This is a genomic window from Mycobacterium sp., assembly GCF_019247635.1.
Lineage (GTDB): Bacteria > Actinomycetota > Actinomycetes > Mycobacteriales > Mycobacteriaceae > Mycobacterium.
In genome coordinates this window covers 57,672-115,342 of record NZ_JAFBAR010000004.1, presented here as the reverse complement: position 1 = coordinate 115,342, position 57,671 = coordinate 57,672, and the positions used below count along the sequence as shown (strand labels likewise).

The window sequence follows — 57,671 nt, the reverse complement described above, 5'->3', positions numbered from 1 at the left end:
CACCGCCGACACAGCGAACGGTTTCGACTACCGCTCGATGGCCGAGGAATTGGTCGCGGCTCGCCCCGGACTCCGTCACGTCGTCGTCGACGGCGACCCCGGCCCCTTCCTCGCGTGGTCAGAGCTGCCCACCGGGGCCCCGCCCGGCGTCACGCCCGACACCGGGGCACCGGCGCTGCTCCTGGTGTCCGGCGGGACCACCGGCACTCCCAAGCTGATTCCCCGCACCCACGACGACTACGTCTACAACGCCTCCGCCAGCGCGCAGTTGTGCGGGCTGACCGCTGGCGATGTGTATCTCGCGGTGTTGCCCGCGGCGCACAACTTCCCGTTGGCCTGTCCGGGCCTGCTGGGCGCCATGACAGTCGGCGCCAGCACGGTGTTCGGCGCCGATCCCAGCCCGGAAGCCGCCTTCGCGGCGATCGATCGGCACCGCGTCACCGTCACCGCCCTGGTTCCGGCGTTGGCCAAACTCTGGGCGCGGGCGTGCGACTGGGAACCGGTGAAACCAACGTCGTTGCGGCTCTTACAGGTTGGCGGGTCCAAACTGGAGCCCGAGGATGCCCGCAGGGTGCGCAACACGCTCACTCCCGGCTTACAGCAGGTGTTCGGGATGGCGGAGGGATTACTGAACTTCACCCGTCTCGACGACCCACCCGAAGTCGTCGAACACACCCAGGGCAGGCCGCTCTGCCAGGCCGACGAACTGCGCATCGTCGACGCCGCGGGCAGGTCGGTGGCGGCCGGCGAGGAAGGCGAGCTCCTGGTGCGCGGGCCCTACACCTGCAACGGCTACTTTCGCGCCGAGCGTGACAACGAACGCTGCTTCGATCCCGACGGCTTCTACCGCAGCGGTGACCTGGTCCGCTTGCGCGCCGACGGATATCTCGTGGTGACCGGGCGGGTCAAGGATGTCATCTGCCGTTGCGGTGAGACGATCTCAGCCCAGGACCTCGAAGAGCAGCTATTGAGCCATCCGGCGATCTGGTCGGCCGCGGCCGTGCCGGTGCCCGATCCTGACCTGGGTGAAAAGATCTGCGCGGCAGTGGTTTTCGCCGGCCCCCCGGTGACCCTTGCCCGGCTGAACGCCTACCTCGACGAGCGGGGTGTGGCCACGCACGCCCGGCCAGACATGCTCGTGGAAATGGCCTCGCTGCCCACCACGCCGGTCGGCAAGATCGATAAAAGGGCGATCGTGCGCCAGGTCGGCGCGAACCCTTGAGCGTGAGACCGGGACGGTTGGCGGGATTGACGTATGACGAGCTAGCGTCGCGTGGTATGGGAGCGATATTTGATGTCGACAACTTGCACGCCATCGCCAAGAGCGCTGTCGGGCTGGATACCAAAGAGGCGGCTTTTGCCCAGATCCTTGCTGAGCTCAAAGGCGAGTATCGAGGGCACATCCGTGACGACGTCCCGTGGGTGTTCAACAACGCGGGCGGCGCCATGGGGCAAATGAAACTTCTGCACGCGTCGCTGTCGGAGTACCTCATCTTCTTTGGCACCCCGATCGGCACGGAAGGCCACTCCGGCCGCTACGCCAGCGCGGTGTGGGACTTCATCATCGACGGCGAGGTGTGGTGCTACGAAGAGGGCCAATTCGAGCGAAGCGTGTACCAGCCTGGTGACGTGGCGTATCTGGCCGGAGGCCGAGCCAAGGGCTACGCCATCCCCAACGCGGCGTTCATGCTGGAGTACGCGCGCGGGCCGATTCCCGCCATGCTGCCCTTCGGTATCGGCGACGCTATCTTCAGCACGCTCGACGCGAGGACGATCGGCAAGACCGCTTTGTACTACACCCGCCTGGTTGTCGGCGAGCTTCTCAAAGGCAAGGTGTAAGCCAGCGAAACACGGGAGATAACCTACTGCTCAGCGGTGGCGGCGGCGGTGGTGCGTTGCTGGGCCAATATCGCGCTGCCCAACCATCGTGTAATGAAGCGCCGCAGGTCTTCTCGGCTCCGCCTGTGGTCGTTGGGCGCGACGAAGAACGACAGCATGGTGCGCAGGCTGAATTCCACGAGTTCGCGCAGGGCCGCCTGATCGTAGCCGTATTTCTGCCAATCGACATCGAAGCGGGTGATCATCCGCATCCCGAATGCCTGGGCTTCATCGGAGGCCAGACTCGGGGTGTGGGCGTGGTGATAGGGCTCGGACAGCAGGAGTCCCAAATGCGGTGTGCGCGCGACCTCTTCGAGGGTATACAGCACGCCTTCGGTCATCGCATCGGCAGGATCGCTGATGCCGCGCACGGCCTCGGTAAGCCGGTCGAGGAAGCTGTCGACGGAAGCGATGGCGGCGGCGTGCATCAGTGATTCAGCGCTGGGAAAGTAGCGATATACCGTCTGTCGGATCACTCCCAAAGATTCAGCGACCTCCGCGAGGCTGACATCGGAACCGCTGTCGGCAATCATCTTGACCGCGGTGGCCACGATGCGCTGTGAGGCCTCCTCATCGCTGGCTGGCGGACGGCCGTCCCAGCCGCGCCTACGTGCCACGATCGTGTACCTCGCCCACCGTCATTACCGCAGGATATCGACTTCGCGCGGGCGCCTGCCCCCAAAGCGGTACGCGCTGCACCGTTGACGAAGGGTGCCCACTGGGGTAACCATACATATACGAGCGTCCGCGTATGGTGACGTCCTGTCCCCCGCGGAGGGCAGGACGCCAGCCAGAAGTCGCTAGAACTGGAGAGCCTTCCGATGACGGATCTGATTGTGCGCAAGATGCGGTTCGCGTTCGCCGACCGCGAAGTTCCGTTCCTTTGGAACGAGCAGAACCCCACGTTTTCCAGCATGGCCAACGCGGTCTCGTTCCTGGCGGTCGCCTTCGAAAAAATGATCGGGCAGATGATTCCCGAGGCGATGCCGCTGATCAGCGACCCGAAGATCGCCGAGGAAGCACAGGCGTTTGTGCGGCAGGAGGGTCAGCATTCGATGGCTCACCGCCAACACGTGAAAGGGTTGATCAAAAGCTATCCGGGGCTCAAAGAGACCCTCGATGACGTGATTGCGGTGTTTGACGACCTGACCACGAACACGCCGTTGCGTTACCGGTTGGCTTACACCGCCGATTTGGAGGCGACATTCACCCCCGCGTTCAAGCTGATGCTCGACCACGACAACACGCTGTTCGCTGCCGGCGATGACCGGGTGGCGTCGTTGTTCTTGTGGCACTTCGTCGAGGAAGTCGAGCATCGCAGCTCGGCGTTGATGATCTACGACGCGGTCGTCGACGACCCGTGGTATCGGATGCGGGTGGCGCCGTCGATCTTCAAACACGTCTGGTCCGTGCTGCGGATCGCTTGCGAAGGGTTCAACAAGCACATCCCGATCGCCGAACGCAAGGTCGACGCCCTGTCGATGTTTGGCATGCAGCGCCGCAAAAAAGCGCTCCTGCAACGACTCCCGTTCGTCGATGTCCCCGACGACGGCCCGTTCGGCAATGCGTTCAAGCATCTGCCACTGCGCGAGCAACTCGTTGCCCTGTCGGGCATCGTGCGCAGCCAGATCCCCGGACATGATCCCGCCCGCGAGAAACTGCCTGCCCTGGCCGAAAAATGGTTCCAGCGTTATGACGCCGGGTATGACGTCACCCGGTGGTACAGCGCGACCGTCGCACAGGGCGCGTGAGGACCGCCATGACCGATCTGTGCACCCCGACGTTTGCCGACCTTGCTGCACGGCTGGGCTTTTCGTGTCAAACCGCGGGCGGGCTGGTCGAGATGCGCAACCCCTTTTCGCTGCAAAACTGGACACTGCCGGTGCTGGAAATCACCGTGATTGCTGGGGCGGTGCTAACGCTGGTCTACGCAATCGTGCGACTGCGCCGACACAGGGACCCGACCAACCTCGTGCTGTGGTTCGGTGCTATCGCCTACCTTTTCATCATCGAGCCGCCGCTATATTTTCCCGCGGCGTTCGGGATCAGCGGCCATGTCGACACCATGTTTGCCCACAACGTGTTCACCGTGGACTTCTTGTGGGGTCGCCTGCCGCTCTACATCATCGCCATCTACCCCATGATGGCCACCGTGGCCTACGAAATCGTGCGCATGCTCGGGGTTTTCCGCCGTTACGGAGTGCTGATCGGGGCGGCCAGCGTTGGGTTCGCACACCACGTGTTCTACGAGATCTTCGACCAACTCGGCCCCCAGCTGCGGTGGTGGGAATGGACCCTGCACCATCCGATGAACCAACCGTTCTTTGACTCCGTACCTTTGCCTAGCGTCGTCGTGTTCGCCACACTGTGGCCGATGTCGCTGGCGTTTTTCGTCCAGCTCTTCGTCGGCCGCCACATCGAGAACGGCAGAACCTTTTCCGGGTTGCAGCTGCTGTGGCGCACGGTAGTCGTCGGTGTCCTGGCCTCGATCGGCACTGCGGTGCTTCCGCTGCCCGCCACGATCGGCGGCGCACTGTGGCACAGCACCACCGTCGCGGGCGTCATCTACATCGCCGAACTGAGCGCGATCAGCGCTGTCGCCGTGTGGGTCCTGGTCAACCAGTGGCGACGGTTGCGCCATGACGACCCGCATGGTGTGCGCTACTACAACGGCGCCATCCTGGGCTACGCCTCTGCCTACCTCGCAGTCATGACCGTCCTCTGGATGACATCACTACCGGGCTACCTGCACGCGGTTCACGGGGTGACACCCAGCGGCGATCCCACCGGCAGCCTCTGGTACGCCATCGGCTGTGCCGCCATCGCCGGGTTATGCATCGCCGCCGCTAAAACCTCCCGCGCACGCCAACCACAGCAGCCCGACCCGCTCGCCTCTGCGCACGCCTCAACCGCAACGACCTGAAGCCCGAGACAATTTCGGGATAGGCCGTTGGTTGGTGGGGTCACCTGTAGCCCTCATGGGATGTCATGCGGTTGAGCACTGATCCATTAGCGCCGCCGGGTGTCCTTCATGGGTTCGTCAAGTCATCTGGCCCTTGTGTCGCCACCACTTTTGGCTCCGGCATCAGTTCAGAACCGACGGCGACCGGTGTGCTGTGGCGGGCGGCGTTACGGTTGGTGAGTGCGTCACGCGATCTACGTGCCGTTGTTCGGTGCGTTGTCTGATCCATATGCGATCGCGGACATTGCTGTGGCGGCTGAGCACTCCGGGTGGGACGGGCTGTTTGTCTGGGACCATGTTCTGAGTCCCGTTGAAGGTCGTTGGGAGATCGCTGATCCGTGGGTGGTTCTCGCCGCAGTGGCGGTGGTGACGGACCGTATCCGGTTGGGCCCCATGGTGACTCCGCTACCGCGCCGGCGCGTGCTTAAGCTAGCTCGAGAGAGCGTGACCTTGGATCGGCTGAGCGAGGGGCGACTGATCGTGGGCTTGGGTGCCGGCGGCGATGCCGCGCGGGAGTACTCGGCTTTCGGTGAAGACGCCGACGCACACCGGCTGAGCAGAGTTTTAGATGAGGGCACTGTCGTGCTGACGTCGTTATGGTCGGGTGAACCGGTCAACCACCGTGGGTCCGTGGTAGCCGAGGGCGTGGAGGCGATTCCCGGCCCTGTCCAGCAGCCCCGGATTCCTCTGTGGTTTGGCACCGCATGTACGACGGGCGGACCGATCCAGCGGGCCGCCCGTTATGACGGCATCTTCCCACTCGGAGCCGATGCCGCGGCCGTTGCGCGAATCGCGGCAGCCGTTGCGCGGTTGCGGGGCGGACGTGAGGGTTTCGACATCGCCGTGGCAGTTCGACCAGGCGACGATCTCCAGGGATTGGCAGCTGCTGGCGCCACCTGGGCGATGCATGCCTTTTGGCCCGGTCATCGGCCGGATCAGGTGTTGCGGGCCATTAATCGAGGCATACCTGGCTGATCCACGCCGGGTTGCGGACGTGTCTGTGACGTTCTGGTTGAAGCGAGAGCGCCACATGAAAAGCCGTGGGGTTTCCCGCCCACCAGCCCGGGCAGAGGGTTATGGGTGTGTCAACGGCTACTTTTTCATGGCCACGGACAACCTCTACTCACATCCGCAACACTGGCCTGCGTCGGAGGTAAACAGGGACATTCGCCGTGCCCGCCGCGCGACAACATTCATTCGCGGCACGGCGCCACCAAACTGTCGCGCAGAGTCGGGCACATCGGCTATGTCGACCGTGCAGAGGCACATGTGACAGTTGTGACCACGCAACGCCCGTGGATCAATCTGTTGAGGTTAGGTTAGGCGACGACGGCTTTGGTTTGGGCCTATCGCGGCGCGCGACTCGCCATAGGCTCGCGGGCAGCAAGATTATGACGGCGGCGGGTAGGACCGACCAGGTCGGCGCGGTGGTGTTGCGCAAGCCGTAGGTGATCCCAAGTGCGATCACGACGCCCGCGGCAACGGTCCAGTCATCGCCGATGACGAAGTCGTAGCAAAATCGAGTGAACGCCGCGATGCGCCACCTCACGACGGTGCCGCCTGCGGGACGGTAACGGGTGTTCTGGTCTTCGCGTTGATCCGCCCCAGCAGGCCAGCGAGTATCAAAGCGTACAGCCCGACGACGGGCACGATTGCCAGCAGAGCAATTTCCGCCCCCGGCCACTTCGCGCCGGCGCCTTCGACAGCCCACAACATGCCGAACGAGGTCAACATGACCCCAACGATGAACTTCATCGCATTTTCGGGAATCCGTGCCAACGGAGCGCGCACCACAATCCCGGCGGCGGAGACGACCAACACCGCGGCAAGTGCAGCCGTCACCGCTAGCGGTATGTTGCGTTGATTCGTCCCGACGGTGAGCGCGATGAACGCGACCTCTAGCCCTTCAAGCACGACGCCCTTGAACGACAGGGTGAAGGCGTACCCGTCGCCGACCACACCAGCCCGGCGATGCGGCGCCGACGGGCTAGCCGCGAGTTCTGCGGCAAAGATTGCATTTTCGTCATGCATCGCTTTGAGGCCAGCATTGCGCAGGATGGCCTTACGTAGCCACTGCAGTCCGAAAATCAGCAACAATCCGCCTACGGTCAGACGCAGCGCGCCCATCGGTATCACCGTTAAAGCCGGCCCCAACACTGCGATGACCAGCGCTAAGACGGCGACGCCGGACGCAGCGCCGTTGATCGCCCCACGCCAGCCACGGCTGATACCCGCGGCCAACACGATGGTCCAGGCCTCAACCGCTTCTACGAAGCAAGCCAAAAACACAGCCGCAAATACGGCCGCGCCAGTCATTGACATTCTTGCCTGCCCGAAGTCTGCCTCGTTAGTCCGTCAGTGAATGCTACTGGCCGTCGATATGCCCGTCTCGCCATGCGCAAGCGGACGATCGACGTTCGGTGGTCGTCGGCTCAGCAAGCTGACGCCGTTACTCACATTTCCTCTGGGATTGCGTGGCATGCTCGGGACGGCGACCAGTTGCGGAGTGATAAACCTGATGTAACAGCCACTCTCGACTCGACGCCGTGCATCATCCCGCATCTGGCTCTGAGCCGCTCCCGGAATCACCGTCGCGCGGGGCCTTCGTCTGTCCTGTCGAAGCGTTCTCGTCGGCGAGGTCATGAGCGATCTGTGAATCGTCGATGCCGCCTGGTTGCGCTCCGAATTCCGATGGCATTTCCTCCTGGCCGGGATGCCGTCCGGCGCGCTGGGGCAGAACGATCAGTAGCACGACAATTAGAGCCGCGATCACCGCCGAAGCCCACGGGCGGCTCAGATTCATGCCGCCATTGTCGACAGGCTTATCAAGGAAATCGCCCACGGTTGCGCCGAGCGGTCGGGTCAGAATGAAGGCCGCCCAGAAAAGCACCACACTCGACACGCGCGTCCAGTAATAGAGGCTAATAACCGCGGCCAACCCCGCCACGAAGACCAGCGCACCGCCTTCGTAACCAAGCCCTCCCGTATCGGCGAGCCAATCCCCCAAGGCTGTACCTAGGGTCTGCGAGAAGGTAATCGTGGCCCAATAGAATGCCTCGACTTTGGATGTCGCGACGGTATTTACCGACACGGTTCCCTGCGACCAGTACCACAGCCCCATCGTGGCCCCGAGACAACACAGCAACAGAAGTGATCCACCTGTGTAGCCGATACCGAGCGATCGGTCGGCGAAGTCGGCCAACGTCGTGCCGAACGTGGTGGAAGCGACGATCGTCAACCAATAAAGGATCGAGTGGAAACGTTTTGCGAAAATCTGCGCGGCGACAAGCGCCACAAGCGTGCCACCGAACAGCGCCGCACCAGCCAGATAGCCCCACTTCAACGTCATTGTGACGGTATCGCCGCCGGTCTCGCCGAGCGTCGTCGCCAGAACTTTGATCACCCAGAAACCGAGGGTGACCGCCGGCACTTTGCTCAACGTTTGTTTTGTGTTGTCGTTCATCGTCGAATGGCCTGTCGATCGGCGTGAATCCGGCGGGTGTGGTAATCCTTCGTCCGCGGCGAGTCGAGTTCCAGGAGGTTGAGCGCCGCGGACACCGAGCTTGTCGAATCTTGACCCCGACCTTAGTCGCCTCGGTTTGCTCGCCACCGACGCCCTCGTGTGGGGTGGCCCGCCGAGGCCAAACAGAGACAGGCAAGGCATGGCCACCAGCTAACTGGCAGCACGCTCGGCTAGCGGGGCCCGGACACGCTGCTGTTCATGGCCCGTGGCGCCCATACCGATCGGCACCAACGGCAGCGCCGCCAGGGGAAACAATCCGCACAATATCCAAGCAGCCGGATATTCGGCGGCACTGATCAGCGCGCCGAATAGCGGGGGCCCCGCAGCCGCCATGATCCGCTGGCTGGTGTTCTGTATGCCCAGGGCGCGCCCACTCCAGAACGGTCCGGCGATTTCTGTGATCGCGGTTGCCTCTAATCCGTTGTCGAGCATCGCGATCACCGAAATCGTGACCATGAGCAAAGCGTCAAATCGCGAATTCACACCATCGCTTAGAGCTAACACGACAAAGCCTACGGCGGCTGCAGCGGCGATGACGCGGACCGGTTGCATTCGCGAGCCGACACGATCCGACCAGCGGCCAACCGCGATGCGACCCAACGCCCCGAGCACCTGCGAGAGGGTCACCAGGGCGCCGGCTGCCGCGACAGACCAGTGGTGGTGATGGACTAGCCAGATCAGCATGAAGGTGACGGTGACGGTCTGCGGCATCATCAGCAGGCTCGCGACACCGTGGATCCGCCACAGCAGCCACGAACCGCGGTACGGGCTAGCCAGTTCTCCGTCAGTGGCCGATGCCCGGGTTTTCCGTGGCGGATCGAGGACGCCAATGAAACTAACCACCGCAGCCGAGGCGCACATCACGGCTGCGAACATCACGCCCGCACGAAATCCGTGCTCAGTCAACTCAGGAATCACTAACGCGGCCAATGTGATTCCCACTGGCTGTGCGGTCTGACGGACACCCATGGCAAGTCCCCGCTGGTGGGGTGGGAACCAGGCGGACACCAACCGGCCTCCCGCGGCATTACAGCTAGCGGCCGCCATGCCACCAAGAAACAAGTAAATGCCTAGCCATTGCATCGAATGAACCGACGTGGCGGCAAAGGCCGCGGCCGCAGTGAGTGCCGAACCGAGGGTCAACACAATCCGCTCGCCGACACGGTCCAGCACACAACCCCAGATGACCAGGGTGACGACCATGCCCCAGCTCGGCATCGACGACAGCAGACTGGCCTCCGCCAATGACACCCCGGGCTGGGCTTCTAGCGCGGGAATCAGGAACGCGGCGCCGCTAATAAAGAGAAACGAACTTGCTGTCACAAATAGCGAGATCGCTAAGATTAACCAACGTGCGCCGATGCTTAGTTGATCCGTCGTGCTTGGTTCGGCGGGCGCCTGCCCGCGGGCATATTGACCGCCAATGAGAATGGTGCTTACCGTCACAGAGTGGTCGAGAGACAGTGCTTGTCGGCTCGCGTCAGCTCGAACCGGGTTCAGCATCGCTGCGTCTCCTCACAGCGGGCAAGTAGGGCGGATGGTCGTTTCAATGTCCACCCCTCTCTCGCGTCGGATTGGCTGAGCGACCACCCACCGTTGCATTGCTAAGCTCAGCGTTCCGGCGAACCCTAAGAAGCGGCTGTATTTAACCTATGAAGCACATTTAGCTCGCAGCGTTACCCGCCCCGATGCAACCAGCTCGACCAGGAAGTACGGCATCGCCGACTTGTGTCATCGCCAATGCGGTGTTGTGCCGCGCGTGGCTCGGCGAATCAGGGGGATTTCCGCCATAGTTCGACCGCTCGTTACGCTACTGGCGCGCAACCAGATACGGCGCGAGCGTGGACAGCTTCTCGCAGGTCTCCTCGAATTCGCGCTCGGGCCTTGATGCTTCGATGATGCCGGCACCGGCCCGCAGCCAGACCCTCCCGTCGCATTCGTAGGCCGACCGCAGCGTCAGCGCGGCATCCATGCCGCCGTCCGCTGAAAACATCACCACCGCACCTGAATACAGTCCGCGCGGACTCTCGTCGAGGCGCAGGATGGCGTCGACACCGGCGGCTTTCGGGATGCCCGACGCGGTGACTGCCGGGAACAGCGCCTCCAGCGCGTCCATCCGGTCACTCGACGGATCCAGCCGCGCACTGATCGTCGAGCCGAGGTGCTGCACACTCCCACGCTCGCGCACCGTCATGAAGTCGGTGATCGCCGCGCTGCCCGGTTCGGCGACCTCAGAGATCTCCTGCAGCGAGCTCCGTACCGAAATCGCATGCTCGGCAATCTCTTTGGAATTCGATTCGAGATCATCGCGGGCCTGTTGATCGCGCGCCGGACCTCGACCCAGTGCACGGGTTCCGGCCAGCGGCTCGGTGATTACCCCGCCATCGCCGTGCACGGCCGCCACCAGCTCCGGGCTGTAGCCCACTGCGCGAATACCTCCCAGCCGCAACAAGAACGACCTGACGGGGGTATTGTGCCGGCGGCCCAGCCGATAGGTGGACGGAAAGTCCAGCGCGAAAGGCACTTCGACGCAACGGGACAGGATCACCTTGTTGTAGCGGCCGTTGGCGATCTCGCGAACAGCCTCTGCCACCCGGGCGCGATAACCGGACGGGTCGGCCATCACGTCGATCCCCGAGGCGCGCGGTGGTTCGCGTAGACCGTCGCGCAGCAGGCGCTCCACCGCCTGGAGATGGCCGGCGTCGGCGCCGCTGACACGGACGGCGCCGCGCGTCACCACGATGCGGGTGCGTGGCCAAAACACCCGAGCCAATGGAGTGCGCGGCGCCAGGCGGCCTTGCAGCCCGTAGCGGTATACGCCGAATTCGAAGGCTATCCAGCCGAAGGCCTGGTCGGTTTCCAGCAGCAGCCGGTCGATGGCTTCACCCAGAACCGGTCCGGGCCGCCCCGACCACTGCTCTCGCCGAGTCACGCCGTCGCGGGTTACCCGCAATTCGTCGCTGTCCAGCTCCACCATGGCCAGCACGCCGGTGGCGAGTACCCATTGGTCGTCGCGCTCGTAGAGCAGATATTCCTCGCCGACACGCTCGGGCAGCACGGCGACCAGCTCGGCCGCAAGATCAGCCGGATTGATGTCTGCGGAACACGGAATGCACTGTGACGGGATGCCTGCGGGGCTGGTTTCGACGCTGACCTCAGTCACGGTTAGTAAATGTAGCCTAACCTATGAAACCGCGCACCGGGCCGCCCCAAGAACCAGCGCCCAACCGGCCAACGGGCATCGCGCGCGCAACCTTAACAAAACTTTAACGACGGCCGTTTTTGCTCGTCGCAGCTAACAGCGTTGGCCGCCGACCATCGTCGACCGGGAGGTTCCTCGATGCGTTCGCAACCCCGTTCCTGAGCGGATGAGAAGTCCACCAGCTTGGGTGGTGAGGTCTCGATTAACCCCTAGCCGGGGCGTGCATGCGATATTCCGGCCGGCCGACTTCGGGGGAAAATGCCAGGTACTGCCCGCCTTCGGCGCAACTCGCGGTTGACACGTCGGCGCCGCGGCGTCGGCCCGCGTCTGCCGCGGCTTCTTCGAGACGTGCTGCCGCGCCGTTCCACACAACGAATCCACAACATAGTCACAGCGGGCTCACGTGGGCCACGGGTTACCTCGCCCGACCAGCGCCACTCTGACCACGGGCTTTAGCAATACCGGCCATTCCGGCACGCGTAGGTCAAATCTGGGCTTTTCTCGCCGTGTCCGAGTGGCGGACCGTCAGCGTGGGGGCTAAATTTTTGCACGGTCTCGGGAGTTCGCGGTTGCCCAGTTGCGGACGGTGCTTCCCCTGATCCCCGCATCAATAAGAGAGGCACCAATGCTGCACGAGTTTTGGCAGAATTTCACTCACAATCTCTTCAAGCCCCTGCTGCTCTTCTTCTACTTCGGGTTCCTGATTCCAATCCTCAAGGTGCGGTTCGAATTCCCCTATGTGATCTATCAGGGCCTCACCATGTATCTGCTGCTGGCCATCGGCTGGCATGGGGGCGAGGAACTCGCGAAGGTCAAGCCCGACGAGATCGGCACCATCGCCGGTTTCGTGATGGTGGGCTTCTTGTTGAACTTCGTGATCGGATATTTGGCCTACGTGATGCTGGGCCGCATGAGTTCGATGCGAAGGGTCGACAAGGCGACGGTCGCCGGCTATTACGGATCGGACTCTGCGGGAACGTTCGCCACCTGCGTAGCCGTGCTGACCGCAGTGGGCATGGCGTTCAACGCCTACATGCCGGTCATGCTGGCCGTCATGGAGGTTCCGGGCTGTCTGGTGGCCCTGTACCTGGTGGCACGACTGCGGCACCGAGGTCTCAACGAATCGGGATACATGCCCGACGAGCCGGGCTACACCCCACCGGTCAGGCTCGGGGTCGGCCCCGGCACCGCCGCGCGGCCCCCGCACGGCCAGAGCCTGGAGGCGGAGGGCGAACGCGGTATCGAGCAAGAGCTCGAATTCTCCATGGAAAAGCTGGAGCATCCGAACTGGGAGCCAGACCGCAGCCCAGCGATCGGCAAGGCTAAAAGGATGCCCATGTTCTCCCGTGAGCTCCTGCAGGAAGTGTTCCTGAACCCCGGGTTAGTCCTGCTCTTCGGCGGCATCATGATCGGCCTCATAAGCGGGCTCCAGGGACAGAAGGTCGTTGCAGACGACGACAAATTCTTCGTGTTGGCTTTCCAGGGCGTGCTGTGTCTGTTCCTGCTGGAGATGGGCATGACGGCCTCCCGCAAGCTAAAAGACCTGCGATCGGCAGGCACCGGCTTTATTTTCTTCGGTTTGTTGGCGCCGAATGTCTTTGCGCCGCTGGGGATCTTGGTCGCCCACAGCTACGCCTACCTCACCCACACCGAGTTCAAGCCTGGAACCTATGTGTTGTTCGCGGTGCTGTGCGGCGCGGCGTCCTACATCGCCGTCCCGGCGGTTCAGCGGCTGGCCATCCCCGAGGCCAGCCCGACCCTGCCGCTGGCCGCATCGCTGGGTTTGACGTTTTCCTACAACGTCACCATCGGAATCCCGCTCTACATCGAGCTCAATCGCATCGTCGGACACTGGTTCACCTAGCAATCGGGCCGTCACGATCCGCCAAGGGTCCCGTCCCAGAGCAGAGCGACGCCAACGGTCGTCGTTAATTGTTCGTAAAGACGGCATCACGCGGTTGACTCTGGTGACGTGAGTCTTCAAGGTTCTAATGGTGTTTGTGGACACCGCACGTCGGTTGCTGCTTCCCGCGCCGCCGGACTAAGTCAACGGGAGGCACGAAATGCTTTATGAGTTCTGGCAGAACTTCACCCACAATCTCTTCAAGCCGCTGTTGTTGTTCTTCTATTTCGGTTTCCTGATTCCGATCCTCAAGGTGCGGTTCGAATTCCCCTATGTGATTTATCAGGGCCTCACCATGTACCTGCTGGTGGCCATCGGCTGGCAGGGGGGCGAAGAACTCGCCAAAATCGAACCGGCCGACATCGACAACCTGGCCGGATTTATCGTGCTGGGCTTCGCCTTGAACTTCGCAATCGGATGTTTGGCCTACCTGCTGCTGAAGTACATGACCGTCCTGCGGCGAGTCGACCGGGCGACGGTCGCCGGTTATTTTGGGTCGGACTCGGCGGGAACCTACGCCACCTGCGTAGCCGTCCTGGCCGGCGTGGGCATTGCCTTCAACGCCTACATGCCGGTCTTGCTGGCCGTCATGGAGATTCCGGGCTGCCTGGTGGCGCTGTACCTGGTGGCGCGACTGCGAGACCGAGGTCTCAACGAATCGGGATACATGCCCGATGAGCCCGGGTACACCCCACCCGTCAGGGTCGGGGTCGGCCCCGGCACCGCCGCACAGCCCCAGCACGGCCAGAGCCTCAAGACCGAGGACGAACGCGGTATCGAGCAAGAGCTGGAATTCTCGATGGAAAAGCTAGAGCATCCGAACTGGGAGCCGGATCAAAGCCCACCGCGCGGGAAGGCCAAGCGGATGCCCATGTTCTCCCGCGCGCTCCTGCAGGAAGTGTTCCTCAATCCCGGACTCATTCTCCTCATCGGCGGCATAATCATCGGCTTCGTCAGTGCGCTGCAGGGACAGAAGGTCGTTCACGACCAGAACGAGTTCTTCGTTGCGGCGTTCCAGGGCGTGCTGTGCCTGTTCCTGCTCGAGATGGGCATGACGGCCTCCCGCAAGCTACGAGACCTGCGATCGGCGGGCACCGGTTTCATTTTCTTCGGTCTGATGGCACCCAACGTGTTTGCGACGCTGGGGATCTTGGCCGCCTACACCTACGCCTACCTCACCGACACCCACTTCCAGCCCGGCACCTATGTGCTGTTCGCGGTGTTATGCGGCGCGGCGTCCTACATCACGGTCCCGGCGGTCCAGCGGCTGGCCATCCCGGAGGCCAGCCCGACGCTGCCGTTAGCCGCATCACTGGGCTTGACGTTTTCCTATAACGTCACCATCGGAATCCCGCTCTACATCGAGATCAATCGCATCGTCGGACACTGGTTCACCTGAGTACTACCCCAGCAGCGTGCGCACCACCGCGTCCGCGAGCAGCCGCCCGCGCGGCGTGAGGACCAAGCAGTCGCCGTCGGATAGCAGAAGGCCGTCAGCCACCACTGTCTGAGCCCGCTCGCGTTCGTCGGTGCTCAGTCGGTCAAGCGGAAGCCCTTGGCGCAGACGGATTTTCAATAGCACGTCTTCGGTATGCCGCGCCTCGCTGTCTAGCTGCTCGAATCCCGCCACCGGCAGTTCGCCATCGGACAGCATTTCGGCATAAGCGTTGGGGTGCTTGGTATTCCACCATCGCGTCGCACCGACGTAGCCGTGCGCGCCGGGCCCGGCACCCCACCACTGGCCGCCGTCCCAGTAGCCGAGGTTGTGCCGGCACTGCCCGCCCGGGCGCGACCAGTTGGACACCTCGTACCAGGTCAAGCCCGCCGCGGACAGTCGAGCGTCAACCAACTCGTAGCGGTGGGCCAGCACGTCGTCGTCGGGTGCGGCCAACTCACCGCGCCGGACCCGGCGCCCCAACGCGGTGCCCTCCTCGACAACCAGGGCGTACGCGGACACATGATCGACTCCCGTCTGCACGGCCGTGTCGACGGAGCGCAGCAGTTCGTCGTCGGACTCGCCCGGCGTCCCGTAGATGAGGTCGAGGCTGACATGCTCGAAGCCCGCGTCCAACGCCTCGCGGGCCGCGGCCGCCGACCGGTTTGGCGTGTGCACCCGGTCCAGGATTCCCAGCACGCGCGGCGACACCGATTGCATGCCGAGCGACACCCGCGTGTAGCCAGCCTCGCGGATGGCGCCGAAGAAGTCCGGCCAGGCCGACTCGGGGTTGGCCTCGGTGGTGATCTCGGCGTCCGGGGCCAGTTCGAAGTTCTGGCGGACCATGTCGAGCAGGGTGGCCATGCGAGCGCCGCCCAGTAAAGACGGCGTGCCGCCACCGACGAACACCGTATTCACCGGCGGTGCAGCTAGGCGCGCGGCCGCCAGCTCGAGTTCGACCCCCAGCGACTGCAGCCAGGCGTCCGGGTTGACGCCGCCCAACTCGGCCGGGGTATAGGTGTTGAAATCGCAGTAGCCACAACGAGTTATGCAGAAGGGGACGTGCAGATAAACCCCGAACGGCTGTCCTGGAGTGGGCCGCAGGTGGGGCAACTCGACCGGTGCTTGGGGCATGCCAAATCATCCCATGCCCCGCCGCAGTGGCTCTGGGCTTTGTTTGCCTGACCATCCGGAATTACCGACAGTTTTAATCACCGTGAGAGGAAATTTGACCTGGTCGCGTGGCTGCACGATATCCATGGCAGAATGGCCCGCATGACCGCCGCTCATCCCAGGCCACGTATTGCCCTGGTGGCACGGCGGCATATCGACCTCAAGCGTATTTGCAGCTCTTGCTGTCTGACTTGATGTCGTAGACCCAGCCCGCCTGCACCTCCCCCTGGCCGCCGGATCTGCGCCGCCGGAAGAGAACCGGTGTCTTGCGCGTTCCTAGGTCGGACATGCCCGCGAAGGAGAATCCGCCGAATGACCACAGCCCGACCCGCGAAGACCCGAAATGAGGGCCAGTGGGCACTGGGAGACCGCGAGCCGCTGAACCCCAATGAGGAGATGAAGCAGGCCGGCGCCCCACTCGACGTGCGGGAACGGATCGAAAACACCTATGCCAAGAACGGGTTCGACAGCATCGACAAGTCCGATCTGCGGGGCCGCTTCCGCTGGTGGGGCCTCTATACCCAACGCGAGCAGGGCTACGACGGCTCCTGGACCGGCGACGAGAACATCGAGATGCTCGAAGCCAGGTACTTCATGCTGCGGGTGCGCTGCGACGGCGGGGCGATTTCGGCGGCAGCGCTGCGCACACTGGGCCAGATTTCGACCGAATTCGCCCGTGACACCGCCGACATCTCCGACCGCGAGAACCTGCAGTACCACTGGATCGAGGTGGAGAACGTCCCCGAGATCTGGCGGCGACTGGATGCCGTCGGACTGCAGACCGCCGAGGCGTGCGGCGACTGCCCGCGCGTGATTATGGGCTCGCCGCTCGCCGGTGAGTCACTCGACGAGGTGCTCGACCCGACCTGGGCGATCGAGGAGATCGTCCGCCGCTACATCGGCAAGCCGGACTTCGCTGACTTGCCCCGCAAGTACAAGACCGCAATCTCGGGCCTGCAGGACGTCGTGCACGAGGTCAACGACATCGCGTTCATCGGAGTCAACCATCCCGAGCACGGCCCGGGCCTGGACCTGTGGGTCGGCGGCGGGTTGTCCACCAACCCGATGCTGGGCCAGCGCGTGGGGGCCTGGGTTCCGCTGGAAGAGGTGCCCGAGGTGTGGGCGGCGGTCACGTCGGTGTTCCGTGACTACGGGTACCGCCGGTTGCGGGCCAAGGCTCGGCTGAAGTTCCTGATCAAGGACTGGGGTGTCGAGAAGTTTCGCGAAGTTCTCGAAACCGAGTACCTGAAGCGCCCGCTGATCGACGGGCCAGCCCCCGAGCCGGTCAAGCATCCGATCGACCACGTCGGCGTGCAGCGGCTGAAGAACGGCCTGAACGCCGTCGGCGTTGCGCCGATCGCCGGTCGCGTATCCGGCACCATCCTTTCCGGGGTGGCCGACCTGGCCGAGCGCGCGGGATCGGACCGGATCCGGTTCACCCCGTACCAGAAGCTGGTCATTCTCGACGTCCCCGACGACAAGCTCGACGGTTTGGTCACCGGCCTGGAAGCGCTGGGCTTGCAGTCTCGGCCGTCACATTGGCGCCGAAACCTGATGGCATGCAGCGGGATTGAGTTCTGCAAGTTGTCGTTCGCCGAAACCCGGGTGCGGGCACAGTCTTTGGTGCCCGAGCTGGAGCGCCGTCTCGACGACATCAACTCCGAGCTCGACGTGCCGATCACCGTCAACATCAACGGCTGCCCGAACTCCTGCGCACGCATCCAAGTCGCCGACATCGGGTTCAAGGGCCAGATGATCGACGACGGTCACGGCGCCCCGGTGGAGGGCTTCCAGGTGCATCTGGGTGGCAGCCTCGGCGTCGACAGCGGTTTCGGCCGGAAATTGCGCCAGCACAAGGTCACCAGCGACGAGCTGGGCGACTACATCGAGCGCGTCGCGCGCAACTTCCTCAAACACCGCAGCGACGGAGAACGCTTTGCGCAGTGGGTCGTTCGGGCGGAAGAGGATGATTTGCGATGAGCGCGGAGACCAGGCCGACCGAGACCGAGCTGCGGGAACTGGCGGCGCGCGGCGCCGCGGAGCTCGAGGGCGCCAGCGCCACCGAACTGCTGCAGTGGACTGAGAACAACTTTGGTGGGATCAACGGGCCGCGCGGTTGGGCAACGTGCAACTACGTGGTGGCTTCCAACATGCAGGACGCCGTGCTGGTGGATCTGGCCGCCAGGGTGCGGCCGGGTGTCCCGGTGATCTTCCTGGACACCGGCTATCACTTCGTGGAAACCATCGGCACGCGGGACGCGATCGAGTCCGTTTATGACGTGCGGGTTCTCAATCTCACACCGGAGCACACGGTTTCCGAGCAGGACGAGCTGCGGGGCAAGGATCTGTTCGCGCGCGACCCCGGCGAGTGCTGTCGGCTACGCAAGGTCGTGCCCCTGGGCAAGACGCTGGGCGGCTACTCCGCGTGGGTGACCGGGCTGCGCCGAGTCGAGGCACCAACCCGTGCCAACGCCGCGCTGATCAGCTTCGACGAGGCGTTCAAGCTGGTGAAGATCAACCCGCTAGCGGCATGGTCCGACGAGGACATGCAGAACTACATCGCCGAACATGACGTACTGGTCAATCCCCTTGTCTACGAAGGGTATCCGTCGATCGGCTGCGCTCCGTGCACGGCAAAGCCCGTCGACGGCGCCGACCCGCGCAGCGGACGCTGGCAAGGGCGTGCCAAAACCGAATGCGGGTTGCACGCGTCGTGACCACCCTCGTGCTGGCTGCGCACGGGAGTGCCGATCCACGCTCGGCGGCCAACGCGCGTGCCGTCGCGACCCAGGTGACGCGGATGCGGCCGGGCCTCGAGGTTCGGCCGGCGTTCTTGGACCATAATTCTCCGAGCCTGACCGATGTGCTCAGCCGGCTTGACGGCCCTGCGGTGGTCACCCCCTTGCTGCTTGCCGACGCGTACCACGCGCGTGTCGACGTCCCTGAACAGATCGCGGGCGTTGGCGCCGGCGACGCCGCTGGCCCCCTAGTGCGGCAGCGCATCCGGCAAGCCCGAGTACTCGGCGAGGACGATCGACTGGTGTCGGTGTTGCGGCATCGTGTTGCGGAGCTCGGGGTATCGCGGCTCGATGAGGAACTCGGCGTGCTCGTTGTGGCGATCGGCTCCTCGAGCCCGGCGGCCAACGCGCGCACCGCCCGGGTGGCGCCCAAACTGGCCTCCGGCACCTGCTGGGCGGGGGTGGCAACCGCGTTCGCCACCCGGCCCGAGCGGTCGCTGGCCGAGGGCGTCGGCCGGTTGCGTCGCCAAGGTGCGCGACGGATGGTCATCGCGCCTTGGTTCCTGGCACCGGGGCGGCTGCCGGATCGGGTGGAGCGGTTCGCGCGGCATATCGGCATTCAGATGGCAGCGCCCCTGGGCGCGCATCAGCTGGTGGCCGAGACGGTGTTGGATCGCTTCGATCAGGCCTTGCGGGGCGGAGTCGAGCGCGGCGCGGCCTGACGGCGGGATTGTCCACAGCTGGGCGTTGGTCCACAGGCGTGGGTTTTTTCGCGGTTTCCTTCGTGGCAACGCGTCGGTGGCCGCAATATCATTCGAACATGCTTGCGATCACGGCTCCGGAGCGGGTAGCGGCCGCCTTCGACGCGTTGGATACCGCCGTGGCAGCGCTCGGTGAACTCGGCCTCGACAAGCTCTCCCCCGTCGTGCGGCTACGCGCGCTGGAACGGCTGGAAACCGCGCAGCGACGCCAGACGGTGATGTGCCACGACGTGATCGCCGGCCTGGCCAAAGAAGACCCCGCCGACATGGGCGGCCCGGTGCACCGAGCGGTCGCCGACTGGCTGCGCATCAGCTACGCCGAAGCCCGCCGTCGGCTGCGCAACGCCGAACAACTCTCCGCGCGCCTCACCCCGACCGGCCAGCAGCTGCCACCGAAGCTTCCCGCCACCGCCCAGGTCTGGCGCCAAGGGCTGCTCGACGCCCAACACCTGCGGGTGATTCAAACCTTCTGCCGCGATCTGCCGCACCACATCCCCGCCGTGGCAGTCGAGCACGCCGAACGATTTTTGGCTCACCAAGCCACGCAGTTGCGTCCCGACCAACTGGACAAGGTCGCCAACCGCTGCGCGCTCTACCTCAACCCGGATGGCAAATTCGACGACGCGGACCGCGCCCGTCAACGCGGCTTCACCTGGTGCGCCCAGCGCGCCGACGGCATGAGCGTGGGAAAGCTCGTCGCCTCCCCGGAGCTGCGCGCCAACCTCGATGCGTGGCTGGCCAAGTTCGCGGCCCCCGGGATGGGCAACCCCGACGATGAAACACCCTGTGTCGCAGGCGAACCGACCGACGAAGCCGCCAGCACCGACCGGCGCACACCCGCGCAACGCCAACACGACGCGATCAACGCCCTGGTCCGCGGCCAGCTGGGTGATCCCAAGTTCGGCCTGCACAACGGACTACCCGTGACCGTCATCGTGTCGACCACGCTGCAGGAACTCACCGCCGCCGCCGGCTATGCGGTCACCGCCAGCGGAACACGGGTTCCCATGCGGGATCTGATCCGCATGGGCCGGCACGCCTTTCATTACCTGGCCGTCTTCGACGAGCACACCACCCGCCCGCTCTATCTGGGCCGCACCCGCCGCATCGCCTCACCGGATCAGCGGCTGGTCCTCTACGCCAAAGACCGCGGCTGCACGCACCCCGGCTGCGACGTCCCCGCCGACAGATGCGAAGTCCACCACACCGACGACTGGGCCGCCGGCGGTCGCACCGACGTCGACAAACTCACCCTCGCCTGCGCACCCAACCACAAGCTAGTCGGAAAAGGCTGGAAGACAACCAAACTCCCCAACGGCCGAACCGCCTGGATTCCCCCACCTCATCTCGTCCGTGGCCGTTCACGAAGACAGCCACGAACCAACACCTACCACCACCCCGAACGCCTATTTGGTGGCGATGAGGATGATCATCCGTAGGCTAGACAGCTAGCTCGATGTCAGCGAGCTCACCACGATGTTCTCGGCGACCGGCGGCACGCGGGTGGCGCGCACGTAAACGGTGTCACCCTCTTTCAAGGCCAGCGCCTCGGCGTCGCCGCGGGTGATCTGGGCGGTGAAGGGGGATTCGTTAGCCGCACTGGTCAATTCCACGCGCACTTCAAAACCCAGCAGCACCACCCGGTCGACGGTGGCGCGCACCACCCCGATGGAATCGGCGCTGCCGTCGCCGCCGGCGATGGCCATTTCCGGATTGCGGCCCACCCGGATGTCGTGCGGACGCACCAAGGCGCCGTTCAACGTGGAGACCGCGCCCAGGAAGGACATGACGAACGGGTTGGTTGGGGCGTCGTACACCTGGGACGGAGACCCGACCTGCTCGATGCGCCCCTTGTTGAGCACGGCGATGCGGTCGGCGACATCGAGCGCCTCGGCCTGGTCGTGGGTGACCAGCACCGTGGTGACGTGCACCTCGTCGTGCAGCCGGCGCAACCACGCCCGCAGATCCTCACGCACCTTGGCGTCCAGGGCCCCGAACGGCTCGTCGAGCAGCAGCACCTGCGGGTCGATCGCCAACGCCCGAGCTAGCGCCATGCGCTGGCGCTGGCCGCCGGAGAGCTGATTGGGGTAGCGGCCCTGAAACCCGCTGAGCCCCACCACCTCCAGCAGGTTGTCGACCTTGCTCTTGATCTCCGCCTTGGGCCGCTTGCGGATCTTCAGCCCGTACGCCACGTTGTCCCGCACCGTCAGGTGCTTGAACGCGGCGTAGTGCTGGAAGACGAATCCGATCCCCCGCCGCTGCGGTGGCACCCGGGTCACCTCGCGGCCGTTGATCGTGACGGTGCCGCTGTCGGGTTGGTCGAGGCCGGCGATGGTGCGCAACAGGGTCGATTTACCCGACCCGCTGGGCCCCAGCAGCGCCGTCAGCGAACCGGTGGGCACCACAAAGTCCACATGGTCCAAGGCGACGAAATCGCCATAGCTCTTGTAGGCGTCGCGCACGACTATTGCGTGTTCGACCTTGTCGCCACTCATCTCCGAATCTCCTTGTCAGGCCTAATTAGTCGCGCGTGCTCGGCGGGCATCCAGAACCACTTGGACGATCAGGACCGCCACCGCGACGGCCATCAGCAGCGTTGACAGCGCATAGGCGCCATACTCAGCCCCGCGGTTGTAGCGGTCCGATACCAGCAGTGTCAGCGTTTGCGACTTCCCCGGCAAATTGGACGACACCATGATGACCGCGCCGTATTCACCGAGAGTACGTGCGACCGTCAGGACAATGCCGTAGGTCAAGCCCCACCGGATGGACGGCAGTGTGATTCGCCAAAACGTCTGCCACCAATCGGAACCCAGCGTCGCGGCCGCCTCTTCTTGGTCGGTCCCCAGCTCGTGCAGCACCGGTTCTACTTCGCGTACCACGAACGGCAGCGTGACGAAAATGCTGGCGAGCACGATGCCAGGCAGTCCGAAGATGATCTTGAACCCGAGGTCCCTCTCGACGAAGCCCAGCGCACCGGCCGATCCCCACAGCACGATCAGCGCCACGCCCACCACAACGGGCGAGACCGCGAAAGGCAGGTCAATGACGGCCTGCAGCGCGCCCTTTCCACGAAATCGATTGCGCGCCAGCACTAATGCCGTCGGGATGCCGAAGAGCACGTTCAGCGGCACGACGATGCCCACCACGAGCAGCGACAGGTCCAGCGCCGATTGGGCGGCGGGCGTGCTGACCCAGTCGAAGAACTGGCCGAATCCGGGTTGGAACGTCCGCCACAGGATCAGTGCCACCGGGACGATCAGCAGCACAAAGATGTAGCCCAAAGCGACGTATCGCGTGAGGTAGCGAACCCATCGTGATGGGGTCACGGCGAACTCTCCTCGCGTCGGGCCGCCCCCGCGCCGACGATGCGCAAGATCAACAACACCACGAACGAAATCGCTAACAACACAATGGATATCGCGGCGGCACCGGTCCGGTCGTCGTTCTCGATCAGTGTCCGGATCCACTGCGAAGAGACTTCGGTCTTGCCCGGCACCGCGCCACCGATCAGCACCACGGAACCGAACTCCCCGATGGCGCGCGAAAACGCCAGGCCCGCACCCGATAACAACGACGGCAGCAGCGACGGCAGTACGACGGAGGTAAAGATTTTCAGACCACCGGCGCCCAGCGACGCCGCCGCTTCTTCGGTCTCCCGATCGATTTCCAACAACACGGGTTGCACCGAGCGCACCACGAACGGCAGCGTGACGAAGGCCAGCGCCACCCCCACGCCCCAGCCCGTGTGCTGCAGATGAAGACCGACCGGACTCTTGTTGCCATACAGGGCAAGCATCACCAAGCTGGCGACGATGGTCGGCAGGGCGAACGGCAGATCGATGATCGCATCGACGAGTCGCTTACCAAAGAAGTTGTCGCGCACCAGAACCCAGGCGATCAACAGGCCGAACACCAGGTTGAGCGCGGTGACGCCGGCCGAAATGGTCAGCGTGACCCGCAGCGACTCCACCGCCGCGTGCGACGTGACCGTCAACCAGAAGCTATCCCAGCCGCCACCGATCGCCTGCCACGCGATTGCCGCCAGCGGCAGCAGCACGATCACCGACAGCCACAGCGTGGCCACACCCACGCGAAGTGACGTCGTCGAGCGCAGCCGCCTGGGTTGACGCGCGTTCGCGGGCGCATCGCCCGGATCTTCGCCGAGATCCACCAGCTCGGGCCGGACGGCCTCGGGATTCACGGCGGTCATCCCGTGGCCTGCGTGTAGATCTTGGTGATGCTGCCACTGTTCTTGTCGAACAGCTGCGGATCCACCGCGGCCCATCCGCCCAGGTCGGCAATCGTCCACAGTTTCAGCGGCACTGGAAACTGATCACGAAATTCGGCCGCGATAGCAGGATCGACCGCCCGGAAACCAGCCTGTGCCCACACCCTCTGCGCAACGGCGGTGTACAGGAAATTCTTGAATGCGGTTGCGGCATCGAGATGCGGGCTGGTTGTCACCACCGCGACCGGATTTTCGATCTTGAACGTCTGCGGGGGGGTGACATGCTCGACCGGCTTGCCTGCGCGCTCAGTGGCGATGGCCTCGTTCTCGTAGCTGATCAACACGTCGCCGCTGCCTTGCACGAAAACGTCGGTAGCCTCGCGCCCCGATCCGGGGCGCAACTTGACGTGTTCGCGTACCAGTTTGTTGACGAAGTCGACGCCGGCCTGGCTGTTGTTGCCGCCCTGGCTCTTGACGGCGTAAGGGGCCAGCAGGTTCCACTTGGCCGAACCCGAGCTGAGCGGGCTGGGCGTGATGACCTCAATTCCCGGCCGCAGCAGGTCATCCCAATCCCTGATGTTCTTCGGGTTACCCGTGCGCACAACCAGTGTCACCACCGATCCGAAGGGGATGCCTCTGGTGGCGTCGGTGTTCCACTCCTTGGAAACCTTGCCGGCCTTGACCAATCGGGTGATGTCCGGTTCAACGGAGAAGTTCACGACATCAGCCGGCTTACCGTCGACAACACCGCGTGACTGGTCACCGGAGGCCCCGTAGGAGGTAATCACCTGTATGCCCTTGCCCTCGTCGGACGCGTTGAACGCGGGAATCACCTTGCTCCACCCAGGTTCTGGGACCGAATAGGCGACCAGGGTGATGCTGCTGCGCGCGTTGCCCAGCCCACCGCCGCCCACTACGTCGCTGGGACCGCCGTGACAAGCCGCCACGACGGCGGCGATCAGGACGATCGCGGTCAGGACTGTCGAGCGGCGCAGGGGCAATGCGCTCCCGATGTCCTTGATCATGGGGGCCTTTCCGGTGCGGGACTTACGGATTTCGGTCCCGTGCGGAAGGGCGACTGGAACTCGGCGGGAATTCACGAACTCCTACACCAGACCGCGCACGGGTTTGGGAGTCAGCGACAACAGCGCGCGTAGGCACAACACTCGAGGCACTCGAGGCACTCGAGGGTTGCCGATGCTGCGTGCATGGCGCAGAGCCTAACAGAACAACGGATTCGGCTCAGCGCGTCAGCAACCACGTGACGATCACCAAAACGACGAGCGTCACGAGTACCAGCGTGACGTGCGACCTAGGCATTTAGCGCCATCTGCACGGCATCTCGCCGGCCTAGCCCGGCGTCCCATCGGTCTGCCGAGCCCGCCGCATCAGCTTGACCCCCCTGCCGAGCAAGCCGTCCAGCACCACGGCGGTGACATACGCGAGCAGCAACACGACCGGCATCACCAGCAAAGCTTGGAGCACGAAAGCGAGGCCCGATAACCACAGCTCGATGCCGTCCCACCAGTTCAGGAACCTGCCCACCGGGCCCACCCTATCGGTATCGGGTCGCAGGTGGATCCGAAGCGAATGTGCCAAGATCGGCGAATGCCCCCATCTGCCGAATCCGAAGCCACGACCTGCTTGATCGCCGGCGGCGGACCGGCCGGAATGATGCTAGGCCTGCTGTTGGCCCGCGCCGGCGTAAAAGTCACCGTGATGGAAAAGCACGCCGATTTTCTGCGGGACTTTCGCGGGGACACCGTGCACGCCAGCACCCTGCGCCTGCTCGACGAACTCGGTTTGGCGCAGCGGTTTGGCCAAATGCCGCATCGGCTGATCGACACCATGCGGATGCAATTGCAGGGACAACCCATCGATGTCGATCTGAGCCACCTGCCCGGGGCACACCAGCACATCGCCTTGGTGCCGCAGTGGGATTTGCTGGAACTGTTGGCCAGCGCCGCCGAGGCCGAACCCACGTTCCGGTTGTTGCGCAGCACCGAGGTGACCGGAGTGGTGCGTGCGGGCGACCGCGTCGTCGGCGTCACCTACCGCGACCCGAGCGGCGAAGCCCGACAAATACGCGCCGAACTGACCGTCGCGTGCGACGGACGTACCTCGCGGGTGCGCTCGGCCGTCGGCCTGGTAGCGCGAAGCTTCGGCGCGCCGATGGACGTGTGGTGGTTCCGGCTCCCGCGCCGGCCCGACGATCCGCCCGGTCTTGCCGGCACGTTCCAGGCCGGGCACGGCGTGATCCTGATCGACCGCGGCGACTACTACCAGATCGCTTACGTCATCCCCAAGGGATCCGACGCACAGGTTCGGGCGGAAGGCATCGAGGCGCTGCACCGCGTGTTGGTGAGCATGGTGCCCTGGCTAGCCGACCGCGTCGAGGCCCTGTCGTCGTTCGACGACGTGAAACTGCTTGACGTGCAGCTTAATCGGCTCCGCCGCTGGTACTCCAACGGAGTGCTGTGCATCGGCGACGCGGCACACGCGATGTCGCCGGTCGGCGGCGTCGGCATCAACCTGGCCGTGGCCGACGCCGTGGCAACCGCGCGCATCCTCGCCGGTCCGCTGCACAAGGGACGGGTCTCCAGCCTCCAGCTGGCCCGCGTACAGGCGCGCCGCTGGATACCGACGGCGCTGGTGCAGGCGGCACAACGGACGATCCACGCCCGGGTGATCGCCGCGGCGGTCGGTTCACCAGGCAGGGCGGGCGACCAAGCACCGCCGAAAGCTGTGCGGATGGCCGGTCGGGTACCCGCACTGCGCAGGTTGATCGGGTACCTGATCGCGATCGGCCCGCTGCCCGAACACACGCCCAAATATGCCCGCCGGCGCGGGTAACACCGCGCAAGAAAGCGGGAAGCACACAACAGCAGCGGGAAGCAGAGTAAGTGGACGCCGGGCAGGTCCACAGATGATGATGTCGGGATGGTTCTGCACGCTCAACCCGGCCAATCCGGTGATCAGGCCGCCTCCCCGCGCGAAGGAGGCGACACGGAGGCTTTTGAAGCGGCTCCGCGCCCGGGGGTCGATTTCAGCGCGCCCGCACCATTTGTCTCAGGTGGCGTACTGCGCAATTCTTTTCCGCCGATTGCCGATTACGCATTCCTGTCCGACTGGGAGACCACCTGCCTGATCTCGCCGGCAGGTTCGGTGGAGTGGTTGTGCGTTCCCCGCCCGGACTCGGCGAGTGTGTTCGGCGCGATCCTGGACCGCAGCGCCGGGCATTTCCGGCTCGGCCCGTACGGCGTCTCGGTCCCGTCGGCCCGGCGCTATCTTCCCGGCAGCCTGATCATGGAAACCACCTGGCAGACCCACACCGGTTGGCTGATCGTGCGCGACGCGCTGGTGATGGGGCCATGGCACGACATTGAGCGACGCTCACGCACCCACCGCCGGACCCCGATGGACTGGGACGCCGAGCACATCCTGTTGCGCACGGTTCGTTGCGTCAGCGGCACCGTCGAGCTGATGATGAGCTGCGAACCGGCGTTCGACTATCACCGTGTCGGCGCGACCTGGGAATACTCGGCCAACGCCTACGGCGAGGCCATCGCGCGGGCCAGCAAACATCCAGACGCCCACCCCGCGCTGCAGCTGACCAGCAACCTGCGCATCGGGCTGGAGGGCCGCGAGGCCCGGGCACGCACCCGGATGAAAGAGGGCGACGACGTGTTCGTCGCGCTGAGCTGGACCAAGCACCCGGCGCCACAGACGTACGAAGAGGCCGCCGACAAGATGTGGAAAACCACCGAATGCTGGCGGCAGTGGATCAACATCGGCAACTTCCCCGACCACCCGTGGCGGGCCTACCTGCAGCGCAGCGCGCTGACGCTGAAGGGCCTGACGTATTCCCCCACCGGCGCACTGCTCGCGGCCAGCACCACGTCGCTGCCCGAGACGCCGCAGGGGCACCGCAACTGGGATTACCGCTACGCGTGGGTGCGCGACTCGACGTTCGCGTTGTGGGGGCTCTACACGCTGGGGCTGGATCGCGAGGCCGACGACTTCTTCGCGTTCATCGCCGACGTGTCCGGCGCGAACAGCAACGAACGTCATCCGTTGCAGGTGATGTATGGCGTGGGGGGCGAACGCAGCCTGGTCGAAGAGGAACTGCATCATCTGACCGGCTACGACCACGCGCGGCCGGTGCGGATCGGCAACGGCGCGTACGACCAGCGCCAGCACGACATCTGGGGCTCGATCCTGGACTCGTTCTACCTGCACGCCAAGTCGCGTGAGCAGATCCCCGAGACGCTGTGGCCGGTGTTGAAGAAGCAAGTGGAAGAGGCCATCAAGCACTGGCGCGAGCCCGACCGCGGCATCTGGGAGGTGCGCGGCGAGCCGCAGCACTTCACGTCGTCGAAGGTGATGTGCTGGGTGGCGCTGGACCGAGGGTCCAAGCTGGCCGAGCGGCAGGGTGAGACGAGCTACGCCCAGCAGTGGCGTCAGGTTGCGGAGGAGATCAAGGCCGACATCCTGCAGCACGGGGTGGATTCGCGCGGCGTGTTGACCCAGCGCTACGGCAGCGACGCCCTGGACGCCTCGCTGCTGCTGGTGGTGCTGACCCGGTTCCTGCCGCCCGACGACCCGCGGGTGCGCAACACCGTGCTGGCCATCGCCGACGAACTCACCGAGGAAGGCCTGGTGCTGCGCTACCGGGTGGAGGAGACCGACGACGGGCTGTCCGGTGAGGAGGGCACGTTCACCATTTGCTCCTTCTGGCTGGTGTCGGCGCTGGTGGAGATCGGCGAGGTGCGTCGCGCCAAACGGCTGTGCGAACGGCTGCTGTCGTATGCCAGCCCGCTGCATCTGTACGCCGAGGAGATCGAGCCGCGAACCGGTCGACATCTGGGCAACTTCCCGCAAGCGTTCACCCACCTGGCGCTGATCAATGCGGTGGTGCACGTGATCCGCGCCGAGGAGGAAGCCGACAGCTCGGGCATGTTCCAGCCCGCTAACGCGCCCATGTAGCACGGGTCAGCACGGGTCAGCTCAGGGGCGCTGCTACTTCTTGCCCTTGTCCCCCGCGGCATCGGTGGACAAGGCCGCGACGAAGGCTTCCTGCGGCACTTCGACCCGTCCGATGGTCTTCATCCGCTTCTTGCCTTCCTTCTGCTTTTCCAGCAGCTTGCGCTTACGGGTGATGTCGCCGCCATAGCACTTCGACAGCACGTCTTTGCGGATCGCGCGAATGTTCTCGCGCGCAATGATTTTGGATCCGATGGCGGCCTGGACCGGCACCTCGAACTGCTGACGCGGGATCAGCTCCTTGAGCTTGGTGGTCATCTTGTTGCCGTAGGCAGAGGCGGAATTCTTGTGCACGATCGCGCTGAACGCGTCGACGGGCTCGCCCTGCAACAAGATGTCGACCTTGACCAGTTGGGCCTCCTGCTCGCCGGCCTCCTCGTAGTCCAGGCTGGCGTAGCCGCGGGTGCGCGACTTCAGCGAGTCGAAGAAGTCGAAGATGATCTCGCCCAACGGCATGGTGTAGCGCAGTTCCACACGCTCGGGTGACAGATAATCCATGCTACCCATTTCGCCGCGGCGGGCCTGGCACAGCTCCATGATCGTGCCGATGAACTCGCTGGGCGCGATGATGGTGGTCTTCACGACCGGCTCGTAGACCGCGCCGATCTTGCCCGCCGGCCAGTCCGAGGGGTTGGTCACCCGAATCTCGCTGTCATCCTCTTTGATGACCCGATACACGACGTTCGGCGACGTCGAGATCAGGTCCAGGTCGAACTCGCGCTCCAGACGCTCGCGGCTGATCTCCATGTGCAGCAGGCCCAAAAAGCCACACCGGAAACCGAAGCCCAGGGCTACCGACGTCTCCGGCTCGTACGTCAGCGCCGCGTCGTTGAGCTGCAGCTTGTCCAGGGCGTCGCGCAGGTTCGGGTAGTCGGAGCCGTCCACGGGATACAGTCCCGAATAGACCATCGGCTTGGGTTCGCGGTAGCCGGTCAACGCTTCTTTGGCGCCATTGCGCGCCGTCGTCACGGTGTCACCGACCTTGGACTGGCGGACGTCCTTGACCCCGGTGATCAGGTATCCGACCTCGCCCACGCCGAGGCCCGCGCTGGGCTTGGGCTCGGGCGAGACGATGCCCACCTCGAGCAGTTCGTGGGTGGCGCCGGTGGACATCATGGCAATGCGCTCTCGCGGGCTGATCTTGCCGTCGACGACGCGGACGTAGGTGACCACGCCGCGGTAGATGTCGTAGACGGAGTCGAAGATCATGGCGCGGGTGGGCGCGTCGGCGTCGCCCTGCGGGGGCGGCACCTGACGGACCACCTCGTCGAGCAATTCGGCCACACCGTCCCCGGTCTTGCCGGACACCCGTAGTACGTCGCCGGGCTCGCAGCCCATGATGTGGGCTATCTCACCGGCGTAGCGATCGGGGTCGGCGGCGGGCAGGTCGATCTTGTTGAGCACCGGGATGACGGTCAGGTCGCGATCCAGCGCGAGATACAGATTGGCCAGCGTCTGCGCCTCGATGCCCTGGGCGGCGTCAACCAGCAGGACCGCGCCCTCGCACGCCTCGAGCGCCCGCGATACCTCGTAGGTGAAGTCGACATGGCCCGGCGTGTCGATCAGATGCAGGACGTGATCCTGGCCATTCGCCTGCCAAGGCAACCGCACGTTCTGCGCCTTGATCGTGATGCCACGCTCCCGCTCGATATCCATCCGGTCCAGGTACTGGGCCCGCATCGAGCGCTCGTCGACCACCCCGGTCAGCTGCAGCATTCGGTCGGCCAGCGTCGACTTGCCGTGGTCGATGTGAGCGATGATGCAGAAGTTCCGAATCTGTGCCGGCGGCGTGAACGTCTTGTCGGCGAAACTGCTGATGGGAATCTCCTGGAGCGGCGGATTACGAGCATCCAGCGTATCCGTGCACGCCAAGTCGGCCCAATCACAGACCCCGTCGCGCCCTGCCGGTCGCGTCTATGCTGCGAAGATGGCACCGGACAGGAAGTCGCCCGGCAAGTCACAGTGGAAGACGATCCAGCGCTTTGCGGAGAACTTGGTGTTCAACGAGGCTCCGAAGGTGGTCCGGCGGCTGCAGAACACCCAGGACACCCTGCGGACCGTCCAGCAAGCGGTGAAGATCACCGCGAACATCATGGCCATGGGGTTGCCGGCGCCCGACGTGGCTGAGGTCTCCCAGGGCCGGCCGGTGACCAACACCAGCTTCCCCACCGCGCAACGGGCCCGGAAGGTCGTCTACGCGCCGAATCTCGACGGCCGGGCCGATCCCGGCGAGATCGTGTGGACCTGGGTGGTCTACGAGGAGGATCCCACCCGCGGCAAGGATCGGCCGGTCCTGGTGGTCGGTCGTGACCGCAACGTGCTGCTCGGCCTCATGGTGTCCAGCCAGGAGCGGCACGCCGCCGATCGCGACTGGGTCGGGATCGGCACTGGAGATTGGGATTACGAGGGCAGGGCAAGCTGGGTGCGATTGGACCGGGTGCTTCATGTGCCCGAGGAGGGCATCCGGCGCGAGGGCGCGATTCTGGCGCGCGACGTCTTCGACGTGGTGGCCGCGCGGCTGCGCTCCGAGTACTCCTGGCGCTGACGGCCCGCCCGGCGCCGTTGGCTCTGCGTCCAGGGCGAAGAAGAGCGAGAAGACCCCACCCTCACCGCAGAGCCAACGCAGTCCGGGGAACAGCCCCGCGGCATTACCCCTGAGTGATGTAGGAGTGCAGCTGCTGCTGCTCGGCCTCGAGTTCTTCCATGCGGGTCTTCACCACATCGCCGATGCTGACGATCCCGATCAGCTTCTTCCCGTCGAGCACCGGCACGTGGCGCACCCGGTTCTTGGTCATCAGCACGCTGACCTCGTCGACCGTGTCCCCCTTGCCGCAGGTGGCGACCGTGGCGGTCATGATCTTGGAGACCGGGCGCGTCAGCACACTGGCGCCGTGCCGGTGCAGCTGTCGCACGACGTCGCGTTCGGACACGATGCCGACGACGCCCTCGGCGCCGACCACCACCATCGCGCCAATGTTTTGCTCGGCGAGGCCGGCGAGCAGTTCCCGGACCGTCGCGTCTGGGTTGATCGTCACCACCGCCGCGCCCTTGTTCCGCAAGACGTCCGCGATCCGCATCAGCACTCCCAGTCGATTGTGAGCCGGTTCACACCAGGCTACGGCGAAGTTGCTCGGCGGGAAAGCCGCCACCCAAAAGGCACGGTGACGATCGGCGCGCGCCGGGCTCCCTAAGCCAGGCGGGTGATCTCCACGACGACGTCCAGGTCGGTCGAACCCTGCCCGGAGTAGATGCCTTTTAGCGGGGACACGTCGTTGTAGTCGCGACCGACACCCACGCTGACGTATTGCTCGGTGATCTCGGTGTCGTTGGTGGGGTCGTAGTTCCACCAGCTGCCGGTCCAGGCCTGGATCCACGCGTGGCTGCGGCCGTCGACGGTCTTTCCGACGGCGGCCTCGCGTTTGGGGTGCAGATACCCTGACACGTAGCGGCCGGGAATTCCCATGTTGCGCAACAGGATCAGCGTCAGGTGCGCAAAGTCCTGGCAAACACCCCTGCCGGACTCGAGAGCGTCCAACCCGGAGGAGTGCACACCGGTGGTGCCCGGGATGTAGTCGAGCTCGCTGCGTGCCCACCGCGCCGCGGCCACGACGGCATCGCCGGGTTCGTTGTACTTCATGATCCGCTCGCCGACCGCCGAAACGCGTTTGCTGGTCGGGGTGTAACGCGTCGGGCGCAGCACCTCGTCGAACCGGTCGATGACCGCCGCCGACTGCAAATCCGTCCAGGTGACCTTGGTTGCGGGCGGCTCTGGTCGCTCCGTCTCGACGACCGACGCGGACGTGACGGTGAGGTCGGTATGCGGGGCGTGCAGGTCGAAGGCCGTCACCGCGGTGCCCCAGTAGTCGTCATAGCGGTAGGACCGGGTGGCCGGAATGGTCTCCACCCGGTTCAGGACGACGTTCTGTCGCGGATCAGACCGTGGCGTGAGCCGGGCCTCGTTGTAGGAGGCTGTCACCGGGCACTCGTAGGCGTATCCGGTGGTGTGCACCACGCGCAGCCGCCACATCAGGATTCCGCCTGTCGCGTGACCAGTTCGCCGCGCTCCCCCGCATCCGTCCACGCCACCCAGGGGGTGGCGTGGAAGTACTGCAGCGCCAACGCTTCTCCGACATCGCTGCAGGTTTGCTGCAGGCCCGCCAGCCGGTTCTCCAGCGACTCGAGCAGCACACCGGGTTGGACGAATTCGAGCTCGCTGCGGGCCTGGCCCAGCAACCGTTGCGCCTCGGTGGTGGCCCCGATCCGGCTCTGCGGATTGTGCAGTAATTCCTCGAGGTTGTGTTCGGCCAGCCTCAGCGAATAGAAAACCGAGCGCGGGAAAAGCCGGTCCAACAGCATGAACTCGACTACCCGGCCCGCGTCCATGGTTCCGCGGTAGGTGCGCAGATACGTGTCGTGCGCGCCGGCCGAGCGCAGAAGCGTCACCCAGGCGGGTGACGACGCGCTGTCGCCCACTCTGGACAACAGCAATCGCACCGTCATGTCGACCCGCTCGATCGCACGGCCCAGCACCATGAACCGGTATCCGTCGTCGCGGGAGAGCGTCGAGTCGGCCAGGCCGGCGAACATCGCCGCCCGGCCCTCGATGAACGACAAAAATTCATGGGGCCCAAGGCGTTTGGCGGCGCGCTCGCGCTCCGGCAGTGCGTGGTAGGTGGTGTTGATGCACTCCCAGGTCTCGCTGGAGGTGACTTCGCGGGCCGACCTTGCGTTTTCCCGCGCTGCCGAGATCGCGTCGACGATCGACGAGCCGCCCTCGGTGTTGGTGCTGAAGGCCACCAGGTCGGTGAGCGACCACACATCAAGCTCATGGTCGGGGGGCTCGATGCCCAGCACCCGCAACAGGAGGCGGGAGGCTTGGTCGGGATCGACGCTGGACTCTTCGAGCAGTTGGTGCACGGCGACGTCCAGGATCCGCGCGGTGTCGTCGGCGCGCTCGACGTAGCGACCGATCCAGTACAGCGCTTCGGCGTTACGGGCAAGCATCAGTCGATGGCCTTCTGCTGTTGCTGTTGCTGTTCTTGTTCCTGGGTGTGCTGCCCCAGCTGCGGCTGTTGCTGCGTCGGCCGCGAACCGTCGACCGCCGCGTCACCGGGGGGCTTGCGCTTAGGCAGCGAACGCACTACCTCCGCCGCACCCAGCTCGCGGGCGGCGACCGAGGTGCGCGATGCCAGCACCCAGGTGTCCTTGGAGCCGCCGCCCTGACTGGAATTGACCACCCGGGAGCCCTCGACCAGCGCCACCCGGGTTAGCCCCCCCGGCAGCACCCACACGTCGTTGCCGTCGTTGACCGCGAACGGGCGCAGGTCGACGTAGCGGGGCGAGAGCGACTTGTCGATCCGGGTCGGCACGGTGGACAGCTCCATCATGGGCTGGGCGATCCAGCTGCGTGGGTCGTCGCGGATCTTTTCGCTGATCGCCGCGAGTTCCTTCTCGGAGGCCTCGGGGCCGAACACGATGCCGTAGCCGCCGGAGCCCTCGACCGGCTTGATCACCAACTCGCGGATCCGGTCCAGCACCTCCTCGCGCTCGTCGTCCAGCCAGCACCGGAAGGTGTCCACGTTAGCGAGCAGCGGTTTCTCGCGGAGGTAGTACTCGATGATGGTCGGCACGTAGGTGTAGACGAGCTTGTCGTCGCCCACGCCGTTGCCGATCGAGCTGGAGATGACGACGTTGCCGGCGCGCGCGGCGTTGACCAGACCCGCCACGCCGAGCACCGAGTCGGCCCGAAACTGCAGCGGGTCCAGGAAAGTGTCGTCGATGCGCCGATAAATGACGTCGACCTGGCGCTCACCCTCGGTGGTGCGCATGTACACCTGGTTGTCGCGGCAGAACAGGTCGCGGCCCTCCACCAGCTCCACGCCCATCTGCCGGGCCAGCAACGAATGCTCGAAATAGGCCGCGTTGTAGACGCCCGGGGTCAGCACCACCACCGTCGGGTCCGCCTCGTTGGTGGCGGCCGAGTTGCGCAGCGCGCGCAGCAGGTGCGAGGAGTAGTCGTCGACCGTGCGCACCCGGTGGGTGGCGAACAGGTTGGGGAAGACCCGCGCCATCGTGCGCCGGTTCTCCATGACGTAGGAGACGCCCGACGGCGAGCGCAGATTGTCCTCGAGGACCCGAAAGTCGCCCCGATCGTCGCGAATCAGGTCAATCCCGGCCACGTGGATGCGCACCCCGTTGGGCGGCACGATCCCCATCGCCTCGCGGTGGAAGTGCTCGCAGGAGGTCACCAGCCGGCGCGGGATCACGCCGTCGCGCAGGATCTCCTGATCACCGTAGATGTCGTCGAGGTACATCTCGAGCGCCTTGACGCGCTGGGTGATGCCGCGCTCCAGTCGGCTCCACTCGGGGGCCGAGATCACCCGCGGCACCAGGTCAAGCGGAAACGGACGCTCCTGCCCCGACAGCGAAAAGGTGATGCCCTGGTCGATGAACGCGCGCCCCAGCGCCTCGGCGCGGCCCTTGAGCTCTGACGCGTCGGAGGGCGCGAGTTCGGCATAGATGCCCCGGTAAGGACCGCGGACGTTGCCATGCGCGTCGAACATCTCGTCGAACGCCATGGAATAGCTGTCCGAGGTGCGGTATCCCTCGAAGATGCGCTCGGAGCGCGAACGCGACCGCCGCTTGGCTTCTTCGACCGAGTTTGCAAGGCTCACGTCTGACATGCTCTCTCAAAGTTGACGGCACAGCAGACCGAGAGTTGCCCTTTTGGGGGAAAACGTAACCGACTGCTAACCTGGACACTCGCTACAGGCGGCAAGCCCCCTGGCATATCCGGACCAACTCAGTAACTAGACGGGGAACCAAACGCGTGGCCAACATCAAGTCGCAGCAGAAGCGCAACCTCACCAACGAGCGCGCCCGGCTGCGCAACAAGTCGGTGAAGTCCTCGCTGCGCACCGCCGTGCGCGCGTTCCGCGAGGCCGCCCACTCCGGCGACAAGGAGAAGGCCGCGGAGCTGCTGGTTTCGACCAACCGCAAGCTGGACAAGGCGGCCAGCAAGGGCGTGATCCACAAGAACCAGGCGGCGAACAAGAAGTCGGCCCTGGCCCGGGCGCTCAACAAACTCTGAGGCTAACGGCCCCGTTCCGCCAGCTCGGCGATCTTCCTGACCGCTGATTCCAGCGCGTAATCGGCGTCGGCGACGGCCCCTTTGACGTTCGCGTTCAGCGTTGCCACCACCCGCATGGCGGTGGCCACCGTGTCCCGCGTCCACCGCCGGGCCTGTTTCTGGGCTTTCTGCACGCGCCATGGCGGCATCCCCAACTGCCCGGCCAGACGATAGGGGTCCCCCGACAGCGGCCCGACCCGACCGATGGCGTGCACGGCTTCGGCCAGCGCATCGGCCAGCACCACGAGCGGCTCGCCGCGCATCATGGCCCACCGCAACGCCTCCGCGGCCCCCGCGACGTCGCCCGTTACCGCCTTGTCGGCGATATCGAAGCCCTTCACCTCGGCCTTGCCGCTGTGATAGCGCCGCACCGCGGCGGCCTCGACCTGACCGCCGGTGTCGGCGACCAGCTGTGAACACGCCGCAGCGAGTTCGCGGATGTCGGAACCCACCGCGTCGATCAGGGCGGTCACGGTCTCCTGGTCCACCTTGACCCGCAACGCGCGGAACTCCCCGCGGACGAAGTCGGCGCGCTCGCCGGCCTTGGCGATCCGCGCGCACGGGTGCACGACGGCGCCCAGCGAGCGCAGCTCGTTGGCCAGTGCTTTGGCCCGCCCGCCGCCGGAGTGCACCACCACCAGCGCCGTGCCCGACGGGATGTCGGCGGCCGCCGTAGCAATCAGCGCCGCCGCGTCCTTGCCCGCCTCATCGGCGGCCTCGAGCACGACGATCCGCTCGTCGGCGAACAGCGACGGACTCAGCAGTTCGGCCAGCTCAAAGGTGGTGACATCGCCGGCTCGCATGCGATTGACGGGGACATCGTCGGCGCCCGAGCCGGCGCGCTGGCGGGCCGATTTCAGCAGGTCGGCCACCGCCCGCTCGACCAGCAGCTCCTCGTCCCCCAACACCAGATGCAACGGCGAAACCTCGCTCACCCCCCGATGGTGTCACGAGGCGCCGACGAGACCGGACACCCACCAGGCCAGCAGACCGACGCCGGCCAACGCCGCCCCCCAGCCAGCCGGCATGCGGAACCAGCGCCACCGCCACAGCACGACGACCAGCGCCGTGACGCCGCCGACCAGCAGCACGCCGGGCACGCCCGAGGGAACGGGAACGGTCGCCGCGGGGACGCCGGCCGCTTGGTGCGCCACGCTCAGCACCCACCACACTTCGGGCCCGGTGAACCGGATCAGCAGTTGCGCGGCGCCGGGCAAGAACGCGCACAGCACCGCGGCCGCGCTGCCCAGCACGGTGATCGGTGCGATCAGAGGAGCCACCGCGAGGTTGGCGGCCACGGCCACCAGGCTGAAGCGGCCCGAAATGGCCGCAACCAGCGGGGCCGTCACCACGTGCGCGGCCCACGCCACCGCGACCGCATCCGCGAGCGGCTTGGGCCAGCCACGCACGACCAGCCGGCGCGACCAGACCGGCGCGATCACGACCAGCGCGGCCGTCGCCAACACGGACAACGCGAAGCCGATGTCGACGGCCAACTGCGGAGCTAGCACGATCAACACCAGCACCGTGGCGGATAGCGCCGGAATCGCTTGCCGCCGACGCGAAGACAGCATCCCGGCCAGCGCGATCGCGCCCATCACGGCCGCCCGCAACACACTGGCCGTCGGTTGCACGACGATGACGAACGCCACCAACGCCAAGGCGGCGAGCGCAACGGCCCAGCGCGGCCCGATCAACCGGGCCGAAAACAGCACCGCCCCACACACGATCGTGACGTTGGCGCCCGACACCGCTGTCAGATGCGTCATGCCCGCCGCGCGAAATTCTCCGGTGGTCGTGGCGGTCACGGCCGAGGTGTCACCGAGTACCAGGGCGGGCAACATCGCGGCCTGATCCGTGCGTAAAGCCCGGTGGGTAGCGGCGGCGAACCGGACGCGGACGGTGTGAGCCGCCCGCTGCACCGGGCCGGCCCGGCCCATGGTCGGGCGCCCCGTGGCGTTGAGCACCGCGACCGTCAGGTCGTGGCGCGTCGGACGGGTGATGCGTGCGGTGAACCGCACCGGCTGGCCGACCATCACCGAACCGAAGTCCTGCCCAGAATCGGACGCTCGCGCGAAAACCACTACCCGGCCGCCGATCTCGTCGTCGCCCAAGCGCTGCAGGGTGGCGCGGAACATCAGCCGGCCCCGCCCCAGCGACAGCGCGCTCTCGGTGGGGGTGACCGTCACCGGCGCCGCGGTCCCGAACACCGCGGTGATGGGGTGGCGACCGACCGCGTCGGTGCGCAACGCGATCGCAAACCCGAAGCCCGCACCCACCACGCCGACGGCCAACAGGCCGGAGCAGATCGCTTGCACCCCGGGCGTGCCGCTTCCGCGACCCACTCGCCACAGCACGCCGCCCACGGCCAAAGCTACGCAGCACCAAGCGAGAGCCCTGCCGACCGGCCACACCATCCCGGCGGCCGTCACGAGCCAGCTGGTCAAAGCCGCCGGAACCAGGCGCAGGTCTAACAGCTGGAGGTGCGCCGTCGAATCGGAGCCGGGTTGGCTCACCGCTATCAGACACGGACGAGGGCGCGCAGCTTCTCCAGCCGCGCCGGGCCTATACCGTCGACATCGGCGAGCTGGTCGACGCTGGTGAACTTGCCGTTGTGCTGCCGCCACGCCACGATCGCCGCAGCGGTGACCGGCCCCACCCCGGGCAGTCCGTCCAGTTGCTCGACGGTCGCGCTGTTGAGGTCGAGGACCTCAGCAGCCTTGGGCTTGCCCGGGGACGTGCTGGTGCCCGCCGGTCCGGCCGCCGGCGGCGTGCCCGGGCCCACCGAGCTGCCCAGCGTCGTCGGCTGGCCTGGGGGCGGAGCAAGACCGACCACGATCTGCTCGCCGTCGGCCACCGGGCGGGCCATGTTCAAACCGATAGTGTCGGCACCTTCGATGGCCCCGCCGGCGGCGTGCAGGGCATCGGCGATCCGTGCGCCGGGCGCCAGGGTGACCAGCCCCGGCGTGTGCACCAGGCCGACCACGCTGACCACCACCGGCTGCGCGGGCCCCGCGCTCGCCGAGGAGCGCGGACCGGCGGATGAAGTCCCCGAAACCCGTTCTACCGGAGGCAGTTTGGCCGACATCACCGGCGCTGGGTGATCGCGCACCAAGGTAAAGATGGTGATCAGCACCGCCAGGGCGGCGACCACGGCCAGCGCGATGGCACCGGCGCGGCCGGGGTCGGCGCGCACCCTGGCAAGCCACCCCCTACCGGGTGACTCGTCGGGCAGCCAGGTCGGCAGCAACGAGTTCGGGTCGTCGTGGTCGTCTCCCTCCGGCTGCTCCGGCGAGTCAGGGTCCGGGTCACCGCCGAGCCGTCGGTGTAGTCGCTGGACGGGAAGTTCTGTTCGCATGCGCCGACCGTAGGTGCGACGACCGCCACGATGGCCGCGACCGAAGGCCGGATCGCACCGGGTTGTGGATTAACCCGAGGCTGTGCACAACGACTCCGTCGGATGGGTCAAGATGGAACCGTCGCGCACGACCAGGGACATCAGGAGGCCGCAATGAAGCTGGCGCTCACAGCCGACGAAGCCGCCTTCCGAGACGAGCTTCGCGCGTTGTTGACCACGAAGATTCCGGAAGAGATCCGTGCGCGGGTGCGCCAGGGCAGGTCGCTCACCCGCGACCACATCGTCACCAGCCACAAAATCCTGCATGAGCACGGGCTCGCGGTGCCCAACTGGCCCGTCGAGTGGGGCGGCAAGGACTGGACACCCACCCAGTTCCAGATCTGGACCGACGAGATGCAACTGGCATCCGTCGTCGAGCCGCTGAACTTCAACACCAAGATGGTCGGCCCGGTGATCGCCGAGTTCGGGTCGCAGGAGATCAAGGAGCGGTTCCTGCCGCCGACGGCGAGCATGGACATCTGGTGGTGCCAGGGCTTCTCGGAGCCCGAAGCCGGCTCCGACCTCGCCTCGATACGCACCACCGCGATCCGCGACGGCGACAGCTACGTCGTCAACGGCCAGAAAACCTGGACAACCCTCGGCCAGTACGCGGACTGGATCTTCTGCCTGGTGCGCACCGATCCGCAGGCGCCCAAGCGCCAGGCCGGAATCTCGTTTCTGCTCATGGACATGGAGACGCCGGGCATCACGCTACGACCGATCAAAACCATCGACGGGGGCCGCGAGGTGAACGAGGTGTTCTTCTCCGACGTTCGGGTGCCCGCCAACCAGCTTGTCGGACAAGAGAATCAAGGTTGGACCTACGCCAAATTCCTGCTGGGCAACGAACGCACGGGCATCGCCCAGGTGGGCCGCACCAAAGTGCGTCTCTCCCAGGTGAAGCGACATGCGGCGCAGACCGGAGTGCTCGACGATCCGCTGTTCGCGGCGCGGCTGGCCGAGGCCGAGAACGACATACTGGCACTGGAACTCACGCAGGCACGGGTGGTTTCGGGTTCGTCGAAGGGAAAGCCCAACCCGGCGTCGTCGGTGCTCAAGCTGCGCGGCAGCCAACTGCAGCAGCTCGCCACCGAGCTGCTCGTCGAGGTCGCCGGCCCCGACGCACTGCCGGTGGGCGGCGACGGGATCGCGTCACCGGAGTGGGCGCAATACAGCGCCCCCCTCTATCTCAACTACCGCAAGACATCGATCTACGGCGGCACCAACGAGGTGCAGCGCAACATCATTGCGTCCACCATTCTCGGATTGTGAGGCAATCATGGACTTTCAGTTGAGCGATGAGCAGGGCCTGCTCCGCGACACCACCCGCGACCTGCTATCCCGCAGCTATGACGCGGAGTCCCGCAACAAGGCGATCGACAGCGACCTCGGCTGGAACCGCGAGGTCTGGAGCCAGCTGGCCGACATCGGGATCCTTGGACTCGGGTTCGACCCGGAGGAATCTGGTCAGATCGAGATCATGGTGGTACTCACCGAAATTGGGCGCCGGCTGGCGCCCGAGCCGGTCATCCATGCCGCGCTGGCACCGGGCGGACTGATCGCCGAACACGGCAGCGACGCGCAGAAAGAGCTGCTCGACGAGGTGGCGGCCGGCCAACGGCTGCTGGCGTTCGCCCACCAGGAGCCCGGTCGGCGCACGCCGTTCACCGAACTCACCACTCAGGCTGTGCAGCAAGGGAATTCGTGGACCCTGAGCGGGCGGAAGAACCCGGTGCTCGCCGGTGACGGCGCCCAGACGTTGGTGGTCACCGCGGCCTTGCAGGACGGCGGCAACGGGTTGTTTCTGGTCGACGCCGATGCCGTCACACGGCAGCCGTACGCGACGTTCGACGGTCAGCGCGGCGCCCAGATCGACCTGGACAACGCGCCCGCCGAACCGCTTGGCGACGCTGCGACTGATGCTTCCGAGGCCATCGGCTCCGCCATAGTCCGGATCCAGTCGGCGCTGTGCTCCGAAGCGGTTGGCGCGATGGAGGAAGCGCTGCGGCTGACCACCGATTACCTCAAGACGCGCAAGCAGTTTGGCGTCACCCTCAACAAATTCCAGGCGCTCACTCAGCGCGCCGCCGACATGTACATCTCGCTGGAATTGGCCCGCAGCATGAACCTCTACGCCGCGATATCGATCGCCGACGGCAACCTCGATCCGGTGATCGCGTCGCGGGCCAAGCTGCAGATCGGGCGGGCGGCCCGGCACATCGGGCAGGAGGCGATCCAACTGCACGGCGGCATCGGGATGACCGCCGAATACCCGGTCGGCCACTACGCGGCCCGCCTAACCGCGATCGAACACACGCTGGGCTCCGCGCAGGATCACCTCGGGGTGCTGATCGACCATCTCAGCGACTACGACTTGGTGCACCTCTAACACATGGCCAAGCAGTCTGAGCGCGCCGACAGCGCAAACCGGTCATTGCGGGTGATCCAGTGGACCACCGGAAACATCGGGCGGCGATCGCTGCACGCCATCATTGGCCGGCCCGACATGGAACTGGTTGGGGTGTACGCCCACGGCCAGGACAAGGTCGGTGTCGACGCCGCGGAACTCGCGGGTTGGCCTGAGTCCACCGGCGTCCAGGCCACCAACGACATCGATGCGCTGCTCGCGCTGCGGCCCGACGCGTGTTGCTATAACCCGTTGTGGCCCAACGTCGATGAGTTGGTGCGGCTGCTGGAGTCGGGAATCAACGTGTGCTCGAGCGCCGCCTGGATCACCGGGGGCAAGCAGACGCCGCAGGACCGCCAGCGCATTCTGGACGCCTGCGAGCGTGGCGGCTCGACGATCTTCGGCAGCGGCGCACACCCGGGCATGACGAACATGGTCGGCATGGTGCTCAGCGCCTCCTGCGAAAAGGTCGACGAGATCCGCATCACCGAATCGGTGGACTGCTCGACCTACGAGTCGGCCGAAACCCAGACGGCGATGGGCTTTTCCCGAGACCCCGACACCCCGGGGCTGGCCGAAAGCGTCCGGCGGGAAAGTGAAGTCTTCGCCGAGTCGGCGGCGATGATGGCCGACGCGATCGGGGCGCACCTGGACAGGCTGACGTTCGACGTCACGTTCACCCCCGCCACCGGCGATTCCGACCTTGGCTTCATGAAGATTCCCGCCGGCACCGTCGGCGGCGTTCTCGGCTATCACCGCGGTTGGGTCGGCGATCGCAACGTGGTCAGCGTCGGCTTCAACTGGACCATGGGTAACCACGTCGTCCCACCCAAGCCACTCGAACACGGCCACGTGATCCAGGTGTTCGGTCTGCCCAACATGCGCACCGTGCTGCACTGTCTGCCGCCCAAGGACTGGACCGAGCCCGGGTTCATGGGGCTGGGCATGATCTACACCGCGATGCCGGTCACCAACGCGGTGCCGGCGGTAGTGGCCGCCCGGCCCGGCATCGTCACGTTGGCCGATCTGCCACCGGTCACCGGCCGCTTTACCCACTCCACGCCCTAGACCCCCATGTCTCGCGCCGCCTTGCCGGACCCGAGGAACGGGTGCGTGCACTAAGGATTAATATATTTAGCCGACCAAATATTTCTGTCGATTCAGCGCAGTGGCGAAGGAAGCAAGCTCTCCGATTGGACGTTGCAACCCCAGATCGGTGCCTGGATATTCGTGGTATTCGCGGGAGGCGGTGAGATGAGCATTTCGGGTCGCGTCACCCGCGGGCTCAAACGGGCGTGGATACCGCTGGTCTTGATCGTTGTGCTCGCCGTGTCGGCACTGGTCGTGTCGAGACTGCACAAGATCTTCGGCGCACAGGATCTCAACGCCAACGCCGGCGCCGGCATCAAGATCGTGCAGTTCAACCCCAAGGTCGTCGTCTACGACGTGTACGGACCTCCCGGGTCCACGGCGAATATCAACTACTGGGACGCGGACGCCAACACGCACCAGATCAACGCGGTCCCGCTGCCCTGGTCGCAGACGGTTTCCACAACGCTGCCCTCGGTGAGTGCCAACATCATGGTGCAGGGCGACGGTAGTCAGATCAGCTGTCGGATCACCGTGGACGGTGTAGTCCGCGAGGAGCGACAGTCCGACGGCGTCAACCCGCAGACCTTCTGCCTGGTGAAGTCCGCATGAGCGACCTCGACGACGCAACCGACGCGGCTACCGGCCCGGTCAAAGTCCAGGACGCTTCGGACCCGACGTCGCCGGTGCGCACTCGCCACCCACATCGGCCCTTCATCCCGCACATGATCCGCCTCTTCGCGGTGCCGATCATCCTGGGCTGGGTGCTGATCACGGTCGTGGTGAATGTCGCCGTGCCTCGGCTGGAGGTGGTCGGCGAGGCGCACTCGGCGCCGATGGCCCCGCTGGACGCACCGTCGATGAAGGCGATGATGCAGCTCGGGCACAACTTCAAGGAATTCGATTCCAACAGCACGATCATGATCGTGCTGGAAAGCCAGGCCGCCCTGGGTAACGAGGCGCATCACTACTACGACAACCTGATTCGCCAACTGCAGCAGGACCATAACCACATCCAGCACATCCAGGACTTCTGGGGTGACCGGTTGACCGCGGCGGGCGCCCAGAGCGCCGACGGCAAGGGCGCCTACGTGATGTTGAACCTGGCCGGTAATCAGGGCACCACCCAGGCGAACGATTCGGTCGAGGCGGTCCGCAAGGTCATCGATAGGAACCCCCCGCCGGCCGGGCTCAAGGTCTACGTCACCGGTCCGGCCGCGCTCAGCGACGACATGCACGTGATCGGCAACGCGAGCCTGGCCAAGATCACACTGTTCACGCTCGCGGCGATCGCGATCATGCTGTTCCTGGTCTACCGCTCCATCTCCACGACACTGATCCAGTTGTTCATGACCCTCATCGCGTTGGCGTGCGCGCGTGGAGTCGTCGCGGTCTTGGCGTATAACAACGCATTCGGGCTCACCACGTTCGCCGCGAACATCCTCACCATGCTGGCGATCGCGGCAGGCACCGACTACGGCATCTTCCTTGTCGGCCGATATCAGGAAGCGCGACTGTCCGGGGAGGACCGAGAAACCGCCTACTACACCACTTTTCGCGGGGTGGCGCCAGTGGTGCTGGGCTCGGGTCTGACCATCGCCGGCGCGACCTACTGCCTGAGCTTTGCGCGACTGCCGTGGTTCAACACCATGGGCGCACCCGTCGCCATCGGCATGCTGGTCGTCGTGCTGGCCGGGCTGACGCTGGGCCCCGCGATCGTCTTCCTGGGCAGTAAGGTCGGCCTGTTCGAATCCAAGCGGGCGGCCAAACGGGGTCGCCTATGGGGGCGGGTCGGCACTGCGGTAGTGCGTTGGCCCGCACCGATTCTGGCGATCAGCGCCGCGGTGGTCCTCATCGGCATGGTGGCGCTGCCCAGTTACCACACCAGTTACAATGACCGCTACTACCTGCCCACCTCGGCGCCGTCGAACCAGGGGCAAGCCGCCGCGGACCGGCATTTCTCCCAGGCCCGGATGAATCCGGACATGCTGATGATCGAGGCCGACCACGACATGCGAAATACGGCCGACATGTTGGTGTTGGACAAGGTCGCCAAGAACGTCATCCGCGTTGTGGGTATCGCCATGATCCAGGACATCACCCGGCCGTTGGGTATCCCAATTCAGCACAGCTCCATACCTTTTCAGAACAGCATGCAGAGCCAGACGACCATGCAGAACATGAAGTTTTTAAAAGACCGGATGGCCGACATCACCAAGATGGCCGACGAGATGCAGTTCATGATCGACACCATGCAGCGCATGTACGCGGTGACGCAGAATCTTGCCAACGCTGCTGACGACAGCGCGCGGACCACGGCGGAGACATCGGAGATCACCGACCAATTGCGAGACCACATCGCGGATTTCGAAGATATGTGGCGGCCGATCAGGTCCTATTTCTATTGGGAAAAGCACTGCTACGACATCCCCATCTGTTTCTCGCTGCGATCCATTTTCGACACGATCGACGGGTTCGACCAGCTGGCCGAGAAGTTCCATGTCCTGTCCGGCGACATCAAACGCACCGCCAATGCGACCCACGAGATGCTGGTGTTGATCCCGCCGATGATCGAGACGATGAAGACCACCAAGGGCCTGACGCTGACGATGCAGGCCACCTTCTCGGCGATGCTCGACCAGATGGATGCCTTGAGCAACACCGCGATCGTCATGGGGCAGAGCTTCGACCAGTCGCAGAACGACGACATGTTCTACCTGCCGCCGGAGGCATTTCAGAATCCAGACTTCCAAACGGGGCTGAGGATGTTCTTGTCGCCGGACGGCAAGTCGGCGCGTTTCTTCATCACCCATCAGGGTGATCCGATGACGCCGGAAGGGATTTCGCGGGTTGACGCCGAACGGACGGCCGCGCAGGAGGGTCTGAAGCAGTCCTCCCTGGCGGACGCCAAGGTGTATCTGGGGGGGACCGCCGCGACCTTCAAGGACATGGCCGACGGCGAAAAATACGACCTCATGATCGCGGTGATCGCGTCGTTGACGCTGATCTTCATGATCATGCTGCTGCTGACCCGGAGCGCGGTCGCGGCCCTGGTGATCGTCGGTACCGCGGCCAGCTCCATCGCGGCATCCTTTGGGCTGTCCGTACTCATTTGGCAGGACATGTTCCACTTCAGGATCCACTGGATCGTGATGGCGTTGTCCGTCATCATCCTGTTGGCCGTGGGATCTGACTACAACCTGCTGCTGGTCTCCAGGTTCAGGGAAGAGATCCATGCCGGGCTCAAGACGGGCACCATCCGATCGATGGCCGGCACCGGCGGGGTGGTGACGGCCGCAGGTCTGGTGTTCGCCTTCACCATGGCGTCCATGCTGGGCAGTGAGCTGACGGTGTTGGGCCAGTTCGGCTCCACCGTGTGCATTGGTCTGCTGCTGGACACGCTGATCGTGCGCACGCTGCTGATGCCGTCGATTGCCACGTTGTTGGGCCGCTGGTTCTGGTGGCCGCAAGTTGTGCACCCCCGCGGCGACAACGGTCGTCCCAAACTGGCGCCGGCGCAAGCGGCACCGGCGGTCGCGCCGGCGTCCGCTGCCCCGCGAGCGTGACGCCACAGTCGCTTTCGCGGCCGAGCATGACCACAGTCACGCCCGAGGCGCGACGTCCAGACACACCGCGACGGCCCCGGCGCCGACGTGCAGCGCGAGCACCGGCCCCAGGTCGGTGACGATCGCCGGCTGGCACGCTGGTAGCCGTTGGGCCAGTGCCGCGGCCACCTCGCCAGCGCCGTCCGGGTTGGCGACGTGGTGCACCGCCAGCGCGGCCGCTCCCTCGCCGACGACCTCGCAGACCCGGTCGATCATCGCCGCGGTCGCGTTGCCCACCGTGCGAACACGTTGCGCCAGAACGAGTTTGCCGTCGTCGATGCGCAACAACGGCTTGAGCGCCAGCGCGGTGCCCAGCCAGGCCTGGGCGCCGCCGATGCGGCCACTGCGGCGCAGGTTGTCCAACCTGTGCACCACGATGAAGGCGTGACCGCGGCCCACCGCGCACCTCGCGGCGCTCTCGACGGCGTCCACCGCACCCCCCGCGGCCGCGGCGCGCGCGGCGGCCAGCGCGACAAAGCCGGTGCCCATGGCCGCCGACTTGGAGTCGACAACCCGGACGGCCGGGCCGACTTCAGCCGCGGCTCGTTGTGCCAGGCCGTAGGTTCCCGACAAGCCCGACGAAATGTGCACGGCCACAACACCGTCACCGCCACCGTCGGTAAGCGCCCGCTGATAGGCGTCGTGTAACTCCGCCGGCGTGGCCGCGGCGGTGGTGGCATGGCGTTTGTAGATGTCGTCGGGAATCTCGTCCACACCGTCGCGCAGATCGGCACCGTCCAGCAGGATGTGCAGCGGAACCTCGCGTATCGCCCAACTTTGCCGCAGGTCTGCCGGAAGGCGCGACGACGCATCGGTCACCACCACGACGGACATGGCTCAGCCGTCAGTTTTCTCGTTCGACACACCCGATTCGGCCAGCGCTTTGAGCATCAGTTCCGCAACCGCCTGGTGTGCCTCGAAATTCCAGTGGATACCGTCGGGATTGCCCTTCCCGCTCATAACCTGTTCGCCGACAGCCGCTTTGAGATCAACCAACGGAATGTTCTGCCGCTGAGCCCAATCGGTGATCGCCGCCGCCGTCCCCGCCCTGCCGTGGTGTGCCTTGCCATAGGTCTGGGCGATGTGCACCGACGGCAGCGACGCGACGATGGGTATGCCCGGCCGATTGAAATCGATTGCGCCACGAGTCTGTTCGAGATAGTCGACGGTCAGATGCGGCGGCAGTGCGGACCTGGCTACCGGTGAAAGCCGTGGCTGCAGCCAACCGTAGCCGTCACGCACCCACCGCCGCAGCCACGGCGGGCGCACGTAGCGGATCAACTCTCGCAGCGCGGTCGGCCACACAGACGGCAGCGAATCCATGCCGCTGGTGGCGAAGATCACCGCGCCCGCGCGCGGTAGCACCGCCCAGGCCCGCGGGTCCTGGGTGGCCGCCCACCAGACGTCCCGGCAGGTCCAGCCGATGCGGCCGATCAACTCCAGATCCCAATCCAGCTGGGCAGCAACGATGTTGGGCCAGATGCGCGGATCGTCGGCGGGCAGCCCACCGGTGGGCCCGTAGTAGGCTAGCGAGTCCGCGAAGACCAGGAGCGTCGGTCGCTTTTCAGAGGACTCCCGCTTTTCAGAGGACATCGTTGGACACCTGTGCCGAAGCGTTCCACACGTCCAGCCGCCACCGGACGGCAGCAAAGCTCGCGCCTTCGTCCGAATGACCGCTCAACTGCACCCAGCTGCAATTGCCCATGCCACCCAGAATCGGCCAGTTGTCCACCGGCAGCCTTAGCAACGCGGCCGATAACGCGGCGATCAGGCCGCCGTGCGCCACCAGCACCACCGGCCGGTCCGGCTCGCCGGCACCACCCCATTCGGGCTCACGGGACACCAGCTCGGCGACCAGCGGCACACTGCGGGCGGCGACGTCGACCCGGCTCTCCCCGCCGTGCGGGGCCCACGTCGCATCCTCGCGCCAGGCCAGCCGCGCGCCCGGGGCCTCCGCGTCGATCTCGGCATGCGTCATGCCCTGCCAGTCACCGAGGTGCGTCTCGCGTAACCGGTTGTCCACGAACACCTGCAGCCCGGTCGTCTCCCCCAGTTTGACCGCCGTGTCATAGGCGCGCCGCAGATCCGACGACACGATCAGCAGCGGCTGCAGCTTGCCCAGCACCTCGGCGGCGGCGACCGCCTGCGCGCGGCCCAGTTCGCTCAGCTCGGTGTCCAGCTGTCCCTGCATCCGGCTGCCGAGGTTGAAGTCGGTCTGTCCGTGCCGCAGCATCACCAGACGGCGGATGGTCATGAGTGTCCGCGTTTCTCTGACGCATCTACGGATAACACCGGGCAATCGCTCCACAAGCGGTCCAGGGCATAGAAGTTGCGGTCGTCCTGATGCTGGATGTGCACGACGATGTCGCGGTAGTCGAGCAGCGTCCAACGTCCTTCCCGCGCACCCTCACGGCGTGCGGGCTTGTAGCCCGCCTCGCGCATCTTCTCCTCGACCTCGTCGACGATGGCGTTGACCTGACGCTCGTTGGACGCCGAGGCGATAACGAAGCAGTCGGTGATGACCAGCTGCCCCGACACGTCGATGACGATAACGTCGTCGGCCAGCTTGGCGGCGGCGGCGGCCGCGGCCACGCTCGCCATGTCGATAGCTTCCTGAGTCGCGGTCACGCGTTGTTCTCCGCGTTCTGCGGGGCCGGACGCGGCGCCTCGGGTGTCCGGTACAGGCGCCGCTTGGAGACGTACTGCACGACGCCGTCGGGCATCAAATACCACAGCGGGCGGCGCTGTTCGGCGCGCCGACGGCAATCGGTGGACGAAATCGCCAACGCGGGGATCTCGACCAGGGTCAACGCTTCCTCGGGCAGCTCGTCCACGACGCCGGTGATGTGCTCGTCGCGCAGCTCGTACCCGGGCCTGCTGACCCCGACGAACCGCGCCAGCTCGAAGAGCTCCGCCCAGCTTTGCCACGACAGGATGGAGGCCAGCGCGTCGGCGCCGGTGATGAAGTACAGCTCTGAGCCCGGGTTCAGCGCGTGCAGATCCCGCAGCGTGTCCTTGGTGTAGGTGGGACCGCCGCGGTCGACGTCCACCCGGCTGACCGAGAAGCGTGGGTTTGACGCGGTGGCGATCACCGTCATCAGGTACCGGTCCTCGGCGGCGGAGACGTGTCGGCTCTTTTGCCACGATTGACCGCTGGGCACGAAGACGACTTCGTCGAGCTTGAACAGGTCCGCCACTTCGCTGGCAGCAACCAGGTGGCCGTAGTGGATGGGATCGAACGTCCCACCCATTACGCCCAGCCTGCGCAGCCGCTTTTGCATGGTTGGCCAGCTTACTGGAGCCCTGTCTCGCCAGCGTCACGCTAACGTGACCGCGGCTCCCCGGCGGCCCGCTGGCGTGACGGCGGTCACGTCGTGTACAAGGTCTCTTGTGGACGATTTGCCGCCGGCACCGGCCGAAACAGCGGAGACGCTCACAGATTCCATGACCCGGCGGTTCTACAGCCGTTCGGTGGTCTCCGGTGAGATCTCGCTGCCCGCCGTGCCGGCGATGATCGACGAATACGTGGCAATGTGCGACACCCTCTTTGCGGCGGTGGGACGCAAGTTTTCCGACGACGAACTGGCCCACGTCAGGACGGTGCTCGAAGGCCAACTGGCACAGGCCTACGCGGCGTCCCCGCGTTCGACCATCGTGATTTCCTACACCGCGCCCATCGGCTCGACCTTGCACTACCAGGTCAACGCCCGCTGGTTCACCGTGTCCGAGGCCTACGAGAATTGGTTCGAAACCCGTGAGCCGCCGCTGTTCGGCACCGAACCCGATGCGCGCGTATGGACGCTAGCCAACGAGGCGACCGACCCGTCGACTTGTCGGGTCCTCGAAATCGGGGCGGGAACCGGTCGTAACGCCCTGGTGTTGGCCCGGCGCGGGCATCCGGTCGACGTGGTCGAGATGACCCCGAAGTTCGCCGACATGATCCGTGCCGACGCCGAACGGGAATCGCTTGACGTCCAAGTCATTACGCGTGACGTCTTTGCGACGACGGATGACCTGCGCCGGGACTATCAGCTCATCGTGCTCTCCGAGGTGGTGTCGGATTTCCGGACCACGCAGCAGTTGCGCGGAGTGTTTCAACTCGCCGCGCGGTGCCTGGCTCCCGGTGCACGTCTGGTGTTCAACGCGTTTCTGCCGTGCGGTGGTTATGCACCCGACGAGGCCGCCCGCGAGTTCGGCCAGCAACAATATACGAGTATCTTTACCCGGCATGAGATGTCAACTGCGGCAGCAGGACTGCCGCTCGACCTCGTTTCTGACGACTCCGTCTACGACTACGAGCAGGCCCACCTGCCCGCAGGAGCCTGGCCGCCCACCAGCTGGTACGCGGATTGGGTCAGCGGGATCGACGTGTTTCCCGTCAAGCGTGATCAGAGCCCCATCGAACTGCGCTGGCTGGTCTTTCGCAAGACGCACTAGGACGGTCCGCCCCGGCGGTGACGCTGGGCAGTGGACGCGGGACACGACACGAAACTTTCAGTGAAATCCCGACATTCGCGCCCGCGCACCATTAATGTCCACGTGTCGCACTCGGGGGCGACGGCCGGGTTTGCTTGTTACCGAAGGTGGGGGACATGTCGTTTGTGATCGCGGTGCCGGAAGTTGTGACCGATGCGGCTGCGAATTTGGCGGCCGTGGGCACAGCCATCGGCGCGGCACAGGCCGAGGCGACGGCACCCACGACCGGGTTGCTCGCGGCCGGCGCCGACGAGGTCTCGGCGGCCATCGCCGCGGCGTTTTCTCACTACGGGTCGGCCTATCAGGCGCTGAGCACCCAGGCGACGGCGTTTCACGCCGAGTTGGTTCAGAGCCTCAACGCAACTGCAGGCAGTTATGCCTCCGCCGAGGCCGCCAACGCGGGGCCGTTGCAGACCCTGGAGCAGGACGTGTTCGGTGCCATCAATGCGCCCACCAACGCGCTGCTGGGCCGTCCGCTGATCGGCAACGGTGCCGACGGCACGACGAACGCGGAGGGCGTCGGGACGGCCGGCGGTGCCGGCGGGATTTTGGCTGGCAACGGTGGCACCGGCGGAGACAGCACGGCCACCGGCGCGGCCGGCGGTGCCGGCGGGGCGGCGGGCCTAATCGGCACCGGCGGCACCGGCGGAGAAGGCGGGTGGGGCGCGGCCGGCGGAGTGGGCGGCAGCGGCGGATTGCTGTGGGGCAACGGCGGAACCGGCGGCCCCGGCGGGCCTACCGCCGTCGGCGGCGCCGGCGGCAACGCCGTGTTCCTCGGCAGTGGGGGCACCGGCGGGCAAGGTGGTGAGGTCGCCGCCGGCGGTCTCGGCGGCCGCGGCGGGTTGCTGATCGGCGACGGCGGCACCGGCGGTCAAGGCGGAGCCCTGGGCGCCGGCGGCCAGGGCGGACCCGCCGGCACGTTCGGGGGGCACGTCGGCGCCAACGGCGCCGCCGGCCCGGAACCCACCGCGACCATCATCAGCGGCGATGGGGGCCGCCCCTATATTGAGGTGTCGGTCAACGGCGGACAACCGGTGGAGATGCTGGTGGACACGGGGTCCACCTCGACGCTGATCCCGGCACAGTGGCTCGACGTGGCGACGTTGGGCCCCTCCACCGGGTCGGGACAGTACGCGTTCGGATCGCAGTACGATTCAACGGTCGATTACTACACCACGTATACGGCCCAGCTGAATTTCGGGAACGGCGTGATCACCAAACCGATGACCATCGGCGTCATCACGGCCGAAACCCACAGCGACGGCAGCGGGCCACCGGTTTTCCAGACGCCCGACGAAGCCGTGCTCGGCGTAGGCGCCAACACCACGAGCCTGCCCTATTACCAGACCAGTGCCGTGCAGCAGTTGCCCGGCGCGCTCGGTGAGGGGCTGCTGATCAACGAACCGAAGGGATACGTGCAGTTCGGCCCGAACCCGCTGACCCCGTACGCGGGGGTTTCCGGGGCGCCGATCACCGACAACTTCGAGCTATCGGTCAATTACAACCCGTTGGAAAACGTCGTCGGTGCGAATGTCGATACCGGCGGCAACGGCGGAGACATCCCGGAAAACCTGCTGCCGGCAAACCTTCAGGCGACCCTCCAACCCGGGGACTACCTGCCTGCGGGTACGACCCTCGTGCTCAACGCGCCGGGGCCTTCCGCCAGCGGCTTGACGCCGGTCTACACAGAAATAGTTCCCGGTAATTCCATGCAGGTTTTGGCGGCGGGCGACAGCTTCATCACCGGAAACTATGTCTTCACACAGACGCCGGTCTACTTGTCATACAGCCCGAGTGGACCCGGGTACGCCTCTGGCACTCCAACGGTCGGACAGTTCACCGGCACAATGTTTTTCGATACGCAGCAGCAGTAACTCACACGGGCAGCAGCTGGTCGATCACCGCGGCGAGCTGCTTGGCCGACCGGCATTCATGCATGGTGATCACTTCTTCATAGCGCGGCACGGCCGAATCACCGCTTCCCCAAAGGTGTTTGGGCTCGGGGTTGAGCCAATGCGCGTGCCGGGCGGCGGTGACCATGTCGGTCAGCACGTCGGTGGCCGGATTGCGGTAGTTGGTGCGCCCGTCGCCGAGCACCAGCAGCGAACTGCGCGGCGACAACACATTCGGGTGTCCCTGCACGAAGGAGACGAACGCGTTGCCGTAGTCGGAATGGCCGTCGCGGCTGTAGACGCCCGCCTCGCGGGTGATGCGCTGGATCGCCACAGCCAGGTCGGCCTCCGGCCCGAACATGTGGGTCACCTCGTCGGTGGTGTCTATGAAGGCAAAGACGCGGACCCGAGAAAACTGTTGGCGCAGAGCGTGAACCAGCAGCAGGGTGAAGTGGCTGAAGCCAGCAACCGAGCCGGACACGTCGCACAGCACCACCAGTTCGGGGCGTGCCGGGCGGGGCTTGCGCAGCACCACGTCGATCGGCACACCCCCGGTGGACATCGACTTGCGCAGCGTCTTGCGCAGATCGATCGAGCCCGCGCGGGCACGGCGGCGGCGGGCCGCCAGCCGGGTCGCCAGCGTGCGGGCCAGTGGGGCCACCACCCGGCGCATCTGACGCAGCTGATCACCGGACGCCCGCAGGAACTCGACGTTCTCGGAAAGCTGTGGGATGCCGTACATCTGCACGTGGTCGCGGCCGAGTTGCTCGGCGGTGCGGCGTTTTGTCTCGGCGTCCACCATCTTGCGCAGCTGTGAGATACGTTGCGCGGCTAGGGCTTTGGCGATCTGCTCCTGGGTGGGCGAGGGCTCGTCTCCGTACGGGGCGAGCAGCCCCGCCAGCAGCTTGCCCTCGAGTTCGTCCAGCGCCATCGCCTTGAGTGCCTGATACGACGAGAACGACGGGCCGCGACTGGAGCTGTATTTGCCGTAGGCCTCGACGATCCTGGCGATCATCGCGACCAGCCGCTCGTCCATGTCGGCCAAGTCCGGGTTGTCGGTGAGCAGATCCAGCAGCATCTGCCGCATCGCCTCGACGTCGTCGTCCGGCAGGGCGCCGGACGCGTCTGCGTCCTCGTCTTCGGTGACCACTGCGCGCGCGCCCAGGGCCGCGGGGAACCACAGGTCGAACATCGCGTCATAGGTCTCGCGGTGGTCGGGGCGGCGCAGCACCGCGCACGCGATGCCCTCACGCAGCACTTCGCGATCCTCCAGGCCCAGCGCGGCCATCACCCGCCCGGCGTCCACCGTTTCGGACGGCCCCACCGAGATCCCGCTCCCGCGAAGCGCTTCCACGAAGCCGACCAGGTGGCCGGGCAACCCGTGCGGAGCGAGCGGATGGGCGGGGCGGATGCGGCGAGCGGCCATCAGTTGAGCCTGAGTTCGCCGGCCGCGCGTTGCTGGTCGGATTGGTGCTTGAGCACCACCCCCAGCGTCTGGGAGATGACGGCGTCGTCGATCGTGTCCAGGCCGAGGGCCAGCAGCGTACGGCCCCAGTCGATGGTCTCGGCGATCGACGGCACCTTCTTCAGTTGCATCCCGCGCAACACCCCGATGATGCGCACCAACTCCTCGGCGAGGTGCTGGGGCAGCTCGGGGACCCGGGACAACAGGATGCGTCGCTCCAATTCGGGGGTGGGGAAATCGATGTGCAGGAACAAGCAGCGGCGTTTGAGCGCCTCGGACAGCTCGCGGGTGGCGTTGGACGTCAGCACCACCAGCGGCGTCCGGGTGGCGGTGATCGTGCCCAGCTCGGGAACGGTGACCGCGAAGTCGGACAGCACCTCCAGCAGCAGACCCTCGATCTCGATGTCGGCCTTGTCAGTCTCGTCGATCAGCAACACCGTCGGCTCGGTGCGCCGGATCGCGGTCAGCAACGGGCGCTGCAGCAGGAACTCCTCGCTGAACACGTCGTCCTTGGTGGTCTCCCAGTGGTCCCCGTCCCCGGATCCGGCCTGAATACGCAGAATCTGCTTGGCGTGGTTCCACTCGTAGAGCGCACGGGCCTCGTCGACGCCCTCGTAGCACTGCAGCCGGACCAGGCCGGACCCGGTGGCCTGGGCGACGGCGCGGGCCAGTTCGGTCTTGCCGACGCCGGCCGGGCCCTCCACCAGCAGCGGCTTGCCGAGGCGATCGGCGAGGAACACCGCCGTCGCAGTGGCGGTGTCGGGCAGGTAGCCGGTTTCGGCCAGCCGCCGCGAGACGTCGCCGATGTCGGCGAACAACGGCACGGGCCGCGCGGGCACGCTCATAGGTGCGACTCCTTCGAAAGAGAAAAGTCAAGCGGGGCGGGTGTGGCCGGCAACGGATGAGCCCCAGACGATCCACTTGGTTGAGGTCAATTCCGGCAATCCCATCGGGCCGCGGGCGTGCAGCTTCTGGGTGGAGATGCCGATCTCGGCGCCGAAGCCGAACTGCTCGCCGTCGGTGAACGCGGTCGACGCGTTCACCATCACCGCGGCCGCATCGACTTGTTCGGTAAATCGTTGGGCCGCAGCAAGATTGGTTGTGATGATCGCCTCGGTGTGCCCGGTGCCGAACTCGTTGATGTGGGCGATCGCGGCGTCCAGCCCGTCGACCACCGCCACCGCGATGTCCATGCTTAGATATTCGCGGCGCAGGTCGTCCTCAGCGGGGTCGAGGTGAGGGGTGACACCGGCCTCCTGCAACCCGTTAAGCAGCCTGGGCATCGCCGCGCCGGCGATCGCCGCATCGACCAGCAGCGTCTCGGCGGCATTGCAGACGCTGGGGCGGCGGGTCTTGGAGTTCAGCAGGATCCGTTCGGCGACCTCCAGGTCGGCGGCTTCGTGCACGTACACGTGACAGTTGCCGACGCCCGTCTCGATGGTCGGCACCTGCGCGTCGCGCACCACCGCCTCGATCAGGCCCGCTCCCCCGCGCGGGATCGCCACGTCCACCAGACCGCGAGCCTGAATGAGGTGGGTCACCGTGGAGCGGTCGGCGGCCGACAGCAATTGGACCGCGTCGGCGGGCAGCTCCTGGCCAACCAGCGCGCCACGCAGCACCATGACGAGCGCTGCATTGGAGTTCGCCGCCGACGAACTGCCGCGCAACAGCGTGGCGTTGCCGGACTTGAGCGTCAGCCCGAATGCATCCACGGTGACGTTGGGGCGGCCCTCGTAGATCATGCCGACCACCCCGAGCGGGACGCGCTGTTGGCGCAGCTGCAGCCCGTTGGGCAGGGTATAGCCGCGCAGTACTTCGCCGATCGGATCGGGCAGGCCGGCGACCTGCCGCAGACCGGCGGCGATGCCGTCGATGCGCTGCTTATTCAGGGCCAGCCGGTCGAGCATGGCGGCGGGGGTGTTGGCGACTCGAGCCGCGTCGAGGTCGTCCGCGTTGGCGGCCAGGATCTCATCGGCGTGGGCCAATATCTCGTCGGCCGCGGCGTGCAGCGCGCGGTCCTTGACCGCCGTGGCCGTGCAGGCCAGCACGCGGGCGGCCACTCGCGCGCGCCGCGCGGCGTCGTGCACCGCTTGACGCAGGTCAGGAGACGAGGGCGCTTGCACACTCATCACCCCAGGGTATCGGGCCTTGTCATACGGTGGAGATCACGCCCACCAGCGCTGACGCGATTGCCGGGCCCGCCCGTCTTGCTGGTGTCGATTGCGGCGCCGCTACCCGGACTTCTTACCCCACCACTGATAGAGGCTGGCGATGTCGGGGCCCCGAACGACGCCGACCCTCAACTTGGCATTGTCCGACCAGACAACCACCGCGCTTTTACCGGAGTCGTCGCCGATGGTCCCGCACTCCACCTGGCCACCGGTTTGACCGTTACTGGCGAAAGTCCATGTGCCAGGGGACGACTGGTTTCCCGGGCACGACGGCGAAATCGTCACTTTTTCCGCCACGGTTTGGAAACCCGAGGCCACGTCATTGGCGTTGCCGAACAACCCGAATACGGCGGCGGTCGGACCACCAGGCTCGCTGCTTTGATCGCACGTCACTTTTTCCAATGCGGGCGGCTTCGGCGTCGCCTCCTGGCAATTACTGGACGAGAAACCCGCCGGCAGCATGCCCATCAGCTTGTTCGGATCCGCCCAGGCCGGGAGGGCAACAGCCGTAGCCCCGACGACCATCGCCGCGCTAACGCAGATCAACCGGACGGCGCCGGCAAAAGGAAACATTTCAACACATCTCCCATGTTTGGTGTGGCAGGACGAGGCCCGCCGCCCACTTCGCGGACCTCTGTGGCAAACGCTATCCCGACCAGGAGTTCGGCGAAGTGTTTCGGCCGAAACTTCGGCGCTTGCGCGTACCTGACATGCCCGCGGCCCGGCGCCGCCGGCACCGGTTCAGCTGACGCGCTCGCGCCGCATCATCCGCCGCGCCTCGCTCTGCCGCTCTTCGATGAGCCGGCCCAGGTCCTGCAGCAGCATCGATTTGCTCATCACGATCTGCTCTAGGTGTTCGCGCTGGATCTCCAAGGCGGTCACCTCCTCGAGCGCGTAGGCACCGGCGAGATTCGGTTGCCGGGTCAGCGCGGTGATACCGAGAAACGAGCCCTGGTCCAGGGTGGAGACCGGAATGACGACACCGTTCTCGTCGATCACGGTCAGCCGCACGCTTCCGGTGACCAGGAACATCATCATCTTGGGTACCGTCCCCGCGTACTGCACGATTTCGTCAGCGCCGTATCGCACGACCTTGGCGTACGGAGCCAGCATCTGCTGATCAGGCAGGGTCAGCCGCAACTCCGGCGCCACCACAGTGCGCAACGCCTCCTTGACCCGTTCGGGCGTCGA

Annotated in this window: 51 protein-coding genes and 1 pseudogene (2 of these 52 cut by a window edge); 23 read left to right on the top strand and 29 right to left on the bottom strand. The window is 65.7% G+C overall.

The window, feature by feature from the left end:
• A protein-coding gene (locus JO236_RS00675) for a (2,3-dihydroxybenzoyl)adenylate synthase (protein WP_293323282.1) crosses the window boundary here: on the top strand, positions 1–1,222 show its 3' portion. It extends 383 nt beyond the left edge of the window; 1,222 of the gene's 1,605 nt are visible here — the last part of the coding sequence; its start codon lies off the left edge, out of view; its stop codon occupies positions 1,220–1,222.
• 56 nt (positions 1,223–1,278) lie between these two features.
• Positions 1,279–1,839, top strand: a complete 561-nt coding sequence (locus JO236_RS00670) for an ERG2 family protein (RefSeq protein ID WP_293323279.1) — start codon at positions 1,279–1,281, stop codon at positions 1,837–1,839.
• A 23-nt stretch (positions 1,840–1,862) separates the two neighbouring features.
• On the opposite strand, the gene JO236_RS00665 is transcribed toward JO236_RS00670, so the two are convergent.
• A complete protein-coding gene (locus tag JO236_RS00665; protein WP_293323276.1) occupies positions 1,863–2,495 on the bottom strand; it encodes a TetR/AcrR family transcriptional regulator in 633 nt (210 codons plus the stop codon).
• Between the two features lie 204 nt (positions 2,496–2,699).
• Here JO236_RS00665 and JO236_RS00660 point away from each other — a divergent pair, with 204 nt between their 5' ends.
• The 3 genes from JO236_RS00660 (at position 2,700) to JO236_RS00650 (ending at position 5,815) form a co-directional block, all read left to right on the top strand.
• Positions 2,700–3,629 (top strand): metal-dependent hydrolase, encoded by a 930-nt coding sequence (locus tag JO236_RS00660; RefSeq protein WP_293323274.1) that lies wholly within the window; start codon positions 2,700–2,702, stop codon positions 3,627–3,629.
• Between the two features lie 8 nt (positions 3,630–3,637).
• Entirely contained in the window at positions 3,638–4,801 is a 1,164-nt protein-coding gene (locus JO236_RS00655; RefSeq protein ID WP_293323272.1) for a hypothetical protein, read from the top strand.
• 219 nt (positions 4,802–5,020) lie between these two features.
• Positions 5,021–5,815, top strand: a complete 795-nt coding sequence (locus tag JO236_RS00650) for an LLM class flavin-dependent oxidoreductase (protein ID WP_293323269.1) — start codon at positions 5,021–5,023, stop codon at positions 5,813–5,815.
• Positions 5,816–6,385: 570 nt separating this feature from the next.
• Here the strand turns inward: JO236_RS00650 and JO236_RS00645 are convergent.
• The 4 genes from JO236_RS00645 to JO236_RS00630 form a co-directional block, all read right to left on the bottom strand.
• Positions 6,386–7,156, bottom strand: coding sequence for a COG4280 domain-containing protein (locus JO236_RS00645; protein ID WP_293323266.1), 771 nt, complete (start codon positions 7,154–7,156; stop codon positions 6,386–6,388).
• 235 nt (positions 7,157–7,391) lie between these two features.
• Positions 7,392–8,303 carry a hypothetical protein gene (locus JO236_RS00640; RefSeq protein WP_293323263.1) on the bottom strand — a complete coding sequence of 304 codons (912 nt, stop codon included), beginning with the start codon at positions 8,301–8,303 and terminating at the stop codon, positions 7,392–7,394.
• Between the two features lie 210 nt (positions 8,304–8,513).
• Entirely contained in the window at positions 8,514–9,866 is a 1,353-nt protein-coding gene (locus JO236_RS00635; RefSeq protein WP_293323260.1) for an MFS transporter, read from the bottom strand.
• 307 nt (positions 9,867–10,173) lie between these two features.
• The gene (locus tag JO236_RS00630; RefSeq protein WP_293323257.1) at positions 10,174–11,526 is read right to left on the bottom strand and encodes a salicylate synthase; all 1,353 of its coding nucleotides are present in this window, start codon (positions 11,524–11,526) and stop codon (positions 10,174–10,176) included.
• A 664-nt stretch (positions 11,527–12,190) separates the two neighbouring features.
• Here JO236_RS00630 and JO236_RS00625 point away from each other — a divergent pair.
• Together JO236_RS00625 and JO236_RS00620 are read left to right on the top strand one after the other, a co-directional pair.
• Positions 12,191–13,429: a sodium-dependent bicarbonate transport family permease gene (locus JO236_RS00625; RefSeq protein ID WP_293323254.1), complete on the top strand. Its 1,239-nt coding sequence runs from the start codon at positions 12,191–12,193 to the stop codon at positions 13,427–13,429.
• A gap of 199 nt (positions 13,430–13,628) precedes the next feature.
• Positions 13,629–14,867, top strand: a complete 1,239-nt coding sequence (locus JO236_RS00620) for a sodium-dependent bicarbonate transport family permease (protein ID WP_293323252.1) — start codon at positions 13,629–13,631, stop codon at positions 14,865–14,867.
• A gap of 3 nt (positions 14,868–14,870) precedes the next feature.
• Here the strand turns inward: JO236_RS00620 and hemW are convergent, their stop codons facing one another.
• Positions 14,871–16,037 carry a radical SAM family heme chaperone HemW gene (hemW, locus tag JO236_RS00615; protein ID WP_293323249.1) on the bottom strand — a complete coding sequence of 389 codons (1,167 nt, stop codon included), beginning with the start codon at positions 16,035–16,037 and terminating at the stop codon, positions 14,871–14,873.
• A gap of 132 nt (positions 16,038–16,169) precedes the next feature.
• On the opposite strand from hemW, the gene JO236_RS22455 reads away from it, so the two are divergent.
• The 5 genes from JO236_RS22455 (at position 16,170) to JO236_RS00595 (ending at position 21,014) form a co-directional block, all read left to right on the top strand.
• A complete protein-coding gene (locus JO236_RS22455; RefSeq protein ID WP_416362123.1) occupies positions 16,170–16,271 on the top strand; it encodes an Ms4527A family Cys-rich leader peptide in 102 nt (33 codons plus the stop codon).
• Positions 16,272–16,388: 117 nt separating this feature from the next.
• Positions 16,389–18,056, top strand: coding sequence for a nitrite/sulfite reductase (locus JO236_RS00610; RefSeq protein ID WP_293323247.1), 1,668 nt, complete (start codon positions 16,389–16,391; stop codon positions 18,054–18,056).
• Entirely contained in the window at positions 18,053–18,793 is a 741-nt protein-coding gene (locus JO236_RS00605; protein ID WP_293323245.1) for a phosphoadenylyl-sulfate reductase, read from the top strand. Before JO236_RS00610 ends, JO236_RS00605 begins: the two co-directional genes overlap by 4 nt.
• Positions 18,772–19,536 (top strand): sirohydrochlorin chelatase, encoded by a 765-nt coding sequence (locus JO236_RS00600; RefSeq protein ID WP_416362122.1) that lies wholly within the window; start codon positions 18,772–18,774, stop codon positions 19,534–19,536. The genes JO236_RS00605 and JO236_RS00600 overlap by 22 nt, the downstream gene beginning before the upstream one ends.
• 98 nt (positions 19,537–19,634) lie before the next feature.
• Entirely contained in the window at positions 19,635–21,014 is a 1,380-nt protein-coding gene (locus JO236_RS00595) for an HNH endonuclease signature motif containing protein (protein WP_293323240.1), read from the top strand.
• A gap of 9 nt (positions 21,015–21,023) precedes the next feature.
• Here the strand turns inward: JO236_RS00595 and JO236_RS00590 are convergent, their stop codons facing one another.
• From JO236_RS00590 to JO236_RS00570, 5 genes are all read right to left on the bottom strand, one after another.
• Positions 21,024–22,070, bottom strand: a complete 1,047-nt coding sequence (locus JO236_RS00590) for a sulfate/molybdate ABC transporter ATP-binding protein (RefSeq protein WP_293323238.1) — start codon at positions 22,068–22,070, stop codon at positions 21,024–21,026.
• Positions 22,071–22,091: 21 nt separating this feature from the next.
• Complete coding sequence (cysW, locus tag JO236_RS00585) at positions 22,092–22,904, bottom strand: sulfate ABC transporter permease subunit CysW (RefSeq protein ID WP_293323237.1); 813 nt, start codon at positions 22,902–22,904, stop codon at positions 22,092–22,094.
• The gene (gene cysT / locus JO236_RS00580) at positions 22,901–23,788 is read right to left on the bottom strand and encodes a sulfate ABC transporter permease subunit CysT (protein ID WP_293323235.1); all 888 of its coding nucleotides are present in this window, start codon (positions 23,786–23,788) and stop codon (positions 22,901–22,903) included. The genes cysW and cysT overlap by 4 nt, the downstream gene beginning before the upstream one ends.
• A complete protein-coding gene (locus tag JO236_RS00575; protein WP_293323232.1) occupies positions 23,785–24,831 on the bottom strand; it encodes a sulfate ABC transporter substrate-binding protein in 1,047 nt (348 codons plus the stop codon). The genes cysT and JO236_RS00575 overlap by 4 nt, the downstream gene beginning before the upstream one ends.
• A 325-nt stretch (positions 24,832–25,156) precedes the next feature.
• Complete coding sequence (locus tag JO236_RS00570; RefSeq protein WP_293323361.1) at positions 25,157–25,360, bottom strand: hypothetical protein; 204 nt, start codon at positions 25,358–25,360, stop codon at positions 25,157–25,159.
• A 54-nt stretch (positions 25,361–25,414) separates the two neighbouring features.
• Here JO236_RS00570 and JO236_RS00565 point away from each other — a divergent pair, with 54 nt between their 5' ends.
• Together JO236_RS00565 and JO236_RS00560 are read left to right on the top strand one after the other, a co-directional pair.
• Complete coding sequence (locus JO236_RS00565; protein WP_293323229.1) at positions 25,415–26,659, top strand: FAD-dependent oxidoreductase; 1,245 nt, start codon at positions 25,415–25,417, stop codon at positions 26,657–26,659.
• An 87-nt stretch (positions 26,660–26,746) separates the two neighbouring features.
• On the top strand, positions 26,747–28,792 hold the full coding sequence (locus JO236_RS00560) for a glycoside hydrolase family 15 protein (protein ID WP_293323226.1): 2,046 nt from the start codon (positions 26,747–26,749) through the stop codon (positions 28,790–28,792).
• Between the two features lie 33 nt (positions 28,793–28,825).
• Here JO236_RS00560 and lepA read toward each other — a convergent pair.
• Positions 28,826–30,783, bottom strand: a pseudogene (gene lepA, locus JO236_RS00555) (translation elongation factor 4).
• Between lepA and JO236_RS00550 the strand changes: the two are divergent.
• Positions 30,777–31,394 (top strand): type II toxin-antitoxin system PemK/MazF family toxin, encoded by a 618-nt coding sequence (locus JO236_RS00550; RefSeq protein WP_293323224.1) that lies wholly within the window; start codon positions 30,777–30,779, stop codon positions 31,392–31,394. The pseudogene lepA and the gene JO236_RS00550 sit on opposite strands and share 7 nt — an antisense overlap.
• 103 nt (positions 31,395–31,497) lie before the next feature.
• Here JO236_RS00550 and JO236_RS00545 read toward each other — a convergent pair whose 3' ends face one another.
• The 4 genes from JO236_RS00545 to JO236_RS00530 all read right to left on the bottom strand — a co-directional run bounded on the left by JO236_RS00545 (position 31,498) and on the right by JO236_RS00530 (position 35,532).
• Complete coding sequence (locus JO236_RS00545; RefSeq protein ID WP_293323221.1) at positions 31,498–31,926, bottom strand: CBS domain-containing protein; 429 nt, start codon at positions 31,924–31,926, stop codon at positions 31,498–31,500.
• Between the two features lie 110 nt (positions 31,927–32,036).
• On the bottom strand, positions 32,037–32,876 hold the full coding sequence (locus JO236_RS00540; RefSeq protein WP_293323219.1) for a transglutaminase family protein: 840 nt from the start codon (positions 32,874–32,876) through the stop codon (positions 32,037–32,039).
• Positions 32,876–33,853, bottom strand: a complete 978-nt coding sequence (locus tag JO236_RS00535; protein ID WP_293323218.1) for an alpha-E domain-containing protein — start codon at positions 33,851–33,853, stop codon at positions 32,876–32,878. The genes JO236_RS00540 and JO236_RS00535 overlap by 1 nt, the downstream gene beginning before the upstream one ends.
• Complete coding sequence (locus JO236_RS00530) at positions 33,853–35,532, bottom strand: circularly permuted type 2 ATP-grasp protein (protein WP_293323216.1); 1,680 nt, start codon at positions 35,530–35,532, stop codon at positions 33,853–33,855. Before JO236_RS00530 ends, JO236_RS00535 begins: the two co-directional genes overlap by 1 nt.
• A 146-nt stretch (positions 35,533–35,678) precedes the next feature.
• Between JO236_RS00530 and rpsT the strand changes: the two genes are divergently transcribed.
• Complete coding sequence (gene rpsT, locus JO236_RS00525) at positions 35,679–35,939, top strand: 30S ribosomal protein S20 (protein WP_293323212.1); 261 nt, start codon at positions 35,679–35,681, stop codon at positions 35,937–35,939.
• Between the two features lie 2 nt (positions 35,940–35,941).
• On the opposite strand, the gene holA is transcribed toward rpsT, so the two are convergent.
• The 3 genes from holA to JO236_RS00510 form a co-directional block, all read right to left on the bottom strand.
• Positions 35,942–36,895, bottom strand: a complete 954-nt coding sequence (gene holA, locus JO236_RS00520; protein ID WP_293323358.1) for a DNA polymerase III subunit delta — start codon at positions 36,893–36,895, stop codon at positions 35,942–35,944.
• Positions 36,896–36,925: 30 nt separating this feature from the next.
• Complete coding sequence (locus JO236_RS00515) at positions 36,926–38,395, bottom strand: ComEC/Rec2 family competence protein (RefSeq protein ID WP_293323355.1); 1,470 nt, start codon at positions 38,393–38,395, stop codon at positions 36,926–36,928.
• A 104-nt stretch (positions 38,396–38,499) separates the two neighbouring features.
• Positions 38,500–39,336 (bottom strand): ComEA family DNA-binding protein, encoded by an 837-nt coding sequence (locus JO236_RS00510; protein WP_293323209.1) that lies wholly within the window; start codon positions 39,334–39,336, stop codon positions 38,500–38,502.
• 153 nt (positions 39,337–39,489) lie between these two features.
• Here JO236_RS00510 and JO236_RS00505 point away from each other — a divergent pair, with 153 nt between their 5' ends.
• The 5 genes from JO236_RS00505 to JO236_RS00485 all read left to right on the top strand — a co-directional run bounded on the left by JO236_RS00505 (position 39,490) and on the right by JO236_RS00485 (position 46,437).
• The gene (locus tag JO236_RS00505) at positions 39,490–40,647 is read left to right on the top strand and encodes an acyl-CoA dehydrogenase family protein (RefSeq protein ID WP_293323352.1); all 1,158 of its coding nucleotides are present in this window, start codon (positions 39,490–39,492) and stop codon (positions 40,645–40,647) included.
• Positions 40,648–40,654: 7 nt separating this feature from the next.
• Positions 40,655–41,764 (top strand): acyl-CoA dehydrogenase family protein, encoded by a 1,110-nt coding sequence (locus tag JO236_RS00500; protein ID WP_293323206.1) that lies wholly within the window; start codon positions 40,655–40,657, stop codon positions 41,762–41,764.
• 3 nt (positions 41,765–41,767) lie between these two features.
• On the top strand, positions 41,768–42,850 hold the full coding sequence (locus JO236_RS00495) for a dihydrodipicolinate reductase (protein ID WP_293323204.1): 1,083 nt from the start codon (positions 41,768–41,770) through the stop codon (positions 42,848–42,850).
• 186 nt (positions 42,851–43,036) lie between these two features.
• On the top strand, positions 43,037–43,483 hold the full coding sequence (locus tag JO236_RS00490; RefSeq protein WP_293323201.1) for an MmpS family transport accessory protein: 447 nt from the start codon (positions 43,037–43,039) through the stop codon (positions 43,481–43,483).
• Positions 43,480–46,437: an RND family transporter gene (locus JO236_RS00485; protein ID WP_416362121.1), complete on the top strand. Its 2,958-nt coding sequence runs from the start codon at positions 43,480–43,482 to the stop codon at positions 46,435–46,437. The genes JO236_RS00490 and JO236_RS00485 overlap by 4 nt, the downstream gene beginning before the upstream one ends.
• Positions 46,438–46,473: 36 nt before the next feature.
• Here JO236_RS00485 and JO236_RS00480 read toward each other — a convergent pair whose 3' ends face one another.
• From JO236_RS00480 to nadD, 5 genes are read right to left on the bottom strand one after another with little or no spacing between them, the layout of a single operon-like run.
• Positions 46,474–47,310, bottom strand: a complete 837-nt coding sequence (locus JO236_RS00480; RefSeq protein WP_293323198.1) for a DegV family protein — start codon at positions 47,308–47,310, stop codon at positions 46,474–46,476.
• 3 nt (positions 47,311–47,313) lie between these two features.
• Positions 47,314–48,069 (bottom strand): diglucosylglycerate octanoyltransferase, encoded by a 756-nt coding sequence (octT, locus tag JO236_RS00475; RefSeq protein WP_293323196.1) that lies wholly within the window; start codon positions 48,067–48,069, stop codon positions 47,314–47,316.
• Positions 48,059–48,730 (bottom strand): glucosyl-3-phosphoglycerate phosphatase, encoded by a 672-nt coding sequence (gene gpgP / locus JO236_RS00470; protein ID WP_293323193.1) that lies wholly within the window; start codon positions 48,728–48,730, stop codon positions 48,059–48,061. Before gpgP ends, octT begins: the two co-directional genes overlap by 11 nt.
• Complete coding sequence (rsfS, locus tag JO236_RS00465; protein ID WP_293323191.1) at positions 48,727–49,104, bottom strand: ribosome silencing factor; 378 nt, start codon at positions 49,102–49,104, stop codon at positions 48,727–48,729. Before rsfS ends, gpgP begins: the two co-directional genes overlap by 4 nt.
• On the bottom strand, positions 49,101–49,757 hold the full coding sequence (gene nadD, locus JO236_RS00460; protein WP_293323189.1) for a nicotinate-nucleotide adenylyltransferase: 657 nt from the start codon (positions 49,755–49,757) through the stop codon (positions 49,101–49,103). The genes rsfS and nadD overlap by 4 nt, the downstream gene beginning before the upstream one ends.
• A gap of 109 nt (positions 49,758–49,866) precedes the next feature.
• Here nadD and JO236_RS00455 point away from each other — a divergent pair, with 109 nt between their 5' ends.
• On the top strand, positions 49,867–50,913 hold the full coding sequence (locus JO236_RS00455; protein ID WP_416362120.1) for a class I SAM-dependent methyltransferase: 1,047 nt from the start codon (positions 49,867–49,869) through the stop codon (positions 50,911–50,913).
• Between the two features lie 155 nt (positions 50,914–51,068).
• On the top strand, positions 51,069–52,826 hold the full coding sequence (locus JO236_RS00450) for a PecA family PE domain-processing aspartic protease (protein WP_293323187.1): 1,758 nt from the start codon (positions 51,069–51,071) through the stop codon (positions 52,824–52,826).
• Position 52,827: 1 nt separating this feature from the next.
• On the opposite strand, the gene JO236_RS00445 is transcribed toward JO236_RS00450, so the two are convergent.
• The 5 genes from JO236_RS00445 to JO236_RS00425 form a co-directional block, all read right to left on the bottom strand.
• Positions 52,828–54,270 (bottom strand): vWA domain-containing protein, encoded by a 1,443-nt coding sequence (locus JO236_RS00445; protein WP_293323185.1) that lies wholly within the window; start codon positions 54,268–54,270, stop codon positions 52,828–52,830.
• Positions 54,270–55,154 carry an AAA family ATPase gene (locus JO236_RS00440; protein ID WP_293323183.1) on the bottom strand — a complete coding sequence of 295 codons (885 nt, stop codon included), beginning with the start codon at positions 55,152–55,154 and terminating at the stop codon, positions 54,270–54,272. The genes JO236_RS00445 and JO236_RS00440 overlap by 1 nt, the downstream gene beginning before the upstream one ends.
• Positions 55,155–55,181: 27 nt before the next feature.
• Positions 55,182–56,438, bottom strand: coding sequence for a glutamate-5-semialdehyde dehydrogenase (locus JO236_RS00435; protein ID WP_293323181.1), 1,257 nt, complete (start codon positions 56,436–56,438; stop codon positions 55,182–55,184).
• A 102-nt stretch (positions 56,439–56,540) separates the two neighbouring features.
• Positions 56,541–57,053, bottom strand: a complete 513-nt coding sequence (locus JO236_RS00430; RefSeq protein WP_293323179.1) for a hypothetical protein — start codon at positions 57,051–57,053, stop codon at positions 56,541–56,543.
• A 168-nt stretch (positions 57,054–57,221) separates the two neighbouring features.
• Positions 57,222–57,671: the end of a mechanosensitive ion channel domain-containing protein gene (locus JO236_RS00425; protein ID WP_293323177.1), read on the bottom strand. It continues 954 nt past the right edge of the window; 450 of the gene's 1,404 nt are visible here — the last part of the coding sequence; the start codon falls outside the window, past its right edge — the gene reads right to left on this strand; the stop codon is at positions 57,222–57,224.

Coding starts and splice junctions, on each gene's coding strand:
- JO236_RS00560 (WP_293323226.1), top strand. CDS start 26,747: ATGGTTCTGCACGCTCAACCCGGCCAATCCGGTGATCAGGCCGCCTCC.
- JO236_RS00670 (WP_293323279.1), top strand. CDS start 1,279: ATGGGAGCGATATTTGATGTCGACAACTTGCACGCCATCGCCAAGAGC.
- JO236_RS00495 (WP_293323204.1), top strand. CDS start 41,768: ATGGCCAAGCAGTCTGAGCGCGCCGACAGCGCAAACCGGTCATTGCGG.
- JO236_RS00605 (WP_293323245.1), top strand. CDS start 18,053: ATGAGCGCGGAGACCAGGCCGACCGAGACCGAGCTGCGGGAACTGGCG.
- JO236_RS00435 (WP_293323181.1), bottom strand. CDS start 56,438: ATGAGTGTGCAAGCGCCCTCGTCTCCTGACCTGCGTCAAGCGGTGCAC.
- JO236_RS00625 (WP_293323254.1), top strand. CDS start 12,191: ATGCTGCACGAGTTTTGGCAGAATTTCACTCACAATCTCTTCAAGCCC.
- gpgP (WP_293323193.1), bottom strand. CDS start 48,730: ATGACCATCCGCCGTCTGGTGATGCTGCGGCACGGACAGACCGACTTC.
- JO236_RS00635 (WP_293323260.1), bottom strand. CDS start 9,866: ATGCTGAACCCGGTTCGAGCTGACGCGAGCCGACAAGCACTGTCTCTC.
- JO236_RS00440 (WP_293323183.1), bottom strand. CDS start 55,154: ATGAGCGTGCCCGCGCGGCCCGTGCCGTTGTTCGCCGACATCGGCGAC.
- JO236_RS00610 (WP_293323247.1), top strand. CDS start 16,389: ATGACCACAGCCCGACCCGCGAAGACCCGAAATGAGGGCCAGTGGGCA.
- JO236_RS00645 (WP_293323266.1), bottom strand. CDS start 7,156: ATGACTGGCGCGGCCGTATTTGCGGCTGTGTTTTTGGCTTGCTTCGTA.
- JO236_RS00535 (WP_293323218.1), bottom strand. CDS start 33,853: ATGCTTGCCCGTAACGCCGAAGCGCTGTACTGGATCGGTCGCTACGTC.
- JO236_RS00640 (WP_293323263.1), bottom strand. CDS start 8,303: ATGAACGACAACACAAAACAAACGTTGAGCAAAGTGCCGGCGGTCACC.
- JO236_RS00480 (WP_293323198.1), bottom strand. CDS start 47,310: ATGTCCGTCGTGGTGGTGACCGATGCGTCGTCGCGCCTTCCGGCAGAC.
- JO236_RS00505 (WP_293323352.1), top strand. CDS start 39,490: ATGAAGCTGGCGCTCACAGCCGACGAAGCCGCCTTCCGAGACGAGCTT.
- JO236_RS00510 (WP_293323209.1), bottom strand. CDS start 39,336: ATGCGAACAGAACTTCCCGTCCAGCGACTACACCGACGGCTCGGCGGT.
- JO236_RS00590 (WP_293323238.1), bottom strand. CDS start 22,070: ATGAGTGGCGACAAGGTCGAACACGCAATAGTCGTGCGCGACGCCTAC.
- nadD (WP_293323189.1), bottom strand. CDS start 49,757: ATGCAAAAGCGGCTGCGCAGGCTGGGCGTAATGGGTGGGACGTTCGAT.
- JO236_RS00430 (WP_293323179.1), bottom strand. CDS start 57,053: ATGTTTCCTTTTGCCGGCGCCGTCCGGTTGATCTGCGTTAGCGCGGCG.
- JO236_RS00540 (WP_293323219.1), bottom strand. CDS start 32,876: ATGTGGCGGCTGCGCGTGGTGCACACCACCGGATACGCCTACGAGTGC.
- JO236_RS00485 (WP_416362121.1), top strand. CDS start 43,480: ATGAGCGACCTCGACGACGCAACCGACGCGGCTACCGGCCCGGTCAAA.
- JO236_RS00655 (WP_293323272.1), top strand. CDS start 3,638: ATGACCGATCTGTGCACCCCGACGTTTGCCGACCTTGCTGCACGGCTG.
- hemW (WP_293323249.1), bottom strand. CDS start 16,037: ATGCCCCAAGCACCGGTCGAGTTGCCCCACCTGCGGCCCACTCCAGGA.
- JO236_RS00545 (WP_293323221.1), bottom strand. CDS start 31,926: ATGCGGATCGCGGACGTCTTGCGGAACAAGGGCGCGGCGGTGGTGACG.
- JO236_RS00550 (WP_293323224.1), top strand. CDS start 30,777: ATGGCACCGGACAGGAAGTCGCCCGGCAAGTCACAGTGGAAGACGATC.
- JO236_RS00500 (WP_293323206.1), top strand. CDS start 40,655: ATGGACTTTCAGTTGAGCGATGAGCAGGGCCTGCTCCGCGACACCACC.
- JO236_RS00450 (WP_293323187.1), top strand. CDS start 51,069: ATGTCGTTTGTGATCGCGGTGCCGGAAGTTGTGACCGATGCGGCTGCG.
- JO236_RS00530 (WP_293323216.1), bottom strand. CDS start 35,532: ATGTCAGACGTGAGCCTTGCAAACTCGGTCGAAGAAGCCAAGCGGCGG.
- JO236_RS00515 (WP_293323355.1), bottom strand. CDS start 38,395: ATGGTGTGGCCGGTCGGCAGGGCTCTCGCTTGGTGCTGCGTAGCTTTG.
- JO236_RS00490 (WP_293323201.1), top strand. CDS start 43,037: ATGAGCATTTCGGGTCGCGTCACCCGCGGGCTCAAACGGGCGTGGATA.
- JO236_RS00660 (WP_293323274.1), top strand. CDS start 2,700: ATGACGGATCTGATTGTGCGCAAGATGCGGTTCGCGTTCGCCGACCGC.
- JO236_RS00575 (WP_293323232.1), bottom strand. CDS start 24,831: ATGATCAAGGACATCGGGAGCGCATTGCCCCTGCGCCGCTCGACAGTC.
- JO236_RS00565 (WP_293323229.1), top strand. CDS start 25,415: ATGCCCCCATCTGCCGAATCCGAAGCCACGACCTGCTTGATCGCCGGC.
- octT (WP_293323196.1), bottom strand. CDS start 48,069: ATGTCCTCTGAAAAGCGGGAGTCCTCTGAAAAGCGACCGACGCTCCTG.
- JO236_RS00620 (WP_293323252.1), top strand. CDS start 13,629: ATGCTTTATGAGTTCTGGCAGAACTTCACCCACAATCTCTTCAAGCCG.
- JO236_RS00595 (WP_293323240.1), top strand. CDS start 19,635: ATGCTTGCGATCACGGCTCCGGAGCGGGTAGCGGCCGCCTTCGACGCG.
- JO236_RS22455 (WP_416362123.1), top strand. CDS start 16,170: ATGGCCCGCATGACCGCCGCTCATCCCAGGCCACGTATTGCCCTGGTG.
- JO236_RS00600 (WP_416362122.1), top strand. CDS start 18,772: ATGCGGGTTGCACGCGTCGTGACCACCCTCGTGCTGGCTGCGCACGGG.
- cysT (WP_293323235.1), bottom strand. CDS start 23,788: ATGACCGCCGTGAATCCCGAGGCCGTCCGGCCCGAGCTGGTGGATCTC.
- JO236_RS00445 (WP_293323185.1), bottom strand. CDS start 54,270: ATGGCCGCTCGCCGCATCCGCCCCGCCCATCCGCTCGCTCCGCACGGG.